Below are 57671 nucleotides of genomic sequence, written 5' to 3'. Positions count from 1 at the left end.
GATCCCGGATCGCCCGGCTTCGGTTTGCCCGGCACCGTATCGCTGGGACAGTGGCGGGAGTCCGGCTGGCAAGTGTCGGCATTTGAAGCGCTTTGCACGCTGGATGCAGGCCGTTTTCGCCTGCCGCTGCTATCGGCTGTCAGCCGGTTAATGCAAAAGGCTCCCCTGGGCTTGATGCTGATCGACGCCCCCGGCGTGGTCCGGGGCATTGCGGGTTCGGAATTGCTGACCGGCATGGTCGAACTGCTGGAAATCGATACCGTATTGCTGCTGAATCGCCAGTCGAAACCGCTGCCGTTAATGAACGAACTGTTGTCGTTGGGCGTCCGCATCCTGCCGGTGCATGCCCATCCTGAGGCCTGCCGTCCCAGCCAAAAGACCAGGGCGCACAAAAGAACCGGGCAATGGCGGACTTACCTCGCCGTCGCCGACGAGATAACGCTCGACCTTGCCGATCTTCGCGTGATCGGCTCGCCGCCGCCCATCGATGTGCCGGATGCCTGGACCGGCCGCCAATGCGCCTTTATCGATACCGAGCGAACCGTCAGCATCGGCGAGATCATCACGCTGCAAGACGGTAAACTTCATATCCGGCTGCCTACGGCTGCGGCAACGACCCGGACATTGCTGGTGCGCGATGCCCGTTGCGACAAAAACGGCCTGCTGGTCAGCGCCGCGCCGTTTGCATCCGGCAACCTGCAATTTTTGCCGCCGCCCGACGCGATGCCCTACCCGGCGACGGATTACAGCGGCGGGCCCAGGCCTGCGGTCAAATTGCGCGGCATGTACGCGACGATGGTCAACGGCGTGTTCGGCGACCCGCTGCTGCATCTGCGCCTGCACCAGCAGCAACGCAGCCTGCTGTTCGACCTGGGCGATTCGGGCAGATTGTCCACCCGCATCGCCCATCAAGTCAGCGACGTTTTCATCAGCCATGCCCATATCGATCATATCGGCGGCTTCTTGTGGCTGCTGCGCTCCCGGGTCGGCGATTTTCCAAGCTGCCGGATTTTCGGCCCGCCGGGTTTGATCGGCCATATTAAAGGCATGATCGACGGCGTCCTTTGGGATCGCATCGGAGATACGGGGCCGCGTTTCGAAATCGCCGAAATCCACGGCAACCGGCTGCAACGGGCTCATATTCAGACGGGCTGCGGGGATTGCGTCGATCTCCCCGAAATTCAATTTGCCGAAGGATTGATCGTGGACGATCCGCAGTTCACCGTCCGCACGGTCACGCTGGATCACCACACGCCGGTGCAGGCCTATGCCTTTGAGAGCAAGGCCAAATTCAACGTCGATAATAACGCTCTCAAAACCTTGGGCTTAGATGCCGGGCCCTGGCTGAATGAACTGAAACGGGTCATCGGCGCAGGCGATACCGCAGCGATGATCCGGCTGCCCGATAACAGCAGCCGGGAGGCGGGAGGACTGGGCGCCCTCCTCCTTACCGTCACGCCCGGCGAAAATCTGGTCTATGCGACCGATCTGGCCGATACGGCACCCAACCGCGCCGCCCTGACCGCGTTGGCGCACAAGGCCGACTTCTTTTTTTGCGAAGCTTCTTTTCTGGAAGACGACATCGATCAGGCACAAAGAACCGGCCATCTGACGGCGCGGGCCTGCGGCGAGATTGCAAGCGCCGCAGATGTCAAACAACTGGTGCCATTCCATTTCTCAAGGCGTTACGAAACAAGGCCTGAAGATGTTTATCTGGAATTAAGCGCCGCCTGTTCCCGTGTCATCATGCCTACGAAAAGTCGGTAATAACTTCTTGAAGATTCTCTAGTTCCCAAGCTCAAACTCTCGTCGTTATACATAAGTATTGAAAAGCACGTCATCCCGGCAGGGATTCATATCAGGCTATCCTGCCTGACACCCTTTGGGTTAATGCAAATCCGTTCCAGACGGATTTGTGCCGGGATCCAGGCTACATGGACGTATACAGCTCGCCATCCATGGCACTGGATACCCGCTTCCCGGCGGGTATGACGCGTTACTTAGATACTTGTGTATAACGCGAGCGCACTGCGTGGGAATGCGGTCAAGGCGCGCTACGCCGTATACGGGACGCAGCGCGTCCGGCACTGCATTCCCACGCGGCGCGTGGGAACGAGGGTATCTCGCAGACACTTCGCTAGTTCCCAAGCTCCAGCTTCCCGTCTCGCGAAGCTGGAGCTTCGCATCCTGGTTCCCAATCTGGAGATTGGGAACCAGCACAACCCGCACACTGCTCCTGCGTGGATCTACATCCTTCATTCTTGTAGTCGCTCATGTCTTCGTGGTAAAAGTAGACTACTAACAAAGCATCGTAATTTATTCGTCACCTTTGGAGTCGCCGCTATTGGACAGTTTGCAGATACAACAGGAACCTCGCCCAGTCATCGGAACCATCGTTGAAGTACATGGCCCGGTGGTGATTATCGACTGCACCCAGTTGCCGCCTTTGCGTCAGGCTTTATGCACCTGTTTCGACCACACCGTCTATTTTTTCGAAGTTCATCAGCATCTTGATGAACGGCATATCCGGGCTATCACCCTGCACGGCACGGCCGGATTAAGCCGGGGCATGACCGTATTCGATACCGGCGCGCCTTTGCATGTCCCAGTATCCGAACAATGTCTGGGCCGATTGCTGAATATATTCGGTGAACCGCTGGATGGACTGCCGTCATTGCCTAAAACCGAATTCCGCAATATTCACTCTAAACCGCTGCCGCTATCCGAAGCCATCGGCATGAGCGGTATTTTGGAAACCGGCATTAAAGTCATCGATCTACTATGTCCTTTCGTAAAAGGCGGCAAAACCGGGTTATTCGGCGGCGCGGGGGTCGGCAAAACCGTGCTGGTCATGGAATTCATCCATGCCGTTTCCGCGATTCATAAAGGCGTTTCGGTGTTTGCCGGTGTCGGCGAACGCATCCGCGAAGCCCACGAATTATGGCGGGAAATGCAACAGGCCGGAGTCATGGACGATACGCTGATGGTGTTCGGGCAAATGGATGAATCGCCCGGCGTGCGTTTTCGGGTCGCTTTGTCAGCCTTGACCTATGCCGAATACCTGCGCGACACCCTGCATAAGGAAGTGCTGTTTGTGGTCGACAATGTATTTCGCTTTGTTCAGGCGGGCAGTGAAATCTCCAGCCTGCTGGGCCGCATGCCCGCTACGGTGGGTTACCAGCCGACCTTAACCACCGAAGTCGCCGAGTTGCAGGACCGCATCCTGTCCACCCGGCAAGGCGCCATCACCTCGGTGCAGGCAGTCTACGTTCCGGCCGATGACATGACCGACCCTGCGGTCAGCGCCATCCTCAGCCATCTGGATACCACGGTTATCCTGTCTCGGGATCAGGCCAGTAAAGGCATTTACCCCGCCGTCGATCCGTTGCGCTCCAGCAGTAAACTGATGGACAAACATACCTTGGGAGATCGCCATTATGCGGTTGCCAAAGGGGTGCGCGAACATCTGGCGCGTTATCATGAACTGGAAGATATCATCGCCATGCTGGGCATGGAAGAATTGGCTGAGGTTGACCGGAAAATCGTTATGCGCGCCCGTAAGTTGCAACGTTATTTGACCCAGCCGTTTGCAGTTTTGGCCGAGCATACCAAGCAAACCGGAGTTTCAGTGCCGCTGGCGCAAACCTTGACCGATTGCGAAGCTTTTCTGGCAGGACGGTATGATGAGCTATCCGAAGAGCAATGCTACATGCGCGGCTCCATGCAGGACAGTCTATGAACCTAAAAACAGCGAATCGTCCACGAAAGACACGAAAAGCACGAAAATGTTCAAAAAACGCTATGCCGCAGGTTGTTACACAAAGGTTGAATCGCTGATGCAGCACAACATAATGATTTGTTTAGTGTATTTCGTGCTTTTCGTGGACAAAATGGTTTTTCCTGGATGAACCAATTCGTACTGAACCTGTTCGATGCCAGCCACGAACAACGCATCGCAGGTGTCACCTCTTTTGTCGGCGAGGACGCTTCAGGCAGCTTCGGCATCCAAGCCCATCATGCGCGGTTTATGACTACGCTGGTTTTCGGTCTGGCGCGTTTTCGTCTGGCCACAGAAGATTGGCAATATCTGGCGCTGCCGGGAGCGGTTGCCTACTTCAACAACAATGAATTGACGATCAGCACCCGGCATTTCCTGATCGACACCGACTTCGAACGGATCAGTGCCTTATTGGAACAGCAGTTGATAGCCGAGGAAGAAAATCTGCATGCAACCCGAGAAAGTCTGCACCGAATGGAACAGGCCATGTTAAAACGCATGTTAATGCTTAAACGTAAAACCAGCTGGCAGTCATGAATAATCGACAACAACTCAAAAACAAGGTTGAGCGCCAAGTCAAACGCATCAAAAAAGCGGGACATGAACCTCGACCGAATCTGCCATCAATCGGCACACTGGGCCTGGTCATGATATTGCCTATTATCGGCGGCGTTTATTTAGGACACTGGTTGGACGATAGGGTGGAGGGATATTCGACGCATTGGACACTCAGTTTATTGTTTGCCGGGTTGGTGATTGGGATTTTTAATGTGTATTTTTTGATTAAAGATTAGGTTGGATTATGGAAAACGAATTTACTTTTGCTCTCGGCCCGGTTGATATAGGTACCTCGATCATCACCACGTGGGGAATCATGCTGGTCATTACCGTAATAGCCTGGCTTTCAACCCGACATCTGGACATGCTGCCCGGTAAGTTGCAGACCACAGTTGAAGGCATTGTGGTGGCTATCGACGAGGCCATTGCCGCCGTCGCACCGGAACACGGGCGACAAATCATGCCTTTTATTGCGTCCCTTTGGCTGTTTCTGATCATTGCCAATCTGGTCGGTTTAATACCGGGTTTGCATTCGCCGACCCGTGATCTTTCAGTGACTTCGGCACTGGCGATACTGGTGTTCTTATCAGTGCATTGGTTTGGCATAAAAACCCAAGGCTTGAAAAACTATCTGCGCCACTACCTGAGCCCCAGTCCGATTTTGCTGCCTTTTCACATTATCAGCGAATTTACCCGCACACTGGCGCTGGCTATCCGTTTATTCGGCAACATGATGAGCCTGGAAATGGCGGCAGTGCTAATATTGCTGGTGGCAGGATTTCTCGCGCCGATTCCGATTTTAATGCTGCATATCATTGAAGCGCTGGTACAGGCCTATATCTTCGGCATGCTGGCGCTGATCTATGTGGCCGGAGCCATACAATCCCAACAACTTAATCCACCGGAGTAACTTATGTCTGACATTGCCTTAATCGTCCTTGGCTCCAGCGTCGCTGCTATTATCGGCATCGCGCTGGGAGTGATGCTCCCGGCCCTGGCCATGGGCAAGGCCATCGGCAGCGCATTGGAAGCCTTATCGCGGCAACCGGAATCGGAACAGTCGATTATGCGCACCTTGTTTATAGGCCTGGCGATGATCGAATCACTGGCTATCTATTGCCTGGTTATTATTTTGATTGTGCTGTTTCGAAACCCGTTGCTTGAATACGTTCTTAAATGATTCGAAAAGAATTCACCACGAAGGCTGCATGGACAGATATTTGCTCCTCGGTAATTGCTCCTGCATTACTCTACCTCCTGTATCCATACAGTCGTGCAATATCTGCATTCACCACATCCATGTGGATTATGCAGGAGATAGAGCAACGCAGGAGCAAGTTGCCGAGACACACTGTAACTACTCAGCCACAAAACACAATGGAACGCAGATGACGCAGATCAATATGATAAACGCGGATAATTCGATAAAAATCCTATATATCATAATTATCAGCGTCATCTGCGTTCCATTTTTTCAACTGCTGAGTCAACACCTAAACCGGCAATAAAGCATATGGAATTCAACCTATCCACCTTTGTTCTTGAAATCATCAATTTCCTGATTCTGATCTGGATTTTGCAGCGACTTTTTTACAAGCCCTTGCTGGAAGTGATTACCAAGCGTAAGCAGTTTATCGATCAATCGCTTAGCGACGCAAAAAACCTGCAACAGCAGGCGGAACAACAATGCAGCCGTTATGAAAATCGGCAAAAGCTATGGGAGCAAGAAAAACAGGCCGCTATCGCCGCCCTGCACCGGCAACTCGAAGCCGAAAGAAAAGCCCACCTGGACAAGCTGAATGCCGATCTTGAGCAAGAGCGGCAAAAAGCCAACGTGGTGCTGTCGAAACAGCGACACGAGTTACAACAACAAGCGGAAAAACAGGCCTTGCGAAACGGCGCCAAATTTGCCGGAATGCTGTTGCAGCAGTCCGCCGGTTGTGAGCTGGAAGCCCGCTTATTTACCCTGCTGATAGACAACCTAACAACCTTGCCGGAAGCCTGCAAGCTATGCCTGACCATGTTCGGCACTAAAAAATCGGTGCCTGTCAAAATAACCAGCGCCTATCCGCTACCCATTGAAATGCGCCAACAACTGGAACAAAAGCTGGATGCGTTAATCAACAGTCAAATCAATTTTCAATATCATCAGGATAAAGCGCTGATCGCCGGTCTGCGCATGGACATCGGCGCTTGGGTGCTAAACGCCAACCTGCAACACGAACTGACCGGTTTTGCCGAGATTGCCAATGAACCGGAATGATGCAGCGCTCATCGTTCCCACGCTCCAGCGTGAGAACGCAGCCGATGCCGCTCCGGCGCCGATGGACAGCTTACTGGACAAACAGGCCGAGTGGCTGGCTAACTATCTGCCGGGGCTGCGTATTATCGAACAAGGCACGGTGGTTTCCATCGGCGACGGCATCAGCTGGATCAAAGGCTTGCCGTCCGCGGCTATCGAGGACATCCTGGTTTTTGCCGACGGCAGCCGGGGCATGGTCTTCGACCTTAACCGGGACCGAATCGGCGCGATTTTACTGTATGAAACCGAAGCCCTGACTGCAGGCACCACGGTTCATCTGTCCAAACACTCGCTCAGCATACCGGTCGGCAACGCATTTTTGGGCCGGGTTATCGATCCGCTGGGAACGCCGCTGGACGGACTCGCTTCACCACCCCATGCAGGGCGCGAAAACATGGAAAAAGGTTCGCCCGCGATTATCGCCCGTGATTTTGTCCATAAGCCGCTGTACACCGGCATAAAAATCATCGACACCCTGATTCCGATCGGCAAAGGACAACGGCAATTGATCGTCGGCGATGAAGGTCTGGGCAGGACTTCAATTGCCATCGACACCGTTATTAATCAAAAAGGCAAAAATGTGTTGTGCATCTACGTGCTGATCGGTCAGAAGCGCTCTGCCGTGGTCAGCACCCTGGAAACATTGAAGCAACACGGCGCGCTGGACTACACGGTGTGCGTGGTTGCCGAAGCCAGCGCCCTGCCCGGCTTGCAATATATCGCCCCGTTTGCGGGTTGTGCGCTGGCCGAATACTGGATGGCGCAGGGCCGGGATACGCTGATCATTTACGATGACTTGTCTACCCATGCCCGAACCTATCGGGAACTGTCTTTGTTGCTGCGAAGGCCGCCGGGCCGCGAAGCCTATCCGGGCGACATTTTCTTTGTCCATTCGCGCCTGCTGGAACGCTCGACCTGCTTGAATGCCGAAAACGGCGGCGGCAGCATGACCGCCTTGCCGATCATCGAAACCAAACAGGGCGAAATTGCCGCCTACATTCCGACCAACCTAATCTCCATTACCGACGGGCAAATCTATCTGGATAACGACCTGTTCGTGTCGGGATTTCGTCCGGCCATCGACATCACCCGATCGGTATCGCGGATAGGCGGCAATGCCCAGGACATCAGCATCCGCGATCAAGCGGGGCAAATGAAACTGGATTACCTGCAATTTCTGGAACTGGAAGCCTTCACCCGTTTCGGCCAGCGTCTGGAAGCGTCAATGGAAGCGCGAATCAAACGGGGTCGGCTGCTGCGGGAAATCTTGAAACAGGATCGACTGGTTCCGCACAGCAACCTTTTTCAACTGGCCTGGCTGACCGCGTTTAATGCAGGGCTGTTTAACCAGACAGATCCTGAAGACATTGCCGAGATTCTGGTTCGCATTGAGCAGGGTATTAAAGCCGCGACACTGACGCTGGAAAGCAGCCAGGAGCAGTGGCGGCAAGCGCTCGGCGAATGGATTAACGTCAACCCGGCACCACCGTCATGAGCTTAAGCCGCGAACTGCAACTGCATATCACCCAGTTAAAAGAGATACGCAGCATTTTAAATTCGATGAAAAACCTGGCTTTCATCGAAATCCACAAACTGCTGCGTTTTAAAACCATGCAAGGGCAAGCCGTGGCTAATATCGAACGCGCGGCGCTGGATTTTCTGGATTTTTATCCAGGCCTGGCGGCTGATAATAACGCCGCGCAACTCTGTATTTTGCTGGGCGCAGAACGCGGTTTTTGCGGCGATTTTAACGAAAGCCTGATTAATGCCGTCGCCGCTAAAGCGTATACCGGCGTTATTGCGATCGGCAGCCGACTTTGTAACCGGCAGGAGGACATTGCCACCGAAGTCGTCGCGACGCTCGAAGGCGCTAATGTCGCCGAAGAAGTGCCTACGATCATTAACCGCCTGATTGACACCATCAGCGCATTGCACGGCAAATCTACCGCTACATTACAGCTGACCGTTGTTTATCACGATAACGCATCCAATCAGATCAGCCAGCGACAGGTGTTTCCGCCGTTTAATCAGCCAAATGAGAGAACCTTTCATTATGGCAACCCGCCGGTACTCAATCTGGCACCCGGCGAGTTTTTTGCAGACTTGCTCGATCATTACTTATTTGCCGTGCTGCATGAAATTTTTTATATCTCGCTGATGGCCGAAAATCACAGCCGGCTGCAACATCTGGAAGGCGCGGTGAATCATCTGGATGATGAAACCGTAAAGCTGCAAAGAAAATCCCAGATTTATCGCCAGGAAGAAATTACCGAAGAGATTGAAGTCATTCTGCTAAATGCGGAGAATTTGTAAGATGCGCTGAATGCAGCGAGCGCATCAATATCAACTTGGATGGATAAAACTCATCCTCATCCCATTAGACATAAACGCCCATAAAAAAACGTTGTCTTCATAGTGAAATAAACTGATAATAGTTTCGTATCGCTATCTTTTTTCAGTCAACTTTATTTTTCACGAGCGTGCAACAATGAACATGAAAAGCATCTTAACTTACCTGGCCGTATTAACCCTGTCGTTTAATGTTTTCGCTGTTGAAGTTCAGGAAGAACCGAAGATGACTACACCGGACAAAATAGCGCTGAATCAGGAAAATTCACCGGTCGCTCCTTTAGCTGCCCATATCGTTAACAGCCATACGATTCCTCAAGCTTCAGCCGAGAAACCCAGTGAATTTATCACCGCGCTTAGCGTGTATTTAATCATCATCGTTGTTTATTCAATTTACGGAATTAAGGCCAACTCAAAAAATATTGGAAGCTGAATATTGATACCTGTAGTTGATACAATCAAAACATAGCTATTTACAGGGGTTGACCTTCATCGTTGATAAGCGATGAAGGTTTTTTTTAGCCACACTTTCATTACTCTACACTCCAGTGCTCATCGTTACACACATCTTCTGCGGGTAGCCGCGCAAAGGCTGTCCAAGTGGTTGCTCTGATAGCTGGAGTGCAGGCTTCGCCTGCAAGCGCAAGCAAAGCTTGCACTCCCATTGCAACAAAGCCGTCTTTAGGCAACAACGGAAATTGAGCGAAGACGGCCCTTGTATCCTTACCGGAGACCTGCAGGCATTTATGCATAAAGATGAGCAATAATCGCCCTACGTTAATAAGCTTTTTGTTTTAGCCTCTCGCTCCCGTTCGCGCGGAGCGACCTTCGCTAATTCGGTCATCTCCTCGGCCAGAAGATCCAGAATATCGTCTGCGGACATCATGCCTACAAGCCCTCCTTCCTGATTAACCACGGGGATGCGGCGGACGCCTTTGGTGCGCATCAATCGAATCGTTTCAAATACACCGTCTTTTTCCTGCACACTGACAAGTTGCGGCCCCATGATGTCTCCCACGCTAAACTCATCGATATCCAGGGATTTAGCGATAACCTCGATAACCATATCGCGATCCGTAACAATACCGACCGGCATCCGCTTACCGTCAATCTCATCGACGACCACCAGATCGCCGACATGGTATTCGCGCATCAATTGCGCCGCTTCCGGTAGACTCATTTCTCTGGTCGCGAACACTACTTCGCGATTGCAAAATTCACCAATAGACATTGTCATATCCTCCACTTAAATTAAGATAGAAATTAGATCCGCTCTGACTTACCTCCTCCGCTGCGAGACAGGAGTCGAGTAGTCCCCAGAAGCGATAGCGCATGTGTTTTCACGAAGTGCTTTTTGCGTAGTGAAAATGCAGGCTTTCCGACATCGCGTCGAGTCATTGCGAGAATGATGTTGGATACCCCTTGCTGGGTATCCAACGAATGAAGCAGGATGGCTGGGGCAGCCGAAGGCATTAGCGGTCGCGTAGCTTTTGCCGCTTGTTGGGCAAGGATGCCCATAAAAGCTTTCGCAAAAATAGCGACTCCCCGGTTGCTCCTATGCTTCACCCGCATACAGTTATGGCTTTGGAATAATCCATTGAAAAATGCCGGCAAACGCATCTATGATTAAATCTACTGACAGTGTGGCGAGGATTATTCCCATAATACGCTCCAGTATCGCAGCGCCGTTTTTCCCGATGATACGCAGAAGATGCTCTGCGAGAAGCATTAACACGTAAGTGACTGCCAGGACGCCGAGCATTACACCCGCAGTTATCGCCTGCGTGGCGACGGAGTGGAGGTAATTGTCAGTGAGTAAAATCACCACCATAATAGATTCCGGCCCCACAATGGAAGGTATCGCTAGCGGAAACACCGCAATATCATGTCCAGCCTCAGGCTGACTGAAAGCGGTTACCATTCGGCCGAAAATCATCTGGAGGCCAAAAAGAAACAAAATGATACCGCCGGCAATTTGCAACGAAATAAGTTGAATGCCCATGGCAGTGAGAATGATTTGCCCAACAAGAATTGCGCCGAGCAAGATGATAGCCGAATAAGCAATCGCCATTGTTGCAGTTTTTCTACGCTCTGTTGGCGAAAGTCTGTAAGTAAGCGCTGAAAAAAGCACAACAGTCCCAATCGGTTCAATGGTTACCCAAATCATGAGAGCATCGTGGATTATCTTATTAACCATATGATCCCCTTTGTCGCCTCAACTTCAAGTTTTCAGTGTAAAAGCGTTCCTGATTACTTACAAGCTTTATGCGCACGATACGACTAAATACGCATCCATAGGGGAGTATTTTTATTAACTGATGTTACGCATGGATAGTGTTTCTCCCGTTTGCCGCGCCGAGCACCGGAGCTTTTATCGAGAACAGCCCGTTAGGGGCGCGGCAGGGATGCCGCGCGTCAGCAGAGGGGCAGGAGCCCCTTCTGCTGACCCTCGATAAAAGCGAGGAGCGCAGGAAGTAAGCGGTAACCGGGTCGCCTTTTCTTTGGTTACTTTCTTTTGGCGAAGCAAAAGAAAGTAACTCGCCTTCGGGTGCGACAACCCGATTCAATCAAGTGTCGCGCTAGGAGGCTGTCGGATTAATAGAGCGAGCCTCCCCACTTAATCACGATTAAAATTTAAAAAAGTGGTTTATTGGGATTTTTAATGCCCATAGTTCTGTTTTATGGGCAGCTCAATGCTCTTTTTCCTCTCTCACCCTCTTAATACATGCATTCTTTTTAAATTCCAGCCTATACAGACTAAATTCCATTCACTTTGGACGGATTCCAGGCCTCGAAGCTGGAATTGCCTGAATCCCTGGACGTGTTTAATGATGCCAAACACGGTTTCGACAGTAGATTTTCGCTTGCCGTAGAGTGCTTTGCCCGCTTTGGTTGTTAAGCGATGGGTCATGGCCTCAACCGGCGGTAAGGTGCTTTCGCCTATTTCCGGCTGATGCTGAAACCGGGCGTCAAGGGCTTGGTTATGGCTTTGCCGCTTTTGGGCGATGTACGGTTTTATCTTTGCATCAGCACACGCCTTTACATTGGCTTGGCTGAAGTAGCCGGTGTCGGCCAACAGGTTGTCAACACTCCCCAAGCATTCCGGGAGCTGTTCCAGTTTGGCTAAGGCCGGTTCGATTTCTTGTTTGTCGTTGGTGTGTTGGGTGATGTGATGAGCAACGATCAGGTGGGTGGCAATATCAACACTGGCTTGGGCGTTATAGGCTTGTTCAAAACCATTAGGGGTCGGCATGATGCGGGACTCTTCATCGGTCAGGCTGACTTGATCTTTACCTTGAGGCGCATCGGTAGGCGCTTGGGGGGCTTTGCCGCCCATTTTCTTGCCGGTTTCACTCAGGTGTTGTTCACGCTTAGCCTGCTTTTCGTCATACTCGGCCTTTTCTTGCGCGTAACGCGCCTTGGCACGGGCCTGGATTTCCTGTTTGGCTTTGGCAATCACTGCTAAACGGTCTTGGCGGCGTTTGAGTTCCTTGGGTACATCCATGTCTTCTGGAAGCGGGGAATTGTCGGCGGCTTCAGCCAGTTTCATCAAGGTTTCAACTTCCTGTTTGAACTGGGCTTCCAGTTGATTGGCGTAATCCCAGCTCAAGGCTTTATGCTTGCTGGCATTGGCTTTAATCTTGGTGCCGTCCAGGCTCACCGTACCCAGCTTAAGCAGCCCCAAGGTTTGTGCAAGTACCAATATCTCGACAAATAGGCTTTCGATCTCTTTGCCAAAGCGCTTGCGAAAGCTGTTGATGGTGTCGTGATCTGGGTTTTCGTTGGCGCAGATGTATTTAAAGGCCATCGAGTCATGAGTGGCTTTCTCCAGTTTGCGACTGGAAAATACGCCGGTCGCGTAACCGTAGAACAGCAACGCCAACAGCATCGCCGGATGATAGGGGCGCTTTCCTTTGCCCGCATAGACGGCTGATAGCGTCCGTAAATCCAGTTGATCGACAATCTCGACAACAAAACGGGCCATATGATCTTCAGGCAAATAATCCTGAACACACGGGGGCAGAATGTAGGGGGTATCGCGATCAATCAGGATGAATTGGGTAGCCATTTTTGTTTTTTGATTTGGTGTTTCGATAGGGTTATTTTAACACTTTTTGCACTGCTAAATCCGACAGTCTCCTAGCGACTCATTAATGTTAAAGCGGTCAAAATTCGAATAACTGCGTAACATCAGTTACTAAGTCGAAGAATCAAGTACCCGGCCCCAGATAAAACATTGTGCGGCATCCGGGGCATTCCTGCCGTACATCTCTCTCCAAATTACATTAAGTTATTTGCCGGGACATCCTGATTTTAAACGGAACCTGCGCTATCATAGCTGTCAATTGGACTATAGAAACAGGATTTAATTATGGAATTAATTTGGGTTGGTGCTGCTTATCTGGCAGGCTTGGTAACCAGCCGATTACATTTACCCCCCTTGGTAGGCTACCTGATGGCGGGATATGTTTTAAATTTTTCCGGCGTTGAGTCCAACGATACGCTCAGTCATTTAGCGGATATCGGCATTGAATTGCTATTGTTTACGGTCGGCCTGAAATTGAAGCTTTCTTCGCTGTTGCGACGCGAAGTGCTTAGTGTCGGCACCTTGCACTTGCTTGTCGTCACCCTGGTTTCTGCGCTGGTCTACTTTGGCTTTAATGGGCAGATTACCGGCGGCTTAGTGATAGGCGTGAGCTTGGCTTTTTCCAGTACAGTTCTCGCGATTAAAGTGTTGGAAGATAGCGGCGAGCTTTCCACTTTATACGGCCGGGATGTGCTAAGTATATTAATTTTGCAGGATATTGTTGCCATCGGCCTGCTGGCTGTCGCCAATAATAAACAACCGTCGCCTTGGGCGCTTTGTCTGTTGCTGCTGCCTTTGCTTCGCCCGTTGGCATATCGGTTGCTTAGCGCCAGCCGCGACGATGAATTGAAATTGTTATTGGGCATAGTACTGGCATTGGCAGGCGGCGTATTGGCGCAAAAGGTCGGTATTTCCAGCGATATTGGCGCATTGCTGATGGGCGTTATGCTGGCTGGACACCCCGACATAGACGATCTTTCTAAAAAACTATGGGGGTTAAAAGAAACCTTTTTAGCCGCATTTTTCCTTCAAATCGGCTTGGCCGATTTGCCGGGTTATGACGAAGTTATACAGGTGTTTCAGCTGCTATCTCTATTGCCGTTGCAAGGCATACTTTTCTTTGCGTTATTTTTGCTGGTCGGGTTACGCGCACGCACGGCTTTTGTTTCCGCACTGGCGTTGATGACCTATAGTGAGTTTGCATTGATCACCTCGAGTGTCGTCGTCAAGGCGGAACTACTTCCCCCCGCTTGGGAAGCTGTCATCGGTCTGGCGGTTGCGCTTTCCTTGGCTATTGCGGCGCCATTAAATCGGTTTTCGCACCGTATCTTTTCCTTTCTGGAACCGGGATTAGTTCGTTTTGAACGTAAGGTCGAACATCTGGACAGACTACCCAGCAGCATCGGGGGAGCGGAATGGCTGGTAGTGGGAATGGGACGCACCGGTATGTCGGCATATCTCGCTTTTAAGCAGCAGGATATGCGTGTGCTGGGCTTGGATGCCGACCCAATCAATCTAAAAAACTTGCTTGCCGACGGGCGAAGGGTGATTTACGGTGATGCCGAAGACTCTGCGCTATGGGAGACACTGCCCTTGGAAAAAATCAAAGGGATTATCCTTACGATGCCGGAATTCGAAGCAAGATCATCGTCGATCAAGCAACTGAAAAACCTCCAATTCGCCGGCAGTATCGGTACCGTTTGTTTTCATAACGATGAGGAAAGTGAACTTTATCGATTGGGAGCTACTTTTGTCATTCACCCCTTGATCGAGGCCGGTAAACAATTGGCCGAACATCTGTTGAAATCCACAAGTAAGATGGATTTTTAACAATAAAGTCTGAAAAAATCAGGGAATCCGCAGCCTGCCTTACGTGTTGTTACTTGCTTCTCCGACTATTTTGATCGGGAAACCTGCCATCGATAAACAAGCTGGCCATATATCGCAACGTTGATGAGTATTACCAAACCCGCCAGCCCAAATTGAATGTCTCTCGTAAGTCCGGCAGGATAGATGACGGGCAAGAGATAATGCTCAACAAAGCTACCTGAATAACCGGCGTCACCGGCAATCCGACGAAGCCCGACTTCCATCATATCTTATGTAACCTATAGAACTGTTGCCCACACAAAGATTCCTTATGGAATGGTAGCACTGATAGAAAGCAACAAAAATAGCGTTGCTTAAAGAGTTCTTCGTGGGGCATTGAGGTTTGCAATTTTCAAGTGCCTCGACCAGCTTTGTCCACTTTTGCTGATCAATGATGATCTTTGATTTTGCCGCAGCTAAATATTAATTTCATGCTGCCACCAGTTGAATGACCGACTGGAAACGGCCAATTTGCGACCTTCGTTGTTGATTTCTGAATGGCCGGTTTATACTCTTTTCCGCCGCGCTCTGCGGTAAATTTGAAACGTAGCGTTCCAAATTTACCGACAGCAGCACCGTGTTAGCGTCGATTTTCATTTTCAGTCACGGGATGCTCACCCAAATCTTCTGGAAGCTCTTCAAGCAGCTCTTTTGAGTGATACTGGAGAACAATTTCCCCTTTTGTTAATCTTTCCGTCCAATACCTACCTCTTAGCTTTTGTTTTGGTCTCTCGATGATCTGGAATACTGCCGTTCCATCATGGGGAATACTCCGTTCGTTTAAACTTAGTCTAGGCTTGCTAGTATAGGAATATGCTAAGTTTTTAATCTGTCGATCAGGGTCTATAAGGAATCCCTCAGAAAATGAAGCGCTTTCCATTTCACTTGTACGCATCATGCAACTAACGTGGAAGAAGGACTGGTTCACAGTCAGCATTACGGGTATCGGAGGTGGCTTTTCGCCTGTCTTTGGATTTTTCCAATCTGAATATATAAAACCCACCCAGCTTCCGTTCAAATTTGGAAAAGGAACAAGCCATCCTCTAAATATCTTTATTTTCCATCCCCATTTAACGAACGCTGCCACTATCAAAAGATCAATACTCACCACTTTGGGAACAAGCCCAAAGAAGTCGTTTATCTTTGACAAATCTAGCCCGCCAAAGTAAGCGAGCGAAAACCAAGCGACTGCTGAAATTCCGACCAGCAGATATAGCGAGTTTTTAACTGTCACGTTACGCATTATTTGAATCCACAGTAGTTCCAGGCCGCTTTAGCAAACTCGCGCCCATCCTCGCGAGTCCATTTTTGATTTGAGTGAAACAGGAAAAAGCATTCATTCACCTCCAACCAACGTCCAGTGGTAGGTTCATCACCTTGAAGGTTATTCCAAATATGTAAAAGCATAGCTCGTAGACATTCGGTCCATGTTGGATGAGCAAATACATTGTCTGGACAGTTATAGGCTAAACACTCCATAAAAAAAGATGGTAATTCACGGAATGTTCCATCTTCTGCCATCGCATTTTCAATGCGCTTTAACAGCCGGGTTCCTTTTTTATAGGCATAACCAGTTCTATTGTTCTGGGCTATTCCGTTATCCAACTGTTGGGCAGGATAATTAACGATGCTGCTGCCATCGGTCTTAAAAATTTTGGTTCCATCTCTCGATCCATACTTCATGTAATACCGAAAGCTAAAACTTGGAACCACATCAGCATCTACGCGCGCTGAGTTAGAGTTTATCTGTATTGCAGTGGAACCAGACGAATCTACTTGCCCGGGAAATTTTGTTTCCATTGCAGAAAGAAGCTCGGCTCTCAGCTTCGCCGGCGTCCAAATTCCTTCATATGGCTTCCTCCCTGATGTATGACTACCTTTTTCAGACTCTTCCCAATAAAGAACTTCTGTGCATTCTACGGCTATATCCACATCGCTATCAGAACGCACATTAGTATTGTTAGCGTAAGATCCTTTTGCATAAACCTTTAACAAGCAATTATTGAATGGTTCGTGTGAATTTATTGCTTGGCGAATCATCCGCTCGGTTCTATCCTGCTTGTCCTGCTCCATGTTACTCGAAGGGCCTGTCCATCCGGACAATTTATCTTCTAAGCTCATTGATTATCCTATTAAAATACTGACGCTCAGATCAGCGGGCAATGGGAGCCCAATGTAAATCGATCCGCTGAAGCTGTTTGTTAAATTGCACCTGCACTATGCCTCTCTAATGTGTTTCGCAAGATCTGATGCAAGCTGCACATATGATCTTGCATCATTTTCACTAAGATCGAGATCTTGCGCATGTGCAGCCTTATTTCTTAATTGACGTAACTTGTTAAATACCGCTAGTTGCTTTTCATCTATTACTTTGCATTGCAACAGATATTCACCAAGTTTAGGCATATTTCTAAAAGTATCATTTGGTGACTGCCCCCAGAATGAACTTGCAACTGTCACTGCGGCCGTCTCTACTTCCAGCCATGCCTCCAATATTGCTGCACGAGTTGAAAAGGCGACTAGATTAAGCAGGTTCGATGAGGTGGAAGCAATAGATGGGGCTTCCTCTCCTTTTTCTTTCGCTATTGCTTCAACTTCTGCTTTTAACTCTGAAACCTCTTGAGCAAACTCTAGCTCAAGTTCTTTATACTTTAGCCGCCTCAATAAAGGAATGAGTTCAACAATAGGTTTTCGAAGAAGTACAACCAAGGCTATAGCGGTAACCGGCCAAGCTACCGCTTTTATTAATTCAGAAATAAACGTAAGTGCGTCCATGTATCCTCGGTATTAGCCTGTGCAATTTAACAATTAATTATATAGATCTGCATATCTTACACACTAGAACACAGCATCAAAACAATTTTTCTGAAAGCGTTGTAGTTCTAGGCGGGATAACATACGTAATTTTCACGATAAACAGGTCTGGATAACTTCAATACCTATTTTTGCGACTGACTTGGTCAAGCAACTCAGCAACTGACCGCTATGCTGCTAATTATTGTCATCCAAAAAATTCGAGTGAAAGACTGCAACGGGTCGAGTCCTGCCTGTCGCGAATGCCGCAGTTCGGCCATCTTCTGCCATTCATAGTACATTTTCGAACGGCTGCTATGGGTCACAAATTGCTCGCTTAACGTAGCGCTAACCGGGTGCGGCCCGGAAAACTGAAAAAACAAAACGCATTATAACGGCGCTCCGGTTGAGCGCCACGTTATGCGTTTTGTATGAGTGTGTACCCATGGGGTTCGTTGTCATAGCGTTCTGTGTATTGGCCTTGGTTTTTGCAGTATTGCTCGACATACTCTTGAACCTGTTGCATTAGACTCAAGACAATAATTACATGTCTGTTAACTTTTTCCAGCGATGCACGAAGAACCGCGAGTTGTTTTTTTGAATTGTCACCCAAAATTTTCTGAAGTTCCTGCCCCTCCAGCGTATTTTTCTGGATCACAAGCGACAGTTCTGCGGAGAAATTTACCCCCGCATTTTGAGAAAAATTAAATGACATCGATGTTGGTTGCACATCATGTTTGCCGAAGTGCCATTTCGCTGGTTGGTGATGCAATATGTTGCGAAGTACCAATGCGAAGTTCATTAATTCGTTTTGCTGGAAGTTCACTTTCGCCACGCTGTCGTTATCGGAAAGGGAATGCGCTGTATTTAAATAAGCTTTGAACAATATCCACTGCTCGTCAAAATCACTGCTCTTGGAGAATAGAGTAACGATGTGCCTCATTTCCCTCATGCTAGTTTCCGTATTAGTCACGCGGCCTTCCTTTTACGCATAACGTTGAGGTAAGGGGCTGCGCGAGGTCTTATTCGCGCAGTCCGTCTTGACCGTAAGATTAGATCTTGAACTTTGTTGAATTGGCATATGCTATAGACACAAACGCTTTTAAGTAATCCTGCACGAGAGGCAGTAGTCGCTCATAGCACTTATCCAGACCCTTTAATTCCTCCCCCGCTATCCAAGCTGGAAATTTCTTTGCTAAATCTGGTGAAACGAGCCCCTCGTGCTTGATCGCATTGTTGATCAAACGTAGCTCGTCAAGTGCTGTGAATTGAGGAAGTACTTCGATATCAAATGGAAGGGCCGCATTCAAAGAGACGATGTTGAATAGCTCTCGTTCATTGAGTGTTGGGAATGTTCTTTTCGCAACACGTTTCGTGTGCAACTCGATTTGCTTGTATAGCGCAACTATACATAACTCATTGCCAAGATTTCTTACCTCGCCTGCAAAGTACATCTGGTCTTCGAGATGCATTCTGTAGCCATTAATATCGCGGGGGTCTTCAAATTTCTCAACGGTGAGAGATGAATACTCACTTTCGAGAGATTTTTCTCTACGCCTTATTGATGTTTCTAGGTGATCTCGAAACTCGTCCAAAGTATCGCAATCAATGCGGCGATCTAAGTTTTCGAGAAGATTGCCTAATGAAAGTGCCATTTCGACTCCTTGGTTTGAAATGTCTAGCGTCCCGCTTGGCCGCAGGGTTAGGCTAACAATGGATAAACTTAGCTTGCAACATGGCTTTGTGAACAATTAGGGTTGCGCTCAAGATGTTCAAAATGAGCTGAGACATGACCTCCTGAACGATGAGGACGAACTGGTTGATTACATTCATTGCAGCGGAAATCTGGGGTTGAATCAGCCGTATCTTTCATATCAATTGCAGCATCTATATCAACTACCGCACCGTTTAGAGTGCAATCTGTCATTGTTGCCATATTTCAATCTCCTGAGTTTTTAAAAGCCTAACAAACAATTATATAGTTCCTGTATATCATACTGATCGACACACTCTAAGCAATAAACTTTGCAAATTTCCTCAGAATGCAAACTATATAGCTTTCCGTATCGGATGATATACAGTTTCTTTTTATCTTGACGACAGTCAGTTATGCAGCACTAACCCGCCAATCAGATATTTACAGTAAAAGGCCGATTTGGGTCGAGTCCGGCCTGTCACGAATGCCGCAGTTCGGCCAATTGCGGACGACCGTGCTTCTACCACCAGTGACAGCAATTAGATAGATACCTGTCTGTCAGTTTAACAGTAGATGCTTGATTGCAAGATCTGGCTCCTACTTTGTTATGATCCGGCACCCGATAGTAAAACAAGAGTTACAGCTGGCGGCTTAATCTGGCTTAATTTGCTTTATGAGCTTGATGGCAAACTGAGTTATGCCACTTGTCTGGCAGTTAAAAAATCTTCTTCAACCCAATCGCGCAAAGATTCGTTATCTACTAAACCACTAAACCACAATTGCTGTTTTTGTTCTTCGCTTAATTCAGATTCAGGTAAATGAAACTGATAATTCGGTGGACGGTTATTTTCTTCGGTATAAATCACAGGCAATAAATCGGGATATTGAGTTCTTTCTCGTGACCAGTCTACGGTTTCACCTGCGCGATGTTGTGCGCGTAAGCGGTGTACCCGCAATGCACCGTCGCCTGCATAGTTTTCCCAACAATTATCAAAATACTCAAACGCGGCTTGCCAGCCTTGTTCTGCACTGACTATTAAACCTTCTTCAATCAATTTAGCACTGCCGTCATGCAATGCGTTTAATTCCGTCCGCGCTTTGGCTAAACCGTCCGCGCCTTGCCAACGCAATAAACGAGCTTTGCCAAGCGGTACGGCATGGCTTAAATCCGTACCGGTAATGTCGGCTAAGTCGCGAAGATTGCCGCTTATTGTTTCTTTCGGTGGAAGTAATTTTTTAGACGGCATGGGCGTACCGTTTTTTGCTTGGCTAAACCGCCGTTGAATTTGTGACAACATTCGTTGGTTTCTGTCATCATCAGGCATGATTTGTTCTGCCCATTGCAAAGCAGTTTCTGCCCTCACTACATCATTCAAATCAAGCAAGGTATCTGTTAAAGCATTGGCAATAATAGGGTTACGATTAAAGCCCATTTGTTGCGCTTCTTTATACACGGCTACTGCTGATTCATAACGTCCTGTGACGCGCAAACTATGTCCTAATTCAGACCAAGCAAAAGGGTCATTTGGAAATAACTGAGTCGCTTGACGAAATACAGTTTCACCTAATTCTTCTTGACCGTGTAACAGCAAAGCGTGACCTAATTGATTATGACGTTGAACATCATGCGGAAAGCGTCGCCGTGCATTCCAATACACCGCTTCAGCACGCCGCCAATCGCCTTCGGCTTCTAATGCACGGGCTAATAACGACCAACTGTGATGATTGCTTGGTTCCCAGCGAACTGCTTCGTGGGCTAATTCCCGCGCCCACTGCGGGTCGTGTTTTAATAATTTTTCACCTGCACTGCAAAAACTACGCACTAAATAATAACTATCGCCGCTGTCTTGAGCATAACGGCGGTGTTTATCAAACAAAGCGATTAAAGCCGAGCGCGTGCCTGCAAAATCTTTTTGCATTCTGAGCAATAAAGGTTCTAAATCATTTTTTCCATGAGGCGGTTCAATAAAACCTTTTGCGGGTGTTTTGTCTTGCTTATTGACAGTGACACGAAAACGACTATCCAGCCAGTTATGCACATCTTTCGACACATCCCGTGCTTGCAAAACGTCACGAAAACACCTTCCCCATTTTTCTGGACTCATCGGATAAACAGCGGCAAGAAAATCCACTTCTTCCAGCCACGGCTTGCCTTTTTTATCGCCTGCTTTTACTAAAGTTTCGCCATAATCCAACAAACCGCGCAATAAAGCTTTGGGCAAACCGCGTTCTACCACGCCGTTATCATCGGCGGGCATTTTGCGTAAACCTAATAAGGCATGGCGAACGTGTTCAACAGGGCGACCACGACGAATCACATCCATCCAAGTGAACAACAAACGCCGGTCGTTTTGCCCGTGCGCTAACATGACCAGCAAAGCGGCTTCGGGGTCGCGGCTGCTGTCTAAGGTAAAATTCCGCAACCAAGCGCGTAATTCCGCAGGGCGTTCCATGCACCAGTTGCTCGTGTTGGGCAGCGGCAATAAATGAATGGTGCGGAAGGCTTCGACTAAGGCGTCGGCATAACGTTTAGGGCTTAAATCGTCGGGCATTGGCTTGGACAAATGCTGTTTCAGCCAAGTTTGCATAGCGGTATCGGCAAGCGGAAGATCGGTTGGCAACAGCATTTGCACCAAGGCTTCGGCCGGACGAGCGCGGTCGTATTGCCCCAAGCTCATGCGTCCGACTAAAGCAGCATCTAAAGCAATCAGCGCGTCTTCTTTAAAGCGTTGTTGCCAACGTTGTACGCCTGCACTTACTGTGGTATTCATCATTTATCATCCCAAAGATGTGCGCCAAAATCATCGCGTTGACTATGTACTTGCAGCCAAGGCAAATGAAACTGCCGAGCGCGTTCTAAAAGCATTTTAAACGGACGGGCAATCACGCCCATTTTGAAAAAATGTTCGGGCTTGTAATCAATACGCGGATGCAACAGTTCCGCACCCATGCTGTAATCATTGTCATCCTCAGTGTATGCAAGATTCACCGTATGTCCATAATAGGGGTTATTATGCTTTGGAATCGGACTGGGGAAAAAGTAAGGACTCATATTGCTGTCTAAGACAGTAGGAATAGCAGGATAGCCTTCACCAGCCAAACTATCTAAAACTTCCTGTACAGTGTAGCGCATTAAGACAATTTCATTCGGATGACCAGCAAGCGGCGAATAATGCCCCAGCCCCAAACGGTCACGCAATTGTTCCGCCCAATCGGCTGAACTATCGCTAATAATGTCGTCCACTTCTAATTCGGTAGTGGCAAACACCGGACGTTTATCGCGTGTAGCATTCCAACCTTTGACTACACCATTGAGAAAATCGCACGCTTTCGCGTCACCTGTTTTAAATGCTTCAATGTGCATTTTTAAATCGGAACTAGAGATGCCGATAGAGTCACAAAGCCAGTTAACATCTTCAACGCGAATCAAATAAAGATTCGGTTCAATATTGCGTAAACGATTAGTGTCATTGTCAGCGCGAAAAGTCCACGGTTGCTCTGCTTCCGTTATACCTAAATTGATTTCTTCAGCGGTGAAGTTTCTATGCCTATCAATCCAATTATCTAAGCTTGTTATGGAATTGCTCTTTAATCGCTTTGAATATAAATCAATGCCTTTTTGCGGCGGACGTTCATCAAGCATGAAATTTTCGATGTGGGCGCGTTCTTCTGAATCTATAGCTGTACCCGCCAATCGGTTGTTCATATACTCGGAAAGATTAAACAAATTGTCTAAGTTCATTGTTGACTATTTTGAATGTAAACCCGTTGGGCTATTTTCATACACCTCACGTTAACAAGCAAGCAACCAAACATCCAGAGTCAGGTCTTGCTACCCAACAACAGCCGAAATTGTACGGCCGCTTTGCACCTATTTCAGTGTTAGCACTTGAATTTACCTATGTCCGCTTTGGGTCGAGTCCTGCCTGTCGTGAATAGCGGCAATCGGCCAAAAACGGTCCGCCGTTAACCAAGGCACTTGCGTCCGCACCTTCCCTAAAGCAGTCATATAAGTAAACTTGTATAACCTCATTTTCAATGATTCGAAGCCACAGCAGTTTAATATCATCCACAGATTAACAACTATAGAGTACAAGGAGATCGTCGACCGAGCCAACATGCGTCTTAGATAAAGTTTCAATTTTTGAGTACTGCATCGGCACCACTCCACTACAAACAAGGCACGAAATGATATTTGGTTCGTGAATGCCTGTGAATCGTTGAAGTCTTTCAATATTTCGTTCAAGAATAGAAACGCGGATCAGGTGTTTTTTTAAACTATCAGGCTTTCCATCAACATCTGTACCTTGAAAACTGGAAAGCAACGCCGCAATCTCTGAATAGTTTCGAGCCAACGACAGATCTTTACATTCAATTACCAAAACGTCTTGTCGATCCGTCCTCCAGGCAAGGACATCGACATCTCCGAAGTCCTGTTCTGCCCTTTGATTGAGGATTTCTGGAATTTCAATATTTTCCCAAATCTGCCAACCAGCATCCAATAAACGTTGCGCAACCTCTGCATTGAAGCTATGACCTTCGCTTGCTTTACCCCACCAAGAGTTTTTCATTTCGTCGGACTGAAAAAAGGACTGGTCAAAGCGGCCACTATGAGTTCCATCAACGACATAAGCAAAACCCTTTCGAAGTGCAGCAGGGGCAATAAGCAATAGGGGATCATCGCTTCCGTCTACTTTCAGAATCGGACGAGTTACAAATGACAATCTTCTGCCGAACCGCCACGGATAGATGTCCTTCATCACAAAGCCTTTCGATGGTTTATCCCAGCGGTGACGAGTTTTAAGCGAAAATTGCTCAAGGAACTTTGCGGCAACATCTCCTGAAACTTGGTCTGAGCAAACCAAAGAGAAATATTCGCTTTGGGAAATACTATAGATTGCGGAATGATCGGTGACGCCTTTGTTCTCTAAGGAATCAATTATGTTGCGGGCCTCATCCAAGTCAAAGCCCATCTCGCCTTTCCATACGCACCAGAATTCCTCGTCGATTTGGCCTTTACTTGTAGAAGTAAACACCGGTTCATCGTAATTCTTTTTTTGCAAAGGGGCGTTGGCGATGAATTTCTCACCTAGCACGCGCGACAACATTGGCTGAACAACCAGATCCCCAAAATCATCCCGGAACAATACATCGCCAAGAGAGGAAATTGTAAGTTCAGGTGGTAGCGCGTTGTAGTGGATCGCATCAGAGAGGCCTCCGATGCGAACAAGCAAGGAAGCCCGCGCAATCAATTTGCTCAATTCGATGTCCGATAGCTGTGTTCCATTGTTGAGAGGGCATACGCACACGGCCATCTCAATCAATACGCGGCTCGCAATGCCAGCGCCGGCAAACTTCGATGTCTCTTTCACGTATCTCTGAATAGTGGTATCAACTTGGCCATGTAGCCCGATTATTGCCGCTGATGTTCGCTTCCACTGATCTGCTTCCACGCTGGCTTTTTCACTGTTGGCTACTAGCCGATTTAGTGTCGAAATACGCTCGAAGGAAACAAGTATTTCGCAGATATCCGCTATCAAAGCATCGACAACCTTTTCGAGAAAGTTGGTACAGGCTTCTCGTCCTTCAATTTTGTTGCCCTGCACTCGATCACAGACACGCCAACCCAGACCAATTTTCGCCGCAGCGTCGTCAATCTCGTCTATGAAAACAAGCTTTTCCGTTAGCGTATCATGCACATAGTCAATAAAGTGGTGAGCATGGATAACATGGAAACTACGGGCTTCCTGATTTTGAACGACATTCCTTGTAATCTCTTCGGCTTCTCCTTCAATATCTGTCGCGTTTAGAAGGTGCAAGAAGGCACGCGAAACATTGAGGACAAATAGTCGCTCTGCGACATTCTCTGCAATGCCAAAACCGTTTAAAAAACCGGCTTTGAAGACAGCCTTAATGGCGTTCGGCTCATCGTGCTCGTTAACAATGCAGAACTGACTAAGGTCATCGGCCTTGGGTTTTTGTCCAGGCTCCTTAGGCGGATCAATATCTTGAAACTCTACATGCACTTTTATATTTGTTGTCTTTGTCTGATGCCCAGCGTATCTATCGAGCTTGCTGCCGATGCGATGCAACCATTCGTTTGCCATCTCCCATAACCGGAAGGCTATTTCTCTATCGGAGATATTCGGCGTTTCAAGTGAAAGCCATAGCTGGAACTTACCTTCATAAACAGACGTGAGCATCCCATGCAGCGCGTCATCCATTGATGCATAAAGACGGCGAGCACTCTCGCTGGTAAAAAATGGGTTAGGTCCTAAATGCTGAACATCGTGCCAGACACCGGTATTATCGACTGCGCAATGGCGATCATAGCCAAGATCGGCCTCAGCTCGCACCCCTCGAAGAAGGTTAATAGGAAGATTGAGCATCAAAGGCTGCTCGGGCGAAACCTCCTCGTCTAAGAGCTGGGCGTGCGGCACGAAGTGTCCGTCATTGCTACGCACCCAGCCGATAAGGTTCAGTATGCCGTTCGGGTTGACAATACGCACTCCACTCTTCGTCACAGCCTTAAGTCCATCTTGAATACGCCAGAAATAGCTAGGATTCATATCACCAAGCCAACTCAGGCGAACGAGGTCGGCTGCGGACATGCTTTCGAAACGCCATTTGGGATGATTCACCTCGATTTCTTGTGTAACATAACCTTTTCCCCAACCGCAGCCGACCAAGACTATCAAGCCTTCCTTAAATTCGGGGCGTTGAGAAAATTGATCTATCGCGCAACTGATTGATTCCTGCAACGCATCTGTCAGTGCGCCTTTATCTTCATACGCAGTCTTAAAACCGCCATCAGCATGCGTTTCCACAGAAGCCAGAAACAAGTGGTAGGAAATGAAATAACCTCGATCAACCTCAAATGTGAATGTCGATAAGCGATGCGGTTTCAATTCTTTCCAGAAAACGGGCGCGTGCGTTGGACCGCCGAGTATCGGAGTATTTGAGAGTAGTGCAGTGTAATTCTTTGCAAGAACACTGTTGAAACCATCAACCAGACCACCTTCAATAATGTGCGTTATTGCAAAGTCCCTAGCCGCGACAGACAGTGCTGAGGGCAAGGCGACAGAGATATGTGTCTCTGAACGGAGAATTAGTGGGTGGCGATCCAAGTCGCTACAGCCAATTTGCTGTTCGACTAGGCTATCTTGCATATGATGATCAAAAAGGAATGGTGTAATATCGGCTTTAGTGATTCCTCTCTCATTCAGTTCCTCAAATGAGATAGTAACCCGTGAGATTAGAGCATTCCGTCCTGGAAGTTTGCGAAGAGAAAGTGCCGAGTGCCGCTCATCCGATCCAAGTGTATACCGGTGTAATTCAGCTTTTTGACAAACCATTTCAGAAATCATGAGAAGTGCGAGGAAGCTTTTTTTGATCCGCCTGAATTCTCCAGCATCAGGCATTGTTGAAACAACTTCCAAAACACGTTGCGTGTAGAAGCCAGCTGCTTCCCAGACGCCTTCAATGAGACGATAGTTTCCGTTGCGGTCAGTTACGAGTGATACAAAGACGTCTTCCGCCGGGTCTTCACCCACTGCGCATCGGGATCTTCCAATTTGGAAAAACCAGCGCACTGCATTATCAATCTTCGGTTTCTTTCGACCTTTACAGAAAATCACGGCCAATGTAACCAGTGTCTCAAGCCGGATACATTGCGATTGGTATTCTGGGAGCGTCAGAAGGCCTGCTAGAAGAGGGATGGTAATGCTAGGGTCGTAGACGGATAGATCGCGAACAAGCGATTTGTTATCGTCTGCAATCTCCTGGATAGTTACAGATAGTGAAGCCCATCGCGTTTGCTCATCAAAAAATAACTTAAGTGTTTTCCAGTCGATATTCGCATCATCATGTGACATTAGAATTTTTTCTCATTGATCTTTTAGTTGGTGGTGCGAATATAGCGGATGCAATTTTGAAAACAGTCCGGTATCAGGTAAAAGCGAATTACCGCAATAGACCAAACAGCGGTCATTAAAGCACATCACCTTAAGACAGCTAAGGGTCGAGTTCGTTCTTTCTCGAATGCCGCAGTTGGGTCGATACCAGCCTGTCAATACCTCCAAAACCAGTCATTTGGAAAAGAGCGTCAAAGTTTGCCAGCTGTTAATCACTATCTTATTGTTTTTAATGCGTACGCTTGTTTTTCATGGCTGGAAAAACGGCGCTTAATAGTTTCAAAAATTGAAAACCATTTTGCAATTAAAAGACAAAGTGATAATAATTTTACATGGTCAATCATGACCCTGTTTACTGGTAAAAACGGACGCTGATTGTCAACAGCCTCGGCCGATTGCCTGCATGTATGGTGAGTGAAGGCAACCGGAACAAGCCGCTCTTTCATTTGCAGCAATTAATTCGAGCCGGAAATTGCGTTAAATGCGAGCATGACCGTTTTCAAATGCAAACTGTTACATTTTAGGCATTTTCAATATACTTATGAATACAAATAATACAAACAAAATTATCACACTGCGCGACGCCCTAATTATGTACCAGGATCGCGTTAGCATCTACAAGAAGGGGCATACTCAGGAAAAGTACCGCATCGCCCTTTATTGCCGTTACCCAATAGCCGATTTGCCCGTTCGATCAATCACGTCTGTTGACGTTGCCAGTTTTCGTGATCAGCGACTCTCCGAGATAAATCCAAGAACTGGGAATCGTCTCGCATCGGCCACGGTGCGCCTCGATCTCGCCCTGCTATCGGACATGTTTCGCATCGGGAAGATTGAATGGGGTATCTGTGACGACAACCCCGTGGCGAACATCCGCAAGCCCAAGCTGTCGCCCGGTCGTGACCGGCGGCTCACGGCTCGGGAAGAACGTATGATTCTACGATACTGCAACAAGCAAGGAACAAAAGCGATGCTGGCTATTTTCCAGCTCGCCTTGGAAACCGCCATGCGTCAGGGAGAAATCCTTTCCCTGCGCTGGGAGCATATCAACCTGAAAGCAAGAATCGCACACCTTTCTGATACGAAAAGCGGGTCGAAGCGAGATGTACCATTGACGATGGCAGCCAGGGACATTCTTACTGGTCAGGGCGTAAAGTCATCAGGGAGAGTATTCAGCTACACCAGCAACGGGCTGAAGAGTAGCTGGAGAAGCATGATCAGAAATCTACTCATTAACGATCTTCATTTTCATGACTTACGGCATGAAGCGATTTCGCGCTTGGTAGAGCGTGGCGTGTTCGACCTCATGGAAGTTGCCGCTATCAGCGGGCACAAGAGCCTTGCTATGCTGAAGCGGTACACGCACTTGCGCACTCAGCGTCTTGTTCATAAACTTGATGCAGGAACAAACAAAGGGAAGGCGGCAGTGCTGAGTCACCTTGTTCCCTATCCGGCATATATCGACAAAGATGATGCTGGCATAAAAGTGACGTTCCCGGATTTTGATCAGCTTCATGTCATCGGTCCATGCATTAATTCTGCGGTACAGAGCGCGCAGGATGCGCTGCTGCGCAAGATTCTCACCATGATGCGACAAGGAAAAACCATTCCTCCGCCGGACAACTACCTCGAAACCCTCGATGAATCGAAAATACTGAGACTAGACCCGCTCGCCAACTGCGAGTGATACAACAGGGGCTGAACGCCCCTGTTGTTCTACTTCTTGCCTACAGGAATCACTTTTAGATTGCCTCTCTGTAATTCAGCGATCAACAAATCGCGGTCTCGTAACATGCCTTCCATTTCTTTTATGCGTAGGTTTAACGCATAATTCTGCCGAGCCATCTGAGCTAGATTCGCCTGCTCTTCTTCCAGCATTATCCTGTATTCTTTCGCTTTAACGTTCGCGTCGGCCAACTCTGAATGTTTCTCGCGAAGCTTCTTCTGTGGAGTCGCATCGTTCATCCGGCGTATCTCAGTTAGTACCGGCTCGTGGTAGCGATAGAGTGTGGATCGCTCCACGTCGGCTTCCTTGGCAACGCTGGCGGGTGACAGGGAAGTTCCTTTCTTAACACGCTTGGGATTCTCATTGATGATGCGGCGCACTGCCAATTCAAGCTCATGACGGGTCTTCTTTAGCGACTCTGCTTTGTGCGACCTAAGGGCATCTGCATTGCCAGCATTATGAGTCATGTTGCCTCCAACTTGGCAATTACATTATTGGCTTTAGCGAGGATTCGCTCGGAACGGGCTTTCCCTGAGATACCCATGTCTGGCATCGCCAGCGCTTCTTGTTGCTGCCTAGAGATCTCCTTCCAAACCGATAGATGCTCAGGGCCTATCATTCCGTAGGAACAATCTACACACATATCAGCCTCGAATACGCAGAGGCCGCCGCATCCGGTTCCCTTGGCATTGCCGATGCACCAGCTATGACCGGTTCCGTTAAGGGTGACGCCATCGGAGACCTGCTTGATCAGTTCGTCTTTATTTCTTGCTGTCTTAATAGTGCGCCGCAGGTCTGACAGCATGATATCGCCATTCGCAAGAGGTAAATCAGTCAGCAGATAATTCCTGAATACGTCTTCCTGCTTTTCAGCTTTGGAACGTAGAATTTCTAGCAGTAGGTCACTATCGGTGTTGAATTCATCTGTTGCGCCGTCCGCATAAAGGAGAGTCATGTCGATAGACCAATGCCCGAAGTGCTCACGCAGATAATGCAAATCGCCCAGTTCGGCGGATGCCACAAAGTAGGCATAGGTTCGACGAAACTGATGAGTACATAGCAACCATGGCTTCCCGTTCTCACCAAGAATTCCAAAGTGTTCGCAAAAGTGCTTGAGCCTGCGATTGATTAGAGCGCCACTGACCACGTTTGTGGTGTGTCCTCTGTGAGGAGTGGTGCCTAGAAAAAGGCTGTTTCTGTCGCGCCGAGCGATTTGAAGACACTTCACCAACATCTTGTGAGCGTGGGAATGTGGGATGGTCATGGCAACTCGTCGTTCAAACTCCGCAATCTGCCGCTCAATTTCGGATGCAAATGGCAGCCTGTAACGTTCCATGACGCGGACAGCAGCTTCAACGACAGGAGGAACCAGCCATTTGTGGGCTCTCTGGCCTGTCTTGTAGATGGTGCCGTGCAGCCACGTCAGGTCGATACCGTCATCCGTTGTGGAATGGCTAATGCAGCTATGATTAAGGGAAAGGGTTTCTGAGTCTCTGATGCCGGAAAACATGGCTATCACGATGTAGCAGGCATCGCGCAGCAAAGCCAGTTCGTTGCTAAAGTCTCGAGAGCCGTCGAACCCTAAATCCCGCGCTAGGGGAATGCGGATATTCGTTGCGAGGTAACCGCTGGCGCCATTCACCTCATGCGCTATGGTGTCTCTGGCATCAAGCAGCCGAGTTGCCTGCTGATCCACGTAGTCCACGGCGATTCTCGCCAGATGGCGAACAGTTTGTTCGGGAATTCGAGGTGTTTTCGTGGAGCGACCCTTGAAGGTCTCACCTGCCAGGGCTGATGCGGATTCGTCCGGCCATGGATGCTCATCAAGTGCGTCAGCCAGCTTTTCACGCTGAAGATAGATGTCTTCCAGTGTCATCAAACGCCTTGCATGCCAGCCTGTGGCAACCGGCTTACCGGTTTTTTCGCTAATCCGTGCCACTGAGACATATTCGATAGCTTTTCCTCGGAGATCACGAAAGTGCCTAATGTTACGAGTCACCATCCAACGAAGTAAAGGAATGAGCGATATGAAATGTCCGACGATAGTGCCCATAAAGGGGCGTTGACGCCCCTCTATGGGTTCATTGAATAGCGACCAGATAAAGTCCTTGGCGCCAGCAAGCAAGGCCGCATGCTCGGGATCGGTTAATTTTGTTCCATGCTCAAGATTAACGTGCCAATCTATGGACTTACTGCTGAGCTTGCGATTGCCCTGGGGAATATAGGGCCAAAAGTCCCAAATATCGTCCGCATAGCGAGAGACAATGATTTCTTGCCCATCGTCTCCACGAACAAGAGATACCGGAAGTTGTGCCTTTTCATGGAACTGGAGTTCCCGAATAGGCCGAAGTGATATGTTGGAGACGGTCACAATGATCCTCCGTACGCCCATGCAGGATGAGGGGAATCAATGGCTCGTTTTCTGGCATCAGCAACAACGGGCGTGTCGAACTGGACAACGATCTGCTCATCAATCGTTTTTACAACCCAGCCGTAGGTTTTCATCCATTGGTGAGGTGGGATTTTTGGGCGTTCGATCAGCAACCTGTAGTAGAAACTGAATAGGCGGTACAGATCGTCCTCGAAGACGATCATACTGGGGCATTTGAAACAAGAGAGATATTTACCGCATACGCTGTCACCTTCACGAAATGGGTTTTGGCAACGGGCAACCGCCGTGTTATAGCCACCAGCCAAAATCTCCGTGGCATTCTGAAGCGGAATTTTCCCATCCGCCGCTAGTTTTACGGCGTGGGTTGGATCTTTGCTCGTCGCCCATCCAACCATCGCTTGACCGACAAAGGCATGGTTGCGTTCGACCTCTGGCATCACTGGGGGTAGATACCTTTGGACTGTCAGCACTGGACTGGCGTGCCCGAGAGCCTTCTGCACTTTGCGTACATCACGGGTGCGCCGGTAGAGATTCATTGCGAATGTAGGACGAAGATGAGACAGGCTGAGTTTTAGCGGATCGCCACGATCATTTCGGAGTTCATGCCGCTCGACGAATCGCTTGATCGCATTCCTTGCCTGCACCACATCAAAGCGCACCACGCTGCCGCGTCGGTCGGTGTAGCTGTCCTCGCGCAAGCGGCAGAGGAACAAACAATTCCTGTCATTGGCTTCTGCTTCCATAACAAACTTCTCGGTGTATCGCTGTAACTGTCGTAGGTAATCTCCTGCTGTGCGGGGAATGACTTTAGCCTCATCATTGTCTCGCTCTTGCCTTGGCAGCGATAATGCATGCGTCGTATATCCCCGGCGCTTGGTAAAAATCAGTAAATCGCGATCCGGTAAAAAGGGGCGCAAACCGTCACGGGTCATCTCCAAAAGAGGTGTCATGTTGATCCCGCACAGAAGCACGGTGATAAGCGCATGAACAGTAAGTACTTGGTGGCTCGGCAAAACAGCCTCGTTCCCCTGAAACAGGGCAAGATCAGCGCGACATGCGGCCAGCAATCGCCCCTGCTCCGATGCAGAGTATTCCTCGCGTCGGGGTATCTTACGATTGGAATTTGGATATGGGTTTTTCTGGAAGGTCAAATTCGGCCCGACCAGCGAAGGAACGAATCGCTGACGATTGACCAGAATTGCTTTCATGTTGTAATAGGCGCTACGCTGGCTCGCAAGAGACCATGGTTTCCCCTTGTTCTTTCCGACCACCACGATCTGCTTTTCCATCCAGGAAATGAATCGCAGCATCAGGCGGCGATCAATCTGGTCTAGCCGAGAAACAAGTTCGCCGAAGGCCTCAAGATCGTCCAGAAACCGCCAGAAAGGGAGAATGCCACTATTCACATAGCTGGTAAGCGACTTGCCTGTAAGTTCTCGCCGCATGGACCAGATAGCGTCACGCATCTGAATGGCCAATGGCTCGCGCCCACTGGATTGGTAACGGTTGAAATCAAAAGGGTACTCCACTCCGTTCTTGGAGCAGCGAATCGTGAAGGTCCACTCAGGGGGTATGTCGACCACTCGATTATCATCACTGACCGTCAGGCTGACGGTTCGATCAATGCGGTTACGACGAATAGCCATTAACATCACCCTTGAGCAGTTCGCAAATCTCGGCCTGATAGCCGTCGATTTCATCATGGCTGACTAAATCGGCCGCGTGGATATAGACCTCGGTGATGCTGCTGCTGCTGTGCCCCATACGATCCCGTACCCAGTGCAGTGCGCCATCTGAGCTTTTGTGTTCGGACATCCGTAAAAACTCGTAGGTGCCGAAGGTGTGCCTTAGCATGTGGGGCGTGCATTTCACGCCGGATTTCTCCGACGCTTTGCGGAATGTGTTGTTCATTCCTTCCAGACTGATCGGATTGCCATATTCGGTCAGGAACAGCAGGTCAGTCTCATCCTTTCCGTGTTTATTTTGATACAATTTCGTTAGTCTGGGGCGTTCAAAAACCATGTAGTCCCATAACTGCACAACCAAGTCGTAAGGAACCAGAACCCATCTTGTTTTACTGCCCTTGGTTGGTGTGATTTTCGCATCCAACATCATGCGAAGACCCTTACCCGGCGCATGTCCTGATGGATTAGGAAGCACCCTCATATTCAGCGCAGTCACTTCCTCACGGCGAAGTCCGCAAAGCCACATGAGATAGGCCATCAGGCGGTTACGCCAAGGCGATAGGGTCGCAACAAATTGCTTGGCCTGCTCGGTAAGCAGGAATCGAGGCAATCCTTTTGCCGTTCGTAGCGTCAGTTCGTTGGCTTGGAATCTATTTCCCTTAGCATCTACGTGCGCAAGAAACCCCGCTGGCTTGGCAATCCAGACTTCTTGCGTTTGGAATGGCAGGTTATGTGTTAACCCATCCCTTAGCGCCCAACGATAGAAATTGGAAACTGCGCTGAGACGCTGATTTACCGTTGATCGAACGCACCCACGCGTCAGCATAGAATCTCTCCATGCTGCGAAATGTGTCTGATTAACGTTGTCCCAACGCAGATCATTTGATTCCAGGAAGCCAAAGAACTCATAGAGATGATTCCCGTAAGTTTGCCAGGTCTTCGCTGAGGCCGTTCGCCCCCTGACCACAGACACGTAGAACAAGTAATCGTTGGGAGCATTGACCAACGCCATTTCATCGTCCACCAAAAATGGGACACCTGTATAGACTTGCCCATGAACCTTGAAAGTGTTGTCAGTCAGGAAGAGTCTCATCCGTATTAGCTATTAAATCTAAGGATGACCCATAACCAAAATACAGATGTAGATGTTCTACGCGAAATCACTTTAAGTCTTACCGTGGAAATTTACAGCGCCAATATGTACAAGTTGTGTAACTATATATAATACAATTAAATAGTCAAGCAACACATACTGGGTCGCTTATCACCGTAAGCGGACACAGCCCTCCAGTCAATTCAATGAATGCACCCCAGCAGGCCGCCGGTATATGAGCCAGCGCGATCCAGGGAGAGCGAAGCACAAGCAGCCCACCAAAAATGACGAAACCGATAAACAGGAGATGGAGAACAAGAACGGAGTCGGCTAAGAATCGGTAGATCATTTAATTTCGCTAGTTACCTGATCAGGAGCAGTGAGATGGCTTGAGAGGGCATATTGGCCCCCTTAAGTTTACCGCCCACGGTTGGTAAATTTGCGAATTCCAACCTGTTATTCTTCAAGTTATCAAGAAGATAACAACGCCAATCATGTGTCTTTTTCATGATCGGTTACTACGGTATAGACGACATAAACTACATAGAGAACCGTTAGAATATAAATTATTGCTGACATATTTGTTTACCGCCTTAAATTGATTTTTTTATTATTTTGTCTAAGCGCCGGTTTAACTGAGCTTTTAGACAACCCGTACAGCTTTATTGAGAATATACCACAAATAATCTAGATGCCATTGGCATCGAAAACAAACGGCGGCAACGGACAATGCAGGGTTGCGCATATTGCTCTTAGCAGTTCCGCTTCATGAGGACTGACTTTGCCGTCATGAGATAGTGTCAACACCAGCGCGGAAACCAGGGCTTGTTTGTCTAGCACTTGTAGTCCGTCCAGCTGATTCAACGCAGCATCGGTGGCAGACACCCAATCCTGGGGTGGCTCATAATCCGGCCATTGTTTTGTATCGATCAACATTTTTATACGCTGCTCATGGCGTCCCAGACATTCCATGCCTTTTTGGTAGGCGGCATCGGCTTCAGCATGGCCTTGTTTTGCCATGACCGAAAACAACGCGCCGACAGCTTCCGGCAACTGCGTCAAACGAAGATTGCCATGCCGGCGTTGCGGGTGAGCTGCATCATTCAAATGGGTTTTTAACACGCGGGACAAGGCGAACTCAAACGTATCGACAACGCCATCAACCTCGATCAATCGCTGTACCAAGTCGGCTATGCGTTCAAGCTGCTCCAGCGGCCGGTTTTTAATGAGGGGAAAGGCGATTTGCAATAAGGGTAGGCGAAATTCCGGGCCCGACTTTTGTATTTCCAATTGCAGTGTTTCAGCGGCCATCACCGTCGTTCCGCCCAATTGTTCGGCAATCAAATCTAATTGGATTCGGCGCACGGCTTCGTTTGCATCCAGCAGCAACGCCAAGACTAATGGCAAGGCATCAGTGCCGGAATGGGCGGCGCGATAAAGATTTTCGGGTATCAACTGGCGAAGGGTCGAGGCAAGCTGTATGTGTCCTTCATCGGGCATGCCTACCGTTTCGGTCACTGTCGCCGGTGTTACAACAAAGTGTTGCGGCGCAAAACCGGCTGTTGATGAACTTCCCTCAATAGCTTCCGAACCGTTTTGAGTTTGTCCAAGCATTTGCCCGGCAAGCCGGTCTATTTCCGACTCCTCAAAATTCGGCTCCAAGGCCTTGATGCGCTGAACCAAAGGCGGATGCGTAGCCAGCAATGAACTGAATGATGCGCCGGTGGCAAACAGCATGTGGCTGACTTCTTCAGCATCTACTCTCTGGAGTTCCGAGCCTTGCTGAGCGGCGGCTATTTTTTTTAACGCCCCCGCAATACCTTGGGTCTGCCGGGTAAATTGTACCGCTGAAGCATCGGCCAGAAATTCACGCTGCCGTGATACCGCCGCTTTGATCAACTGGCCGAAAAAAACACCGATATAGCCGATCAAAAACAGCCCTAAACCGGCCAGATAAATAGCGGCCGCACCGTCACGACGGGAATTGTCGGAACGGATATTGCCGTAACGGGCGCTGTTCAACACCGCTCTGCCGATCAGGCCGATGACCAGAATACCGAACAAAAAGCCCATCAGCCGCGTGTTCAGGCGCATATCGCCGTTGAGGATATGACTGAACTCGTGGCCGATTACGCCTTGCAGTTCGTCTCGGGTAAGCGTTTCCAGCGTGCCGCGAGTGACGGTCACCGCGGCATCGCCGGTGGTAAATCCTGCCGCAAAAGCGTTAATCGCCGACTCCTGCTCCAGCACGTAAACTTCCGGCATCGGAATACCCGAAGCAATCGCCATTTCTTCAACGACGTTATACAAACGGCGGCGTAGCGGATCTTTGCTCTCTGCGGTAATCAGCGTACCGCCCAGGCTGCGGGCAACTTTGCCGCCGCCCGAGCTCAATGACGCAATCTTGTAAAGGCTGGACAGGCTGATAAAGCCGATAGTGACCAGTGAGATACTCGCCACCAACGGCAAGTTGTTCATGATCCAGTTGAAATCGGGCAGTGTCGCAGCTTCCGCGTCATCACCCACATTAATGATCAATGCCGTTATCACCAGATTAACCGCCGCAACGATCGCAATCACGGCCAGCATGAACATCAGAATCAGGGAGCGGGTCTTGCGGCGGGCATCATCCTGGCTTTGAAAGAAATTCATCTGCTTCACCGAAGCGGTTTTAAGTAAAAGAAACTTTCGGTACCTGCCGTTTTTCCGGGGCCTCTATTTCCAGGTGCTCGGCGGGATTAAAATTAAACATGCCAGCCAGGATATTGTTGGGGAAATTCTCCCGGCCGTTGTTGTAAGTCATAACCGCGTCATTAAACGCCTGACGGGCAAAAGCCACTTTGTTTTCGGTAGAAGCCAGCTCTTCCTGAAATTGCATCATGTTCTGATTGGCCTTGAGATCGGGATAAGCCTCGGCCAAGGCAAACATTTTGCCCAAACTGCCCTGAAGCGTAGCCTCAGCGCTTGCCAACTGCCTGATCGCTTCTGGATCGGAAGGATTTGCCCCTGCAGCCTTAAGCCCGGTTACCGCTGCATTTCGCGCGCTGATAACGGCATCCAGCGTTTCCCTCTCGTGCTTCATATACCCTTTAACGGCTTCAACCAGATTCGGTATCAGGTCGTAGCGCCGAGTCAGTTGAACATCTATCTGGGAAAAAGCATTTTTAACGCCGTTGCGTAAGTTGACGAGCCGGTTGTAAATGCCGATAAAAAACAACGCGACAAGGATGATGAAACCGATTAATGCAAGCAGGATAGGCATAAGGGTACTCCATGAAATAACAAGGTGTATCCTAATCATACAAGAGCGATTAATATCTGTCTTTTGTTTTTCCACTCTCTCTAATTTACGCTTGCCGATAACCGCCTGAAAATTATACTGGCGATCACTGTTGTCGCAATTATCGCCGTTTTCAGCATCGCTCCCATTGCCCAGCAGCCGGATTACCATCACTTCGCCGACCGGCGCAGCCTCTTCAATATAGCCAATTTTTTCAATGTGCTGTCCAATTTACCGTTTGTCATTATCGGCATCATGGGTATGCGACGGAATTAGACGGCCACGGCGATTTGCGCGCTTACATGCTGGTGCAATTCTTACCGGTTGTGCTGATACCGCTGATTTTGTGGCTGTTTGACTCGACGTTGAATAACGACGAGTATATTTGGGGCGTCATCGGCGCTTATGCGGCCTCAAAACTCATGGAGCTGTTCGATGCCCGGCTTTACAGCGCTTTTGGCTTGCTCAGCGGGCACTCGCTAAAACACTTGGCTGCCGCGTTAGGGATGTTGATTTTTTATTGGGCCTTGCGGAGAGGGTGTTCGAAAAAGTAACAGGCATAAAAAAAGGCGTGCCGGAACCGACACACCTTTTTGAATGCGGATAATCGAAAAAACTAAGCTTTTATCGCATCGGCAATTTCATTAAATGCCTCTACTCTGGTTTTACCTGTCTTAATCAGGTCAACACCCGCATCGACCACCATTTTGCAAAGCCCTGGTGTTTTGTAAACCATCAAACCTAAATAACCAACAACAGGGATGGCGATAAAGGCTGCGATAAAACCGTTAAGCCCGACAACTCCCATCAGCTTTATCAGCAATACAACGGCATCCAAAGGCAATAAAACCATGGCGCCAAAATAGACTATTACCATGAATACGGACACCACAAAAACTACAAACTGAAGTAGCCTGACCAACGCAACGTTAACTTTTTTCATATTACTTTCAATTTCCTGATAGAACTTAAGGGGTCTTTTTAGCCAGAAAATGACTCCCGACCCTAGTGTGTTGTCAATAAAACCGCTTTTTGAATGAAAGTGCCGCTATTTTTGCGAAAGCTTGTTTTGGGCATCCCAGCCCAAGCAAGCGGCAAAAATTACGCGGCAGCCAATGCCTCCGGCGGCCCCAGCCGTCCTGCTTCATTCGTTGGATACCCAGCAAGGGGTATCCAACATCATTCTCGCAATGACTCGACGCGATGTCGGAAAGCCTGCATTTTCACTACGCAAAAAGCGCTTCGTGAAAACACATGCGCTATCGCTTCTGCGGACTAAAAATCTTCGCTACGCGGTGCTCCGCTTCCAAGATTTTCAGCGGCGGCAAATTATACCTTAACACCGTCAAAATAATTCATTTTTTTCGGCTGGGTCTTTACGAAGAAACAACCGATATAAAACAGAGCCGGCAATAAAGCCGCCTAAATGCGCCCACCAGGCCACATCGACAGCAACACCGCCAAATAGCATTGCCGTTGTCGCACTGTGTAATTGAATCAAAACCCACAACCCTAAAAAAGCAACCGCCGGGACATGAATGACTATAGGTAAAAATAGTATAGGAATCCACACCACAACGCGTTCAAGCGGATATAGAAAAAAATAAGCCGCCAATACACCGGCTATAGCGCCTGATGCGCCGACAACGGGAATGGCAAGGTTTGGATCGAACAACCATTGCAAAAAAGTAGCCAAAAGACCGCATGCCAAATAAAAAACCAAAAATGGCAAGCGGCCCATTCTATCTTCTACGTTATCGCCGAATATCCATAAAAACCACATGTTCATGATCAGGTGCGGCCAGTTTCCGTGCAGAAACAGGCTGGTCAGAAAAGATAAATAGCCATCGAAAGGCAACCCATAATATGGATTGGTATAGCGAATAGGCACCATGCCGTAAAGGTTAAGGAGCCGCAAACTTAACGGATCGGGCATCAATTTCATCGTCACAAAAACAACAATACAAATCGCCATTATCCCCCACGTGACTAAAGGCCTTGAATGGCAGGGCGCTGTATCTCTAATTGGTATCATGGTTTTTCCTGATCTATGTAGACGCGGGGATGTTATCCCTGCTTTTAATCTAGCTTAAAAGCTAAAAAACCGATTTGCAATGAATAGTTATTTAATCATAACCCTGACCGCAAAAAGTCTATAATACCCGCAAAGATTGGTTCCCATCATCCTTGCACTTTAGCAACTACTTAAAGATTCATGCACTCTAATTCAATAGACAAAACCCCATCATTTTCAAGCCTGTCGCTAGATGAACAACTGCTGTCGGCCGTTAAAAAGCTCGGCTTTGAACAGCCTACACCCGTGCAACTACAGTCGATTCCACTTGCTCTGGAACACAAAGACCTGCTGGTTAGCGCCGAGACAGGCAGCGGAAAAACCGCCGCATTCTTGCTACCTGCACTGCATCATCTGTTAACCCTGCCCTCCGGAAAATCCGGTGTGCGGGCCTTGATACTGACTCCGACCCGGGAATTGGCTCAGCAGATTTTTAAGCACTGCCAACAACTGACCGAATTTACCGACCTGAAAACAGGCCTGATTACCGGTGGCGATGATTTTAGGCTGCAGCAAAACATGCTCCGCAGAAACACGGAAATTGTTATTGCGACTCCAGGCAGAGTATTGGAACTGATGGAGCAAGAGATTCCGGACTTTAGCAACCTGGAAGTGTTGATACTGGATGAAGCCGATCGCATGCTTGATATGGGCTTTAGCGAAGACGTGCTGACCATCGCCAATAGCTGCAACACACAACGACAAACCTTGCTGTTTTCAGCCACCTTGACTCATTTCGGCGTCATCAAAATGGCTGACAGGGTGCTAAAAAACCATGAAGTCGTTGCCTTAAATACGCTGCATGACGGACACCGTAACATCGAGCAGCAAATTGTGCTGGCCGACGACAATGATCACAAACTAAAACTGCTGATCTGGCTGTTGCAAAATGAGACTTATGACAAGGCGCTGGTGTTTACCAACAGCAGGATTCAGGCGGATGCTCTTCGCGGGCCGTTACGGGGACAAAAGCTCCGCGTTGGTGTGCTGCATGGAGAAATGGATCAAAAAGACCGCAACCGGATGATGGAATTATTTCGCGAAGGCGAAGTCAAGATCATGCTGGCCACCGACCTTGCCGCTCGCGGCCTGGACATCAAAGGCATCAATCTGGTCATTAATTTTGATGTGCCGAGAAACGGCATCAATTATATCCATCGCATAGGCCGGACAGGCCGGGTCGATGAACTGGGCCTGACGATTGCGCTGGTAAAGCATACCGAATGGAACTTAATGTCCGGTATTGAACGCTTTTTGAAACAGAAATTCAAACACCGCAATATCAAAGAATTGGAGGGTAAGTATAAAGGCCCTAAAAAACTTAAAGCCTCCGGAAAGGCAACGGGCGGCAAAAAGAAAATAGAACCTAAAAAAGCTGCCGTCGAAAAAGTCAAAATCAGGGACAGGGACAAGAAGAATGTCGGTAAAAGGCGTGTGCCGACAGTTAAGCCAACCATAGAAGTAAATCAGCCATAAAAAAGCCCCATTCGCAATCTACTGTTGCGAATGGGGCTTTTTGTTTTTGGCAACCGGTTCTAAAGTATCATCTATAGGGATGTAGGTAAGGGGCGTGAGCACGACTGCATGGATGCAGGAGGTAGAGCAATGCAGGAGCAATTGCCGAGGAGCGAAAGCTTTAAGAAAGTTTGCCTACGACTTGTTTGACCAAGTTATCCGGCTTAAACGGCTTCACAATATAAGATGTTATGCCCGCCATAATGGCTTCCTTCACCTTATCCCCTTCCGATGAAGACGTCAGCATGATCCAAGGCGGGGTTTCTAATTTAGCATCGTTTTTTACAGCCTTAAACAAATCGAGTCCACTCATTCCCGGCATGTTCCAGTCACACACCACAATATTAATCTTTACCTTCCTCATCATTAACATTGCTTCCTCTCCACCCGGCGCATCAAAAACGTGGGTAAATCCGGCCTCTCGCAGAATGGCTTTGGTTAGTGTCCGCATTGACGCTGCATCATCTACAATCAGAATTTTTTTCTGTAGCAATTCTTGTGATATTTCCATTCTTGTTCCAAATTACACTTATTATGAGCACTGCAGTACTTAATTAAAACATTCTACAAGAACTCGGGGTGCCCGACAAATAGAATGTAAAAATAATGCTAAGTAGTTCACTATTTACGAAAAAAAGATTCACAATTAGCGTTAAAATAATACTGACAATAAGCATGGAGGTAATCGGGATAAACACAAACCGTTGCTCATTCTCAATACGTATATCGCCGGGCAATCTGCCAAACCAGCTAATCAACCAGGGCGCATAACTAACAACAAGCCCGATAACCACCAAAATAACGCCAATTGCCGTCAATAACTTTCCGAGTGTCATTTGCAGCCCTCACTTTAACGTAAATTCACCATCATTATGTCCAGCTAACAAGAAAAGCCTCATTAAGGTAAAATAATAAACATTATTTTACACTGCCACCAGCAAAACAGTCGGTTCTGTAACAGGAACCTATCGGAATACATTACATGTTGAGAATCACTGAACTTAAACTCCCCCTCGATCACCCGGAAAACATGCTCAAAACCGCCATACTCGATCGACTTGGCATCAACACAGAAGAACTCATCACTTATACAATATTCCGACAAGGTTTTGATGCGCGAAAACGCAATGCGATCTTGCTTGTTTACACCCTTGATGTTGAAACCACGAACGAACAGACCATTCTTAACCGCTTGCAAGACGACCCGCACATCTCTTTAACGCCGGACTGCACTTATCGCTTTGTAACCCAAGCATCAAAAGACCCGGTGCAACGCCCCGTCATCATAGGCACCGGGCCTTGCGGGCTTTTTGCCGGCTTGATCTTGGCGCAAATGGGGTTTCGACCGATCATTCTGGAGCGGGGAAAAGAGGTACGGGAACGCACCAAAGACACTTTCGGCCTTTGGCGCAAGGGCGTGTTTAACCCTGAATCCAATGTGCAGTTTGGCGAAGGCGGCGCCGGTACTTTTTCTGACGGTAAATTGCACACCCAAATCAAGGATCCGAATCACTACGGACGCAAAGTACTGACTGAATTTGTCAAAGCCGGTGCGCCACCTGAAATTCTCCATGTCAGCAAGCCTCATATCGGCACCTTCAGGTTAGTCACCGTAGTCGAACAACTACGCGCGACTATCGAATCGCTAGGCGGAGAAATCCGCTTCCAAAACCGGGTTGACGACATCATCATTGATAACGGACAGGTTCGCGGCGTGACCCTCGCCAGCGGGGAAACCATTAACACTGATCATGTGTTGCTGGCGGTCGGACACAGTGCGCGCGACACCTTTAAAATGCTTTATGACCGGGGCGTTTATATTGAAGCCAAGCCTTTTTCGATCGGCTTTCGCATAGAACATCCGCAGTCATTGATCGACACATGCCGGTTTGGCAGCAATGCCGGTCATCCGTTACTGGGTGCTGCCGATTACAAGCTGGTACATCACTGTAGCAACGGGCGCTCTGTGTACAGCTTTTGCATGTGTCCCGGCGGCACCGTGGTAGCTGCTACCTCTGAACCGGGACATGTGGTCACCAATGGCATGAGCCAATACTCGCGTAACGAGCGCAATGCCAACAGCGGCATTGTTGTCGGCATTACGCCTGACGATTATCCCGGCCATCCGTTGGCAGGCATCGATTTTCAACGCCGCCTGGAAGCGGGTGCATTTAAATTGGGAGGGGAAACCTATGAGGCACCGGGACAACTGGTTGGCGACTTTCTCGCCAAACGTCCCTCTTCGGCACTGGGTTCGGTACACCCCTCGTATACGCCGGGCGTTCATTTATGCGACCTCAGTTCGGCTTTGCCTGATTACGCGATAGCTGCTATACGTGAAGCCATCCCCGCTTTTGATAAAAAGATAAAGGGCTTTGCGATGAAGGATGCGGTATTGACGGGTGTCGAAACCCGTACCTCATCGCCTATTCGCATCAAACGCAATGAGCATTACCAAAGCATGAATATCAAAGGGCTATATCCGGCAGGAGAAGGAGCGGGCTATGCGGGTGGGATTCTTTCTGCGGCTGTGGATGGCATCAAAGTCGCCGAGGCATTGGCTTTGGATATGAATCAATAAATAGAGCAGTCACCACGGAGACACGAAGAAATAAAACTTCGTGCCCTTCGTGTCTCGGCAACTGCTCCCTGCGTTGCTCTACCTCCTGCATAATCCACATGGATGTGGTGAATGCAGATATTGCACGACTGTATGGATACAGGAGGTAGAGTAATGCAGGAGCAATTACCGAGGAGCAAATATCTGTCCATGCAGTCGTCGGCAACTGCTCCATGCGTCGCCTAAAGCGCCTACTTTTGGGGCTCTACCTCCCGCATAATCCACATCGATGCGGTGAATGCAGATATTGCACGACTGTATGGATACAGGAGGTAGAGTAATGCAGGAGCAATTACCGAGGAGCAATATTTGTCCACGTAGTCGTTCGTGGTGAATTAATCAATCCGCTTACGTTTTAGTGAATATACCGACCGACTCATTTCGAGCGCTTGGTCGTATTAAACACAAACGATGCAACAACACCACGCTTGTCGAATTTAATAACCAAGTCTTCGGTGCTGCCGTCGCTAAACAAACTGTAATAGTAGTTTCCGTAAGTCCATGTTTTCATACCGCTATCAAGACCGGTTCTCCAGGGAACCCCAAACGTGGTATAGATGTCATTCTGGGTAGTTTCCCCTATCTTTATGGTTGATACCTGGCCTGCCGGGAACTCATGACCAAGCGTAGCGCATCCTGAAGTCAACAGGAACATCATCACAATCAAGCCGCCTAACGTTTTCCTTAGCAACCCTGCAACGTGTGCTGAACCCAAAAAATCAATTTTCATTTTTACGCCCCATCCAGTTAAAAGCTATTGTGATATTTAATTAAATTGTTGCTTCGCCTTTCTCAACCAATGCTCAAAAAACTGGTCTTCCGGCAATGGCTTACTGAAATAATAGCCCTGATAGCAAAGACATCCATTTTGTTTTAAAAACTCCAGCTCCATTTTCGATTCAACACCTTCCGCAACAACACCCAGATTCATATGCCGGGCTATGGCAATAATGGTACCCACAAAAACGGCATCATCTTCATTTTTAGTAATATCCTCAACAAAGGATTTATCAATTTTTAACTGATCCACCGGCAAATGTTTCAGATAACTCAATGAGGAATATCCGGTGCCGAAATCGTCTATTGAAAAGGTATAGCCCAATTTTTTCAATTGCTTGATTTTATCGATAGCAACATCGACATCATTCATCAACAGCCCTTCGGTAAATTCCAGCATGATTCTTGACGGACTGATCTGGTACTGTTTAACAAGCCTACCAAGTATGCCCATAAAATCATCATGATAGAACTGCCTCGGACTGATATTAATCGCCAGATGAGGCAAATGTACTTGCAGCCTATCCCACTGCCTAAGATGAATAAATGACTGTTCAAGCACCCAGGCACCCACCGCCTGAATCAAACCGCATTCTTCCGCAATAGGAATAAACTTATCGGGCGGAATAAAACCCTTTTTCGGGTGATTCCAGCGAATAAGGGCTTCTGCCCCCATAAGAGTGCCGTGATAATCAACCTGCGGCTGATAATACAAAGACAGCTGATTTTCATCCAGCGCCTGCCGCAATTCTTTTTCGATCAGCATCCTTTCCATCGCAGCTTCCTGCATACTGTCCTGAAAAAACTGCAACATATTACGACCGCTTTCTTTAGCGCGATACATCGCTGTACCGGCCTGTTTAAGCAAGTCGTCCGGGGGTATGTCGGAGTTCTCGGAGAACATCGCAATGCCGATACTGGAAGAAATATAAAGTTTGTGGTTCATGACCGAATAAACCTGGCAAATAGTCTGTTGCAATTTTTCCGCAATATACCGGGCCTCATTGCAGGCCAGTCCTATTTGCTCGTTCAATTCGGTCAAAATAACCACAAACTCATCGCTGCTGATACGGGCGACCGTGTCGCAATCCCTGACACGCAGCTTTAATCGGTAAGCGACTTCCACCAGAACCCTGTCCCCGGCCGAATGCCCGAGGGTTTCATTAATATTCTTGAAATGATCGAGATCGATAAATAAAAGCGCGCCGTTTTTGCCTGATCTTCCGGTAATCGCCAACTCCTGGGCCAAGCGATCATTCAATAAACGCCGATTGGGCAATTCGGTTAACGGGTCATAGAAAGCCAGTCGCTTGATTTCTTCCTCATCACTTTTTAACTGGCTAATATCGCTAAAAATGGCCGCGTAATTGCTGATCTCATTGGTTTCATCATCGCGGATTTCGGTAATGGTCAGCAACTCGGGATAAACCTCGCCGTTTTTGCGCCGGTTCCAGATTTCACCTTGCCAGAAACCGTATTTGTTGATTTTTTCCCACATCGCATAATAAAAGTTCTTATCATGCCGTCCCGAACTAATAATGCCGGGGGTTTTACCGATAACTTCCTCTTCCGTGTAACCGGTAATTTTGGTAAAACCGGCATTACAGGTCTGAATGACCACATATTTATCGGTGGTGATAACGCCTTCCTGGGTATTATCAATAATCTTTTTCGCCAAACCCAGGCTCTTTAACGAATCTCTTAACAATACGTCCCTGTGCGCCAAGGATTCTTTAAGCTCTTCGACATAGGTGCTGCGAAATCCCGCCAATATGTCAGTCAGATTGATAATACCAATTAAATTATCTTTATTGTCACTGACACCAAGATGCCGAAAACCGTTTAGAAGCATAATTTTCTTGGCGTGGTAAAGGCTTTCGTGCTCATTAACGGTAACCAGATCACTGCTTGCATGATCCGCAACGATTGGATTCAGCATTAAAGAAGCCAGCGCCTTGACCACATCCCGCTCAGTCAGAATGCCGACTGATTCATCGGGAAATTCAACTCTTATCGCATCCGAATGCGAAGAATGCATAAGCTTGCTCGCTTGTGCCATGTTCTGCGTTGATTGGATCATCGGCGGAATCGGTTTTAATACACTGCCCGCCGTTTTTAAAACCAGGAAAAATTCAAAATTGTGTTTCTTGATCACATCAGTTTGAGAAATGATGCCTCGCTGCTTGCCGTGATCATCGATTACGACATAATGGCGAACGCCATCTTTTTTAAATTTAAGCGAAACTTCCTCCAGGCTCGCATTTTCATTAACACAGATAACCGGACTACTCATACCTTCAGATACAGGTGTAGAACGTGCATCCGGCGAAGAGAAGTCAAATTTCAATACATCCCTTTCCGTCCAGATACCGATGATTTCATCGTCCACCGCAATCAAGATAGCACTACAGTTCCGTTCCACCATTTTGACCGCCGCGTCATGCATCGTCTCATTGGGCAAGCAGGTCAACAAGCGGGTTTGGGTAATATCCTTTATCGAAATGGCATGCAAATCAAAATTGCTCATGTATTCTCTATTTATGTGCGTATTAGCGAATAAATAATACCATCAAGACGCTATTAACTAAAATTTAGCCTTACTAAAACGCCCGATAAATTATCCGCTACAAGCCTGTTAAATAACCGTCTTGAGTTATCTTCCCATAATTCACTATTTGCCTAAAGATCTGCTTAACCCTCAATAAATCCCAAGCAAATCTGGCATTAAAAGTCCGTTCAAATTAAAATAACCGTCTTCTTATTGAGCGCATTCAATAAACATAGCGCGATCTCCAAACCTGACGGACTTTTAATGACTGATTATAAACTGACCCACCTTAAACAACTGGAAGCTGAAAGCATTCATATTATTCGTGAAGTCGCAGCCGAATTTGAGCGTCCGGTGATGTTGTATTCGGTCGGCAAAGACTCTGCCGTCATGTTGCATTTGACCATGAAAGCCTTTTATCCGGGCAAACCGCCCTTCCCGTTGCTGCATGTGGATACCACCTGGAAGTTCAAGGAAATGATCGAGTTTCGCGACCAGATGGTCAAGAATCTGGGCCTTGAACTGCTGATCCATATCAATCCGGAAGGCGTAGAGCAAGGCATTGGGCCTTTTTCGCACGGCAGTAAAACACACACCGACGTAATGAAAACCGAAGGCCTCAAACAGGCGCTGAATAAATACCAGTTTGATGCAGCTTTCGGCGGCGCGCGGCGCGACGAGGAAAAATCGCGCGCCAAGGAACGGGTTTATTCGTTCCGCGATAAAAATCATCGCTGGGACCCCAAAAACCAGCGCCCCGAATTGTGGAACATCTACAACGGCAAGATCGACAAAGGCGAAAGTATCCGGGTATTCCCGCTGTCCAACTGGACGGAGCTGGACATCTGGCAATATATCCACCTGGAAAACATCCCCATCGTGCCGCTGTATTTCGCCAAGGAACGCCCTGTCGTTAACCGCGACGGCATGTTAATCATGGTTGACGATGAGCGCATGCCGATCGGCCCTGATGAAAAAGTTGAAATGAAAATGGTGCGTTTCCGTACCTTGGGCTGTTATCCGCTGACCGGCGCAGTTGAATCAACCGCCACCACGCTGCCGGAAATCATTCAGGAAATGCTGTTAACCACAACCTCAGAACGCCAGGGACGGTTGATAGACCACGACCAATCCGGTTCCATGGAGCAGAAAAAGCGCGAAGGCTATTTCTAATAACGCCCCGTCACTGCAACTAATAACAGGAATCCAGAGAAACTTATGTCCCACCAATCCGATTTAATCAGTACCGATATAGACGCGTATTTGGCGCAACATGAACGTAAGGAATTATTGCGCTTTTTAACCTGCGGCAACGTCGATGACGGCAAAAGCACGCTGATCGGCCGCCTTTTGCACGACTCCAAAATGATCTATGAAGATCAACTCGCCGCCGTTCAGGCCGACAGCGTCAAATCAGGCACCACCGGCGCAGGCAAGATCGATCTGGCCTTGCTGGTTGACGGCCTGCAAGCCGAACGCGAACAAGGCATTACCATTGACGTGGCCTACCGTTATTTTTCCACCGCCACGCGTAAATTCATTATTGCCGACACTCCGGGACACGAGCAGTACACCCGCAACATGGCGACCGGCGCTTCAACCTGTGATTTGGCGATTATCCTGATCGATGCCCGCTACGGCGTACAAACCCAGACCAAACGGCACAGCTTTATCGCGTCATTACTGGGCATTCATCACATCATCGTCGCCGTCAATAAAATGGACTTGGTTGAGTACAGCGAAGCAACCTTTGACAAAATCAAACAGGATTATCTGGATTTTACCCAGTCGCTGGCTTTGCAGGACATCACCTTTATCCCGATGTCGGCGCTGGACGGCGATAACGTGGTCAATCCCAGCGAACACATGCCCTGGTTTACCGGCATGCCGTTAATGGAGGCGCTCAACAGCATCGAAATCGCCAATGACCGCAATTTCAGCGACGCCCGTTTTCCGGTTCAGTACGTCAACCGTCCCAACCTCGATTTTCGCGGTTTTTGCGGCACGGTAGCCTCCGGCATTTTCAAAAAAGGCGATAAGATCACCGCCCTGCCCTCAGGCAAAAGCAGCAAAATCAAGTCCATCGTGACCTACGACGGCGAGCTGGAACAAGCCTTTTCGCCAATGGCCGTCACCTTGACGCTGGAAGACGAGATCGATATTAGCCGTGGCGATATGCTGATCGGCGCAGAAAAAACAGCACCAACCGTCTCGGACAAATTCAAAGCCACTATCGTCTGGATGGCTGAAAATGCGCTGACGCCGGGTCGGCAATACACTATCAAACTGGCGACGCGCAGCGTGTCAGGCTCTGTCGCGATGATTCACCATAGAATCGACGTCAACACTCTCGAACACCATGACGCGACCGAATTGCACTTGAATGAAATCGGTTCCTGCACGGTTTCAGTGAACGCACCGGTGGTGTTTGATCCTTACCTTAGCCATAAAGGCACCGGCGCATTCATTATCATAGACCGCCTGACCAACGGCACGGTCGGCGCGGGCATGATTACCGGCGGCACCGAGGAAGAAAGCCTGCAACCGGTCAGCCCCGCAGAACGCGCAGCACGCTTTAGCCAAACGGCTACAGCGATTGCTTTGACCGGCTCGGCCAGCAAGGAAGTCGCCTATCAACTGGAGCGAAAATTATTTGATAACGGCCATGCAGCAACCGTTTTAGAGACTCAAAATACGTCACTGATAGTTGCCATCAAAAATGCCGGATTGATTTGTTTATGCGTCAATTACAGCGCCAATCTGGCGGATATTGGTTTTGATAGCGATACACAGGCTGTTGATGATATTTACAGCGCGTTAAAGAATCAAAAGATTATCCATTAATACAAGAATCAGACTTGCAGGAGCTGCTTTTCCTAAAGCGTCGACTTTGGGAAAACGCGCCTGCAGAAGTACCTTTATTGCCTTAATTTTTAGCAAGAAAATCAGTTCCGACAGTGGTAAAAAATAAAGATGATCTAAGATGAAAATAGCGCAGTCAATCCGCCAACTCAAAGCCATAAGCTCGAAAACTATTACCTTAAAATGAAAAATTCTGAATTCTCAAAAATAAGAGCTTCCGGCGTGGGCTATTTGATTAATAGCGTCCAGACCTTGTTTGTCGGCTTGTTAAGGATATGGACGATTCCCATTGTATTGATGTTAAGCGTCGCTTCCGGCTTCACTACCTACTACGGCTTATCGCATTTTATTACCCCGTGGATTGCACTGATCATTACCGTTGCCATTCAATCCATTATTGTGATTTGTTCGCTGGAAATTGCCGGGATGCATTGGCAAGCAAACCGCTTTCGCTATTTTTCGGTGCTCTGCTCTCTGTTGGTTGCGCTGACCGCTTCGGTTTCATTCTCTTATTTCAAGTTTTATGAAATTTCCCAGCAGGACAACCTGCACATTAACCGTTTAAATCTCATCAGAACCGATATAAAGTCCTATGTAGACCGTGTCTTAATCATTAAAGGCGACGTTTTAAAACAACAGCGCACCGACATGGAAAAAGCGACGTTGGATGTACAGCAGGCCTATTTCGGAACCCATGCGCAAATTGCCGAAGGTTATAAGAAGCAAGTCGGCGAAGGCCCTTTCTGGAAACATTACAACCAGATTTATCAAGAGAAAAAACAGCAACAGGTGAAATTTGAGCAGGACTTTTCTGAGTTGGACAAGGATATTCAGAAACTGCAATCCAGTATCAATGAGCTGGATGTAGCGTCGAATATTGAGAGCGCCTATTCCACGATGCTGGAGAACTTCCAGAACGTCCAGTTAAAAATCAACCTGTTATCCGGCAATATCGGCCAGTCTTTGCCGGAGGCGCCGTTATTGATGACTTACAAACAATTTACGGCCGAAGTTCAACCCTCTGCCGCCATGTGGTCCGATTTTTCGCTGTTCGCTTTTATTTGTGCGGCCATGGTTGAGTTTTTCACCGTGCTGCTGTCATACCGCCTTGAATTCACTGCCCCCGGCCCATTGACCGCCGAGGAAGAAGAACTGGTTTTTGAATGCTTAAGGCAATTTACCGAGTTCCGGATCAATAAAAACAACGAACTCGAAATGACTATCGAGAAAACCGAAATAGAACGGGCCAGGCGTTACTCCGACTGGTCCAGAATGTTTGCCGTAGGCTTATTATTAAGCCGCGGTTTCTTAAGAAAGATCGACGATAAAACCGTAGAATTCGCGCCTAATCTTTATCCGCTGATTGCCGAAAAAATGAGCGATAAGATTAACAAATTAAAAGCCGAGTCCACCATTGCCAGACAAGCAGATGCTGATGAATAGCTCCAGAACTGAAATCGATACATGGTTTATTGAAGGTACCTTAGCGAGCGACGATGTCGCTAACCCAGAGGTCTGGGAAGCTATTTTTGACGCCGACCGCCAGCTTGTCCATACCAAAATCGGCCCTTACGGAAAATTGTTTTTACGCCCTGAAGGCTTTGTTAAACGCTTTTATCACCATGTTTATCCATTACCGGTTGAAAACTGGCTCATTACCCAACAAATCAAGCTTTATGACGGTTTTTGTACGATTGATGTAACGCTGGACATTCGCTTTCAGGCTACATTGAAATATGCCCTCAGCAATATGGACATTTTGACCGACATTAATGGGCATATAAAAACCGCCTATGAAGATTTGCTGATCAACCTGATACATAAAGAGTTGCTGAATTTATCGGATGGCGCATGGGTACAAAAAGGCGTAGCCGATATTGAAAAGAAAATTTCTTTAGCGGTTAGTGAAATGTTGATCTTACAAAACATCCAATCACAAACACTATGCACGTTAAAGCCTTCATTTGAAGAATTCCCCGATGTACAACTGGCCCAGGAAAGCGTTTATTTATGCGTTCTTAAAAAAAGTTTTGAGTTTAACGAGGCGAAAAGAGAGGAATTATTCCATCAGGAACAAGAAATTGAAAACCAGAATCTGGAGCACAAGCAAAAACAACTTGAGCAATTAAACCGCGATGCCGAACTGGAGCGCTTGAAGCAAGCTCAGGAAGCTTTAAATAGAAAGCTGTTGCTGGAAGAAAAAGAAAAACAACTGCTGGAACAATTTGAAATTGAAAAGCGGCTCCACGCCGAAAAAATTAAACATGATAATAGCCTCAAGGAAATAACGCTGGAAGCGGATATTGAGGGCCAGCAAAAACACGAAGCCAGCCTTAGACTGGCGGAACAAAAAACGCATATGGAAGCATTGGCGCACCAAGCCAAGTTAAAAGAAAAAGAGCTGGAAGCCGATATTGCCAAATATGAAAATCAGCAGGCCAGATGGCGAGAAGCCAAAGATAAGATCCATGCTCAACAAATAGCCTTTGAGCAACGCCAGAAACAGCTTGAGTTTGATTCCGATGTAGAGAACCAAAAACGTCGCGAACAGCAGCGTCTGGAAATGCAACAAGAAAGTTATAAAAAAAGGAAGGAATCCGATGTTTATCTGCGCCGGGAAATCGAATTACTGGCGCTTGAAAAACAACGCCTGGAACTGCAATTAGCGATAAAGGATGCCAAAAAGCAGGGCGACGGCAACAATCCTCAGATTAAGATCTAGCCGAATAATGCGTAGGATGGGTACGACTGCGTTCACCCCATCCTACAACACAAGAACACTGGACTTTATATATCCATGAACAGCATCGGAATGCCGTAAGTTAAAACAAAATAGCTCAACGCTAAAATAACGCTGAGGCTTGTTTTATAAGAAAAAAGTTGCCGCAGAATATAGCTGACAATCGCTAAATACCACCCCACCAACAATGCGCCTATACCGATTGATATTTCTTCCGCGTTTTCATAATGGTTCATTACCATCAAAAAATACAGCCCCTCGGTGATAGTGGCCAGCGTCATAATAAAGTTTTCGCAGACAAAAATAGCCGTGAACAGTTGATTAAAATACGGCCATTGTCTAACAACCAGCAACAACGTGGCGACGGACGAAAAGGCCATGACGGTTCGCAACAAAACTTCCAGCGTGCCATCGGCAGGATCAGAAATCAGCCCCTCAACAATAATCCCTGAAATAAGATAGAACGCGACCGTTTTCCACATAAATGATTTGGTGGGAACTAAGTCAGCGGGATTATTGGTAAACCAGCAAAGCGAAAGGTATTTGATTAATAAACGCATGGTAAAGATTTTGGGCAAAGAAAAAGCGTGAATTTTATAAGGTTTTGATGGGGCAGCCTAGTGTAACCGCTATCAAACGATCAATAACGCCAGGCAGAGCGGGCAAACGATGAAAGCGATTGCCCGCTCTGCCTGGCTTAATGGACTGTTTACCTTACCACTGGGACTCGCCGGTTTCAGGATCGTACATTTCGTGGACAATCTTGTGCCGGTTGGCGATTAACTCGTCAATGCTAGGCGAATTGCTCATGGCGCGGGAAATAGCCAACTTCATCGCTTCATAATTAGTGCGATATAAATCCTTACGATCCAAGTCAGGGTTGGTCGCACATTCGGGAGCGATCCACAGCATCGCAATAATGCACAGGTCATTAGCCTGATCGGCAGGAATAACACCCTCGATAACGCTATCCAGAACGGCATCTGCTACCGCCGACTGCACGGGGCCGCCAAACAAGTTGACATACTCGGTGGATTTGATGGTAACTTTGGGAACCATGATCGTCGCAGGCTTCACTTGTTGGTTGCAAGCTCGAATGGCGAACATACGGGTGTGTCCCGCAGTTTGCCCCATCAAGTTGGCAAAAGCGTTGCCCGCTGGCCCCTTTACGCTGCCTATCAATATTTCGGGCATGGCGTCTGTACCTTGACCGTCGCTGGAAAATACCGTGGCTTCGCCGGTTCTAAACCAAATTGTATCTGACATTGCATACCCCCAAAAAAGTGACAAAAGCGAGCATTCTATGCCGGATGAAGCAAGCGGCGCAAGGTTCAAAACGTAGGTCGGACTAGGGGTAGCGTAACCCGACACATCGAAGTGGTAAATGCCGGGGCACGCTACCGCTAATCCGACATGGCTTTACGCCGCCGTTCAACAAGATGGGCTAAATTCTATGATAAAATGAACTTCACTCACCCAAACAGATTCACGCCCCTTTAACTTAATGCGACTAAAGCTATTACCGCTACTTTCTACGACGCTGCTTTATGTGTTGTATTACCTGATCAGTACCTTCAAATTCGATGTACAAATATTGACGGCATCGGTGCCTTACGATTACCTGCTGCAACTGGTTGTCGCTTACGTACTTTATGCCTTATCGAAGCGGGTATGGATTTTTCTGGTGATTCATGCCCTGTTGATGGGCTTGTTATATGTGGGTAACGCGGTAAAAATATCATTTTTTGGCGGGCCGATTATGCCGGATGACGTTTTTGCCCTGCAATCGCTGCTTTTAATACTCGATGGCTGGCGGTTTTTTGCCGCCGCCATACCGCTGGCCGCGATTGCCAGCCTGTTGCTGTTCAATTTCAGCATGCGCCATTGGAGCGCCTACCTGGCCAGCTTGGCCGTCATCTTGCTCGGCCTCACCGTAGCTTACAAACCCTTCATCATACTGGACCCTCTGGACGGATACTTCGGCAACTCGGTATGGGATCAACGTTCCAATTATGTGTGGCGCGGCGCAACGCTTTACTCGTTATTGGAAAGTGCGCGTTATTTTGCCGCAGCCGAGGTAATTCCTGATGCCGACATGGCTCAGGAAGCAGCCGATAAATTACTGGCCGCCGGTCTCACAGGTTCCCTGCCCGCTGCAACACTTCCAGTCGCACAAAAAAAAGCGCCCGTCACTAAAGCGTTTACGCCGCGCAACATCCATATTGTATTACTGGAGTCCTTCTGGGATCCGAGTGTGCTGAAAAAAGCCAAGTACAAGCAAAACCCGCTTTCGCCCGAGTTTCGCGAGCTGTGGAAAAGCGCGGAATACTCCCATGCGCTGTCCCCCGTATTCGGCGGCTTTACCGCCAATTCCGAGTTTGAAGTGTTATGCGGGTTTCCGGCGGTAAAGGATGCGGTCAAGTTCGAACGCCAGTTACTTAACGATGTGCCTTGCTTGCCTCATCTTCTTGCCGATAAGGGCTACCGCACCATCGCCTCGCATCCGAACGTACCGGTGTTCTGGAACCGCGTTAATGCTTACAAACGCATGGGCTTCCAAACTTACTGGTCGCTGGAGGATTTTGTCCAGGACGACATGAATCGGGAATTTATGTCCGACAGCACGCTATACCGCCAGGTATTGGAGAAAATATCCGGGTCGATGGATGCCAAGCAACCGGTTCTGGATTATATCGTGACTTATTTCGGGCACTGGAATTATCCGTTAAGTGAAAGCCGACCCAATAAAATCAGTTCGCCGTCCCCAATCGAAGAGGTATCGGCCTACGCCAACACGGTTTATTATAAATCGCGGGAATTGATGGTATTTATCAATGAAATGCGCAAACGGGACCCCGAAGGCATTATCGTGGTGTTCGGCGATCACCTGCCTTTTTTAGGCGAGAATTTTGCAGGCTATGCCGAATCCGGTGTGCTGACAGCCAATCGCAGGGAGTTTACACCGACCATGTTCAAAGCCTATGTGAGCACGCCGATGCTGATTATCGACGGCAAACGCGGGCCGCTTAAGATCGGCAGCCTGCCGCTTTATCAAGTGCCCAAGCTGTTGCTCGATCTGCTCAATTTCAATGAACCGAGTATCATGGATTACAGCGCGCCGTTGCCGGGTATGCGTGTGCGGCCGTTGCCGGGCATGCATTTCAATACACTGGCTGACGGGACTGTCGAACTATGCAACGACCCGCCCTATTCCGAAGCTTGCCAACTCTCTTCCCGTTGGCTGGAGAATATATCGATCGTCAGTAATGATATATTCATGGGTCGTCAGTTTACACGCCCCAAATATAGTCCGGAAAAACAGCCGGAGCCTGTAACGACAGCGGCTGTTATTCCGCAAGCCATTGCTGAGGCAAAATAGATTTACCTTGATTGCTGATGTTACGTACGTCACAAAAAACACCACGAAGACACGAAGAAAAATATAAAACTTCGTGTCCTTCGTGTCTTCGTGGTGAAAATGTCTTAACCATTGGCATAATGTAACCCGACTACTGGAGAAAATTTATGTATAAAAGTTTCATAGCGACCATTTTTGCCCTATTGCTGCTATTTGCTGAAAACAGCACAGCCGATCAACTCAGCATTCCCTTGCAAATTGATTACAGTCTTATTAAAAAAGCACTCATCTCCCAGTTGTATACCGGCAAAGACAATACCGCCGAGCTGTGGAATGACCGTCAGGGATGCAGCTATTTAAGGCTTTCCAATCCCGACATTAACGGCAAAAACGGCCAAATCCAGCTGTTAAACGAGGTTCAGGCGCGATTCGGAACCGGCTTGGGCGGACAATGTTTGACGGTTCTCGAATGGGCTGGGGTATTGGAAACTTTTCAGCAACCGACGCTCGATTCCGGGCATTCCGTGCTGAGTTTTCCGATCACCAGCGCGACCGCCTATGATCGTGAAGGCCATCATCTGACCATCACCAAACTTCAGGATCTGATCAAACGCTTTGCCGAGCCCAAGCTTGCCGCAGTAAAAATCGATTTAAACGAATCCCGTGGCAAGATTGAGCAAACTCTGGCGCATTTTTTACCCAAGGATAATGCGGCGGAAGCTAAGGAAATACTCAAATCGCTCAGATTCAGCAGCATCAATGCCGGAGATAATGGCATCGGCATTAAGCTTGACCTCAATGCCCCGGCCAAAAGGGCTGTTGCAAAACCTGTTGCCGCCTTTAGCGAGGCCGAACAAAAACAATGGCAATCCGCTTGGCAGCAATGGGATACCTTTCTGAGTTCAGCCATTAAACAGGCGGCCGATGACACAAAATCACCGGAACTACGTGAAACACTGATGCAAATCCTGATGGATTCCCGAGAGGCTTTTCAGGCCGGCTTAAAAGAACACGATGCGAACAACGATCCGGTGCGGGTCTTTTTTACCGATACGTGGGGACGCCTGGCGCCGGTATTGAAAACCGTCGCCAACGAATTGCCCGGCATACAAGGCCTACGCTATATCACTTTTATAGCGGCGACCGACGTGATTTACGAACTTGAAAGACTAGGCGCACCGTTCGGCCTGGATATTTCATCCGATGGACTGCGCACACTGGCACGCATGCTCATAGCGGGCAAACAGCAGCAAGCGCTGTAACACACGTTAAATGCCGGAATAAACACATGCTCGCAACTCATCGCTATTTTAAACGCCGTCAAAAAACCTCGCCCGGCAGAAAATGTCCGGCATCTGCCGTGGTGCTGAACGGTTTTTTACTGTGCCTATCGACCGGCGCAATAGCCGACAAAGCTTCCGCTCCTGCTCACGCCCCTCGCCTACGTCCTGTAGGCGAAGCTTCCGCTCCTGCTCACGCCCCTTACCTACCTCCCGTAGGCAGCGACAAGGTTTTATTAACGCCCATGACTGTTTACGATGATTTGGTTTATCCGGAATTAATCGAACCACCGCGCATGCGTAATCAATTGGACAGAAATGCGTTACAGGCCACCGAGATGTCTAATCTTAACGGTGTGTTACGAAGCCAATCCGG

Annotated in this window: 50 protein-coding genes (2 of these 50 running past the window's edge); 22 read left to right on the top strand and 28 right to left on the bottom strand. The window is 48.3% G+C overall.

Annotated features, from left to right (window positions below; all coding sequences use genetic code 11):
* The 10 genes from METTU_RS21520 to METTU_RS01795 all read left to right on the top strand — a co-directional run.
* A protein-coding gene (locus METTU_RS21520; RefSeq protein WP_006889596.1) for a Clp1/GlmU family protein crosses the window boundary here: on the top strand, positions 1-1767 show its 3' portion. Its footprint begins 183 nt before the window's first position; the window shows 1767 of its 1950 coding nt (coding positions 184-1950); its start codon lies off the left edge, out of view; its stop codon occupies positions 1765-1767.
* 577 nt (positions 1768-2344) lie between these two features.
* Complete coding sequence (gene atpD, locus METTU_RS01835; RefSeq protein WP_006889595.1) at positions 2345-3739, top strand: F0F1 ATP synthase subunit beta; 1395 nt, start codon at positions 2345-2347, stop codon at positions 3737-3739.
* 165 nt (positions 3740-3904) lie between these two features.
* The gene (locus tag METTU_RS01830; protein WP_006889593.1) at positions 3905-4315 is read left to right on the top strand and encodes a F0F1 ATP synthase subunit delta/epsilon; all 411 of its coding nucleotides are present in this window, start codon (positions 3905-3907) and stop codon (positions 4313-4315) included.
* Complete coding sequence (locus METTU_RS01825) at positions 4312-4572, top strand: AtpZ/AtpI family protein (protein ID WP_006889592.1); 261 nt, start codon at positions 4312-4314, stop codon at positions 4570-4572. Before METTU_RS01830 ends, METTU_RS01825 begins: the two co-directional genes overlap by 4 nt.
* Before the next feature lie 8 nt (positions 4573-4580).
* Positions 4581-5246, top strand: a complete 666-nt coding sequence (locus tag METTU_RS01820; RefSeq protein ID WP_006889591.1) for a F0F1 ATP synthase subunit A — start codon at positions 4581-4583, stop codon at positions 5244-5246.
* Positions 5247-5249: 3 nt separating this feature from the next.
* Positions 5250-5516 (top strand): ATP synthase subunit C-like protein, encoded by a 267-nt coding sequence (locus METTU_RS01815; protein ID WP_006889590.1) that lies wholly within the window; start codon positions 5250-5252, stop codon positions 5514-5516.
* Positions 5517-5849: 333 nt separating this feature from the next.
* Complete coding sequence (locus METTU_RS01810) at positions 5850-6599, top strand: F0F1 ATP synthase subunit delta (protein WP_006889589.1); 750 nt, start codon at positions 5850-5852, stop codon at positions 6597-6599.
* A gap of 61 nt (positions 6600-6660) precedes the next feature.
* Positions 6661-8133 carry a F0F1 ATP synthase subunit alpha gene (locus METTU_RS01805; protein ID WP_040579850.1) on the top strand — a complete coding sequence of 491 codons (1473 nt, stop codon included), beginning with the start codon at positions 6661-6663 and terminating at the stop codon, positions 8131-8133.
* Positions 8130-8951: a F0F1 ATP synthase subunit gamma gene (locus METTU_RS01800; protein WP_006889587.1), complete on the top strand. Its 822-nt coding sequence runs from the start codon at positions 8130-8132 to the stop codon at positions 8949-8951. The genes METTU_RS01805 and METTU_RS01800 overlap by 4 nt, the downstream gene beginning before the upstream one ends.
* Before the next feature lie 181 nt (positions 8952-9132).
* Positions 9133-9420: a hypothetical protein gene (locus METTU_RS01795; RefSeq protein WP_150107721.1), complete on the top strand. Its 288-nt coding sequence runs from the start codon at positions 9133-9135 to the stop codon at positions 9418-9420.
* A 339-nt stretch (positions 9421-9759) separates the two neighbouring features.
* Here METTU_RS01795 and METTU_RS01785 read toward each other — a convergent pair whose 3' ends face one another.
* The 3 genes from METTU_RS01785 to METTU_RS01770 form a co-directional block, all read right to left on the bottom strand.
* Positions 9760-10218 carry a CBS domain-containing protein gene (locus METTU_RS01785; RefSeq protein WP_006889584.1) on the bottom strand — a complete coding sequence of 153 codons (459 nt, stop codon included), beginning with the start codon at positions 10216-10218 and terminating at the stop codon, positions 9760-9762.
* Between the two features lie 345 nt (positions 10219-10563).
* Positions 10564-11184, bottom strand: coding sequence for a MarC family protein (locus tag METTU_RS01775; RefSeq protein ID WP_006889583.1), 621 nt, complete (start codon positions 11182-11184; stop codon positions 10564-10566).
* A gap of 513 nt (positions 11185-11697) precedes the next feature.
* Positions 11698-13056: an IS1182 family transposase gene (locus METTU_RS01770; RefSeq protein WP_006889238.1), complete on the bottom strand. Its 1359-nt coding sequence runs from the start codon at positions 13054-13056 to the stop codon at positions 11698-11700.
* Positions 13057-13359: 303 nt separating this feature from the next.
* On the opposite strand from METTU_RS01770, the gene METTU_RS01765 reads away from it, so the two are divergent.
* Positions 13360-14904, top strand: a complete 1545-nt coding sequence (locus tag METTU_RS01765) for a cation:proton antiporter domain-containing protein (protein WP_006889582.1) — start codon at positions 13360-13362, stop codon at positions 14902-14904.
* A gap of 65 nt (positions 14905-14969) precedes the next feature.
* Here the strand turns inward: METTU_RS01765 and METTU_RS22935 are convergent, their stop codons facing one another.
* The 10 genes from METTU_RS22935 to upx form a co-directional block, all read right to left on the bottom strand.
* Positions 14970-15170 (bottom strand): DUF2784 domain-containing protein, encoded by a 201-nt coding sequence (locus METTU_RS22935; RefSeq protein ID WP_150107720.1) that lies wholly within the window; start codon positions 15168-15170, stop codon positions 14970-14972.
* Between the two features lie 353 nt (positions 15171-15523).
* Positions 15524-16186, bottom strand: a complete 663-nt coding sequence (locus METTU_RS01760) for a Cap15 family cyclic dinucleotide receptor domain-containing protein (RefSeq protein ID WP_006889581.1) — start codon at positions 16184-16186, stop codon at positions 15524-15526.
* A complete protein-coding gene (locus METTU_RS01755; protein WP_006889580.1) occupies positions 16186-17064 on the bottom strand; it encodes a nucleotidyltransferase domain-containing protein in 879 nt (292 codons plus the stop codon). The genes METTU_RS01760 and METTU_RS01755 overlap by 1 nt, the downstream gene beginning before the upstream one ends.
* Positions 17065-17160: 96 nt before the next feature.
* Positions 17161-17718, bottom strand: coding sequence for a hypothetical protein (locus tag METTU_RS01750; protein ID WP_006889579.1), 558 nt, complete (start codon positions 17716-17718; stop codon positions 17161-17163).
* A 436-nt stretch (positions 17719-18154) separates the two neighbouring features.
* The gene (locus METTU_RS01745) at positions 18155-18709 is read right to left on the bottom strand and encodes a hypothetical protein (RefSeq protein ID WP_006889578.1); all 555 of its coding nucleotides are present in this window, start codon (positions 18707-18709) and stop codon (positions 18155-18157) included.
* 79 nt (positions 18710-18788) lie between these two features.
* The gene (locus METTU_RS01740) at positions 18789-19391 is read right to left on the bottom strand and encodes a hypothetical protein (RefSeq protein ID WP_006889577.1); all 603 of its coding nucleotides are present in this window, start codon (positions 19389-19391) and stop codon (positions 18789-18791) included.
* A gap of 68 nt (positions 19392-19459) precedes the next feature.
* On the bottom strand, positions 19460-19672 hold the full coding sequence (locus tag METTU_RS22045; protein ID WP_006889576.1) for a hypothetical protein: 213 nt from the start codon (positions 19670-19672) through the stop codon (positions 19460-19462).
* A gap of 455 nt (positions 19673-20127) precedes the next feature.
* A complete protein-coding gene (locus METTU_RS01735) occupies positions 20128-21756 on the bottom strand; it encodes a tetratricopeptide repeat protein (RefSeq protein ID WP_217182750.1) in 1629 nt (542 codons plus the stop codon).
* A 446-nt stretch (positions 21757-22202) separates the two neighbouring features.
* Positions 22203-23174, bottom strand: coding sequence for a hypothetical protein (locus METTU_RS01730; RefSeq protein ID WP_006889574.1), 972 nt, complete (start codon positions 23172-23174; stop codon positions 22203-22205).
* A 334-nt stretch (positions 23175-23508) separates the two neighbouring features.
* Positions 23509-27306, bottom strand: a complete 3798-nt coding sequence (gene upx / locus METTU_RS01725; RefSeq protein WP_006889573.1) for an anti-phage protein Upx — start codon at positions 27304-27306, stop codon at positions 23509-23511.
* Between the two features lie 580 nt (positions 27307-27886).
* Here upx and METTU_RS01720 point away from each other — a divergent pair.
* Entirely contained in the window at positions 27887-29032 is a 1146-nt protein-coding gene (locus METTU_RS01720; protein WP_006889572.1) for a tyrosine-type recombinase/integrase, read from the top strand.
* A gap of 29 nt (positions 29033-29061) precedes the next feature.
* Here the strand turns inward: METTU_RS01720 and METTU_RS01715 are convergent, their stop codons facing one another.
* The 7 genes from METTU_RS01715 to METTU_RS01690 all read right to left on the bottom strand — a co-directional run bounded on the left by METTU_RS01715 (position 29062) and on the right by METTU_RS01690 (position 37503).
* The gene (locus tag METTU_RS01715) at positions 29062-29538 is read right to left on the bottom strand and encodes a hypothetical protein (protein ID WP_006889571.1); all 477 of its coding nucleotides are present in this window, start codon (positions 29536-29538) and stop codon (positions 29062-29064) included.
* Positions 29535-31442 carry a site-specific integrase gene (locus METTU_RS01710; RefSeq protein WP_006889570.1) on the bottom strand — a complete coding sequence of 636 codons (1908 nt, stop codon included), beginning with the start codon at positions 31440-31442 and terminating at the stop codon, positions 29535-29537. Before METTU_RS01710 ends, METTU_RS01715 begins: the two co-directional genes overlap by 4 nt.
* On the bottom strand, positions 31439-33109 hold the full coding sequence (locus tag METTU_RS01705) for a tyrosine-type recombinase/integrase (protein ID WP_006889569.1): 1671 nt from the start codon (positions 33107-33109) through the stop codon (positions 31439-31441). Before METTU_RS01705 ends, METTU_RS01710 begins: the two co-directional genes overlap by 4 nt.
* The gene (locus METTU_RS01700; protein ID WP_006889568.1) at positions 33093-34241 is read right to left on the bottom strand and encodes a tyrosine-type recombinase/integrase; all 1149 of its coding nucleotides are present in this window, start codon (positions 34239-34241) and stop codon (positions 33093-33095) included. The genes METTU_RS01705 and METTU_RS01700 overlap by 17 nt, the downstream gene beginning before the upstream one ends.
* A gap of 145 nt (positions 34242-34386) precedes the next feature.
* The gene (locus METTU_RS22040) at positions 34387-34590 is read right to left on the bottom strand and encodes a DUF2784 domain-containing protein (RefSeq protein ID WP_081466855.1); all 204 of its coding nucleotides are present in this window, start codon (positions 34588-34590) and stop codon (positions 34387-34389) included.
* Between the two features lie 338 nt (positions 34591-34928).
* Positions 34929-36893, bottom strand: coding sequence for a M48 family metallopeptidase (locus METTU_RS01695; protein ID WP_006889567.1), 1965 nt, complete (start codon positions 36891-36893; stop codon positions 34929-34931).
* A gap of 19 nt (positions 36894-36912) precedes the next feature.
* A complete protein-coding gene (locus tag METTU_RS01690) occupies positions 36913-37503 on the bottom strand; it encodes a LemA family protein (RefSeq protein WP_027149795.1) in 591 nt (196 codons plus the stop codon).
* 320 nt (positions 37504-37823) lie between these two features.
* On the opposite strand from METTU_RS01690, the gene METTU_RS24215 reads away from it, so the two are divergent.
* Positions 37824-38075, top strand: a complete 252-nt coding sequence (locus METTU_RS24215; RefSeq protein ID WP_050897703.1) for a hypothetical protein — start codon at positions 37824-37826, stop codon at positions 38073-38075.
* A gap of 62 nt (positions 38076-38137) precedes the next feature.
* Here the strand turns inward: METTU_RS24215 and METTU_RS01680 are convergent, their stop codons facing one another.
* Positions 38138-38464 (bottom strand): hypothetical protein, encoded by a 327-nt coding sequence (locus METTU_RS01680; RefSeq protein WP_006889565.1) that lies wholly within the window; start codon positions 38462-38464, stop codon positions 38138-38140.
* Positions 38465-38866: 402 nt separating this feature from the next.
* Positions 38867-39415, bottom strand: a complete 549-nt coding sequence (locus METTU_RS01670; RefSeq protein ID WP_367301499.1) for a rhomboid family intramembrane serine protease — start codon at positions 39413-39415, stop codon at positions 38867-38869.
* A gap of 321 nt (positions 39416-39736) precedes the next feature.
* On the opposite strand from METTU_RS01670, the gene METTU_RS01665 reads away from it, so the two are divergent.
* A complete protein-coding gene (locus METTU_RS01665) occupies positions 39737-41071 on the top strand; it encodes a DEAD/DEAH box helicase (protein ID WP_006889563.1) in 1335 nt (444 codons plus the stop codon).
* Between the two features lie 160 nt (positions 41072-41231).
* On the opposite strand, the gene METTU_RS01660 is transcribed toward METTU_RS01665, so the two are convergent.
* Together METTU_RS01660 and METTU_RS01655 are read right to left on the bottom strand one after the other, a co-directional pair.
* Entirely contained in the window at positions 41232-41621 is a 390-nt protein-coding gene (locus tag METTU_RS01660) for a response regulator (protein WP_006889562.1), read from the bottom strand.
* A 43-nt stretch (positions 41622-41664) separates the two neighbouring features.
* Positions 41665-41946, bottom strand: a complete 282-nt coding sequence (locus METTU_RS01655; protein WP_006889561.1) for a DUF2905 domain-containing protein — start codon at positions 41944-41946, stop codon at positions 41665-41667.
* Between the two features lie 146 nt (positions 41947-42092).
* Here METTU_RS01655 and METTU_RS01650 point away from each other — a divergent pair, with 146 nt between their 5' ends.
* A complete protein-coding gene (locus tag METTU_RS01650) occupies positions 42093-43691 on the top strand; it encodes an NAD(P)/FAD-dependent oxidoreductase (RefSeq protein ID WP_006889560.1) in 1599 nt (532 codons plus the stop codon).
* 415 nt (positions 43692-44106) lie between these two features.
* Here METTU_RS01650 and METTU_RS01645 read toward each other — a convergent pair whose 3' ends face one another.
* Both METTU_RS01645 and METTU_RS01640 read right to left on the bottom strand, forming a co-directional pair.
* A complete protein-coding gene (locus METTU_RS01645; RefSeq protein ID WP_006889559.1) occupies positions 44107-44460 on the bottom strand; it encodes a hypothetical protein in 354 nt (117 codons plus the stop codon).
* 36 nt (positions 44461-44496) lie between these two features.
* On the bottom strand, positions 44497-47034 hold the full coding sequence (locus METTU_RS01640; protein ID WP_006889558.1) for an EAL domain-containing protein: 2538 nt from the start codon (positions 47032-47034) through the stop codon (positions 44497-44499).
* A 285-nt stretch (positions 47035-47319) separates the two neighbouring features.
* Between METTU_RS01640 and cysD the strand changes: the two genes are divergently transcribed.
* From cysD to METTU_RS01615, 4 genes are all read left to right on the top strand, one after another.
* Positions 47320-48228, top strand: a complete 909-nt coding sequence (gene cysD / locus METTU_RS01635; RefSeq protein WP_006889557.1) for a sulfate adenylyltransferase subunit CysD — start codon at positions 47320-47322, stop codon at positions 48226-48228.
* 45 nt (positions 48229-48273) lie between these two features.
* A complete protein-coding gene (cysN, locus tag METTU_RS01630; RefSeq protein WP_006889556.1) occupies positions 48274-49899 on the top strand; it encodes a sulfate adenylyltransferase subunit CysN in 1626 nt (541 codons plus the stop codon).
* A 201-nt stretch (positions 49900-50100) separates the two neighbouring features.
* The gene (locus METTU_RS01620) at positions 50101-51360 is read left to right on the top strand and encodes a hypothetical protein (RefSeq protein WP_006889554.1); all 1260 of its coding nucleotides are present in this window, start codon (positions 50101-50103) and stop codon (positions 51358-51360) included.
* Positions 51353-52639, top strand: coding sequence for a coiled-coil domain-containing protein (locus METTU_RS01615; RefSeq protein WP_006889553.1), 1287 nt, complete (start codon positions 51353-51355; stop codon positions 52637-52639). Before METTU_RS01620 ends, METTU_RS01615 begins: the two co-directional genes overlap by 8 nt.
* 65 nt (positions 52640-52704) lie before the next feature.
* Here the strand turns inward: METTU_RS01615 and METTU_RS01610 are convergent, their stop codons facing one another.
* Positions 52705-53139 (bottom strand): hypothetical protein, encoded by a 435-nt coding sequence (locus METTU_RS01610; protein WP_050897759.1) that lies wholly within the window; start codon positions 53137-53139, stop codon positions 52705-52707.
* Between the two features lie 232 nt (positions 53140-53371).
* The gene (gene fae / locus METTU_RS01605) at positions 53372-53923 is read right to left on the bottom strand and encodes a formaldehyde-activating enzyme (RefSeq protein ID WP_006889551.1); all 552 of its coding nucleotides are present in this window, start codon (positions 53921-53923) and stop codon (positions 53372-53374) included.
* Positions 53924-54161: 238 nt separating this feature from the next.
* Between fae and METTU_RS01600 the strand changes: the two genes are divergently transcribed.
* From METTU_RS01600 to METTU_RS01590, 3 genes are all read left to right on the top strand, one after another.
* Positions 54162-56036 (top strand): LTA synthase family protein, encoded by a 1875-nt coding sequence (locus METTU_RS01600; protein ID WP_006889550.1) that lies wholly within the window; start codon positions 54162-54164, stop codon positions 56034-56036.
* A gap of 146 nt (positions 56037-56182) precedes the next feature.
* Positions 56183-57277 (top strand): hypothetical protein, encoded by a 1095-nt coding sequence (locus tag METTU_RS01595; protein WP_006889549.1) that lies wholly within the window; start codon positions 56183-56185, stop codon positions 57275-57277.
* A 26-nt stretch (positions 57278-57303) separates the two neighbouring features.
* Positions 57304-57671 carry the beginning of a TonB-dependent receptor gene (locus tag METTU_RS01590; RefSeq protein WP_006889548.1) on the top strand. The gene runs 1630 nt beyond the window's last position, so only the first 368 of its 1998 coding nucleotides appear in the window; the start codon lies at positions 57304-57306; its stop codon lies off the right edge, out of view.

The sequence above is a fragment of the Methylobacter tundripaludum SV96 genome (assembly GCF_000190755.2).
Classification (GTDB): domain Bacteria; phylum Pseudomonadota; class Gammaproteobacteria; order Methylococcales; family Methylomonadaceae; genus Methylobacter_A; species Methylobacter_A tundripaludum.
Note: the sequence above shows the minus strand (reverse complement) of the source record. Positions and strands in the feature narration are given on the sequence as shown.

Excerpts from the sequence above, each read along its gene's own strand:
- METTU_RS01830 (WP_006889593.1), top strand. The coding sequence starts at position 3,905 with ATGAACCAATTCGTACTGAACCTGTTCGATGCCAGCCACGAACAACGC.
- METTU_RS01825 (WP_006889592.1), top strand. The coding sequence starts at position 4,312 with ATGAATAATCGACAACAACTCAAAAACAAGGTTGAGCGCCAAGTCAAA.
- METTU_RS01820 (WP_006889591.1), top strand. The coding sequence starts at position 4,581 with ATGGAAAACGAATTTACTTTTGCTCTCGGCCCGGTTGATATAGGTACC.
- METTU_RS01815 (WP_006889590.1), top strand. The coding sequence starts at position 5,250 with ATGTCTGACATTGCCTTAATCGTCCTTGGCTCCAGCGTCGCTGCTATT.
- METTU_RS01810 (WP_006889589.1), top strand. The coding sequence starts at position 5,850 with ATGGAATTCAACCTATCCACCTTTGTTCTTGAAATCATCAATTTCCTG.
- METTU_RS01805 (WP_040579850.1), top strand. The coding sequence starts at position 6,661 with ATGGACAGCTTACTGGACAAACAGGCCGAGTGGCTGGCTAACTATCTG.
- METTU_RS01800 (WP_006889587.1), top strand. The coding sequence starts at position 8,130 with ATGAGCTTAAGCCGCGAACTGCAACTGCATATCACCCAGTTAAAAGAG.
- METTU_RS01795 (WP_150107721.1), top strand. The coding sequence starts at position 9,133 with ATGAAAAGCATCTTAACTTACCTGGCCGTATTAACCCTGTCGTTTAAT.
- METTU_RS01785 (WP_006889584.1), bottom strand. The coding sequence starts at position 10,218 with ATGTCTATTGGTGAATTTTGCAATCGCGAAGTAGTGTTCGCGACCAGA.
- METTU_RS01775 (WP_006889583.1), bottom strand. The coding sequence starts at position 11,184 with ATGGTTAATAAGATAATCCACGATGCTCTCATGATTTGGGTAACCATT.
- METTU_RS01770 (WP_006889238.1), bottom strand. The coding sequence starts at position 13,056 with ATGGCTACCCAATTCATCCTGATTGATCGCGATACCCCCTACATTCTG.
- METTU_RS01765 (WP_006889582.1), top strand. The coding sequence starts at position 13,360 with ATGGAATTAATTTGGGTTGGTGCTGCTTATCTGGCAGGCTTGGTAACC.
- METTU_RS22935 (WP_150107720.1), bottom strand. The coding sequence starts at position 15,170 with ATGATGGAAGTCGGGCTTCGTCGGATTGCCGGTGACGCCGGTTATTCA.
- METTU_RS01760 (WP_006889581.1), bottom strand. The coding sequence starts at position 16,186 with ATGCGTAACGTGACAGTTAAAAACTCGCTATATCTGCTGGTCGGAATT.
- METTU_RS01755 (WP_006889580.1), bottom strand. The coding sequence starts at position 17,064 with ATGAGCTTAGAAGATAAATTGTCCGGATGGACAGGCCCTTCGAGTAAC.
- METTU_RS01750 (WP_006889579.1), bottom strand. The coding sequence starts at position 17,718 with ATGGACGCACTTACGTTTATTTCTGAATTAATAAAAGCGGTAGCTTGG.
- METTU_RS01740 (WP_006889577.1), bottom strand. The coding sequence starts at position 19,391 with ATGGCACTTTCATTAGGCAATCTTCTCGAAAACTTAGATCGCCGCATT.
- METTU_RS22045 (WP_006889576.1), bottom strand. The coding sequence starts at position 19,672 with ATGGCAACAATGACAGATTGCACTCTAAACGGTGCGGTAGTTGATATA.
- METTU_RS01735 (WP_217182750.1), bottom strand. The coding sequence starts at position 21,756 with ATGGATGTGATTCGTCGTGGTCGCCCTGTTGAACACGTTCGCCATGCC.
- METTU_RS01730 (WP_006889574.1), bottom strand. The coding sequence starts at position 23,174 with ATGAACTTAGACAATTTGTTTAATCTTTCCGAGTATATGAACAACCGA.
- upx (WP_006889573.1), bottom strand. The coding sequence starts at position 27,306 with ATGTCACATGATGATGCGAATATCGACTGGAAAACACTTAAGTTATTT.
- METTU_RS01720 (WP_006889572.1), top strand. The coding sequence starts at position 27,887 with ATGAATACAAATAATACAAACAAAATTATCACACTGCGCGACGCCCTA.
- METTU_RS01715 (WP_006889571.1), bottom strand. The coding sequence starts at position 29,538 with ATGACTCATAATGCTGGCAATGCAGATGCCCTTAGGTCGCACAAAGCA.
- METTU_RS01705 (WP_006889569.1), bottom strand. The coding sequence starts at position 33,109 with ATGGCTATTCGTCGTAACCGCATTGATCGAACCGTCAGCCTGACGGTC.
- METTU_RS01700 (WP_006889568.1), bottom strand. The coding sequence starts at position 34,241 with ATGAGACTCTTCCTGACTGACAACACTTTCAAGGTTCATGGGCAAGTC.
- METTU_RS22040 (WP_081466855.1), bottom strand. The coding sequence starts at position 34,590 with ATGATCTACCGATTCTTAGCCGACTCCGTTCTTGTTCTCCATCTCCTG.
- METTU_RS01695 (WP_006889567.1), bottom strand. The coding sequence starts at position 36,893 with ATGAATTTCTTTCAAAGCCAGGATGATGCCCGCCGCAAGACCCGCTCC.
- METTU_RS01690 (WP_027149795.1), bottom strand. The coding sequence starts at position 37,503 with ATGCCTATCCTGCTTGCATTAATCGGTTTCATCATCCTTGTCGCGTTG.
- METTU_RS24215 (WP_050897703.1), top strand. The coding sequence starts at position 37,824 with ATGCTGGTGCAATTCTTACCGGTTGTGCTGATACCGCTGATTTTGTGG.
- METTU_RS01680 (WP_006889565.1), bottom strand. The coding sequence starts at position 38,464 with ATGAAAAAAGTTAACGTTGCGTTGGTCAGGCTACTTCAGTTTGTAGTT.
- METTU_RS01670 (WP_367301499.1), bottom strand. The coding sequence starts at position 39,415 with ATGGTGCCTATTCGCTATACCAATCCATATTATGGGTTGCCTTTCGAT.
- METTU_RS01665 (WP_006889563.1), top strand. The coding sequence starts at position 39,737 with ATGCACTCTAATTCAATAGACAAAACCCCATCATTTTCAAGCCTGTCG.
- METTU_RS01660 (WP_006889562.1), bottom strand. The coding sequence starts at position 41,621 with ATGGAAATATCACAAGAATTGCTACAGAAAAAAATTCTGATTGTAGAT.
- METTU_RS01655 (WP_006889561.1), bottom strand. The coding sequence starts at position 41,946 with ATGACACTCGGAAAGTTATTGACGGCAATTGGCGTTATTTTGGTGGTT.
- METTU_RS01650 (WP_006889560.1), top strand. The coding sequence starts at position 42,093 with ATGTTGAGAATCACTGAACTTAAACTCCCCCTCGATCACCCGGAAAAC.
- METTU_RS01645 (WP_006889559.1), bottom strand. The coding sequence starts at position 44,460 with ATGAAAATTGATTTTTTGGGTTCAGCACACGTTGCAGGGTTGCTAAGG.
- METTU_RS01640 (WP_006889558.1), bottom strand. The coding sequence starts at position 47,034 with ATGAGCAATTTTGATTTGCATGCCATTTCGATAAAGGATATTACCCAA.
- cysD (WP_006889557.1), top strand. The coding sequence starts at position 47,320 with ATGACTGATTATAAACTGACCCACCTTAAACAACTGGAAGCTGAAAGC.
- cysN (WP_006889556.1), top strand. The coding sequence starts at position 48,274 with ATGTCCCACCAATCCGATTTAATCAGTACCGATATAGACGCGTATTTG.
- METTU_RS01620 (WP_006889554.1), top strand. The coding sequence starts at position 50,101 with ATGAAAAATTCTGAATTCTCAAAAATAAGAGCTTCCGGCGTGGGCTAT.
- METTU_RS01615 (WP_006889553.1), top strand. The coding sequence starts at position 51,353 with ATGAATAGCTCCAGAACTGAAATCGATACATGGTTTATTGAAGGTACC.
- METTU_RS01610 (WP_050897759.1), bottom strand. The coding sequence starts at position 53,139 with ATGTGGAAAACGGTCGCGTTCTATCTTATTTCAGGGATTATTGTTGAG.
- fae (WP_006889551.1), bottom strand. The coding sequence starts at position 53,923 with ATGTCAGATACAATTTGGTTTAGAACCGGCGAAGCCACGGTATTTTCC.
- METTU_RS01600 (WP_006889550.1), top strand. The coding sequence starts at position 54,162 with ATGCGACTAAAGCTATTACCGCTACTTTCTACGACGCTGCTTTATGTG.
- METTU_RS01595 (WP_006889549.1), top strand. The coding sequence starts at position 56,183 with ATGTATAAAAGTTTCATAGCGACCATTTTTGCCCTATTGCTGCTATTT.